Below are 57,671 nucleotides of genomic sequence, written 5' to 3' on the forward strand. Positions count from 1 at the left end.
CAGGAATGGAACATTCTCTTCGTTCACTGTTGAATAGAGATTAACTTTTAAACTGCTAAAGTCTTGTGTATATGGAATTTTAGCAAAAAGATACATTTCGGCTGTTTTCCCAGGAGCGAGTACTGTTGCTTCCTTATCCATAAACAGCTGTGTCGTAGACGTTAAATCGTCGGTATCCAGCTTTAAGGCTGCTTTTAATTCCGGCAGGGTAAGCGTCACGGACTGGGTGTTGGTAAGGTTCAGCTTGGCAATTATGATATCATCTTCCTTCCAAGGAAGGCGCTGCAGCGACTGAATGTTGTAGGAGAAGGAACCATATGGGGTAGTGGCATAGTACTCCATTCCTTTTAACGTATCGGATTTAAGGGTATATGGAATAGTGAAATAGGCCACGGGAAAGGTAAGCTTGATGGCGGCTTCTGGAGTCCCCGGAGTCCCAGCTTCCACTGGCGTTGTTGTGCTGACTGAACTTCCTGCCTCGATCATTTGCAACTGCAAAGTATTTTGCTCAACGGTCAGTGGAACCTCAGCGGTAAGCTGAATAACCTTTTGTTCCAGAGGCTTCAGGGTCATACCACTTAACGACTTGGCATTAATCGGGAAAGTAGTCCCTTTCGAAGATTTGACAGCAAGTTCATAGACAGGCAAAGTGACGGCCTTATTCCCTGTATTTTTCAACCGGAGCTGGAAAGACCAATTCCCTGTTTCATTCTCTGCATAAACCTTGGCGTCAGCCAGCTGGGTTTCGATGGTATTGTTATTGATTACAATTTTTTTGACAACACCGTTACCCACAACCAGATTCGGTACAGTTGCCGCCGGCAGCTTGAATGAAGACTTGGGAAGCTCCAGCTTGAGTGGCTCATCCTTTTGCGTAAATTGCAGCTTCATGTTATCGGTTTTCAGGTAAGACGGAATTTCCGTCAAATAATAAACAATCTTCTTCTCCTGCGGCTGAATCTTATAACCGTTCTGAGAACTATCCAGTGCCAGTTCAAATGAAGTTCCTCCCGCAGATACCAGATAGCTAGAATATCCCGGATCACTTAATACCTTATTGCCTCTATTGGTCAGACTGATTCCAACTTTGGCATATACTTTTCCGTTATATTTATAGAGTTGGAGTGACTCTGTACGAGCGGTTACCGGGTTGTCATTCATTGTGGTTAATACATTTGTGCCACTTGCAATAGTAGGAGAATAGTTGGCGGGCAGCGTAAAAGTACCCACCTGCTTCAAATATCCCTTGGTTTTGGCATCCCAGACGTACATGGGAATCTTGAGACCCGTTAATACATTGGTTGTACCTACATTGACATAATACGTTACACGTAGATTTTCCCTGGACTCCACCTTCTTCTTGAGCGCATCCACACTAATCGGATTGCCAGGGATAACCGAGCCGCCCGGCGTAACTACTCTTGAAAAATAATGAATCAGGTTCGCATTACTAGAGCTTGCATTAGAATATTTCAGCGTATATGTCAGTATGTTCCCGCCCGCTTGCGCCCAGATCTGGACGTCCTCAAGTGCTGCAGTGATCCCTCCACCCAGTTGAATGGTACCCAAATTAGCAGTGGTGGCTACTGTAGCAGCAGCTATTGCAGGGTAGGCCTTGCCGGATGCGGTTGCAGCTGCAGCCGTATAACCGGGCAACTGACTGATAACAAAGGTGCCTGCCAGCAAAGCAATATATGTATTTCTATACTTTCTCATTCATTTCCCCCAAGTGTATTTACTAGAATTATTATAGTGGCAGACGCGGAATAATTTGTATCCATGTTGTAACTCTTACCAAGCGCTTGTAACCTATTTGTTCCATTTCCAGCAAAAAAACAGCACAGATTGTGCTGTTTTTCAGTGGTCCATGTTTGGATCTTCGGGGAATACGTCTTTCTAAGAGTATAAGTCACTATTTAAACACTGGATTCTTCGGTCACGCTGAAAACAGCGGAGAGAACAGACTGATTGCGGAAAAGCGTCAGCGATTGGAGCAACGGTCCGTTCTCGGAGCGTCCACATAAACACCGAACTTTCTTAAGAACCGAACGCCATCCGGTACTGCTTAGGCGGTAGCCCTTCATTTTGCTTAAATACCTTTATAAAATAGCTCGCTTGGGTGAAGCCAGCCTGAGTAGCGACTTGGGCAACGGACAGCTCTGTAGAAACAAGCAGAAGTTTAGCCTTGGCTAACCGACAATCTGTTAAATAACGGTTCGGCGTTTTGCCCATAACTACCCGAAACAGGCGCAGAAAGTGGTAGCTGCTGTAGCCCGACAGCCGAGCCATTGTTTCCAGTGTCCAAGGCTTGCTGCACTCTCCGTGAATGATATCTGCTGCACTGCGGATCGAATGTCTGACCTCCAGAGGAACTGAACCGTGAAGCGGCTCGGAATTTTGTAATAAATTTACCAATATTTCATATAACAGCGCAGATAGCCGAGGTTCACCCCGAGTCTCATAGGAAGCGCTTAGCTGATACATTTCATCGAATAAAGACTCCAGACCGCTCCCCAGATCAAAGGTGAAGAAATATCCGCGTGTCCCATCTGCCTCCTCTAGCAAAGGTAAGGGTAGCTCCGTTCCAAAGTGGACCCACCGCACATCCCAAGGCTGGCTGAGATCAGAGCCATACTGCTGGTGAGCCCCTCTCGGAAAAAGAAATCCGCTCCCGCTCCTCATCGGTATCCGTTCTCCTTCATGAAATACATAACCCTCCCCGCCAAACACCAAATGGAGGTTATAACTGCCTAAGAACCCTTCACCCCTTCTCTCCGCATGCTGCGGAAAATCTGTATAGTGTCCCAGCATTTCTGGATAACATACGTATTTGGTGAACGCCGGTGTCGGCAAATACCATTGAATTCTCATCCTAAAACAGCTCCCGATTCTGTAGTGAAGCAAGCACGCAAGATAATACTATATTAGCAATATTATGTTATATATAATTATATACTACTGATACTACAATAGATGAGTATAGGAAATAAAGCATATTTTTAATACTTTGGAGGTTACTATGAAGAAACCTGTCGCTAAGGAACAATTCGAGCTTGGTGTCTGTTATTACCCGGAGCATTGGCCTGAAAGCCTGTGGGCGGATGATTACCGCCGCATGGTAGAAATGGGCTTTACAATCATTCGTATGGGCGAGTTCGCCTGGTCTATTTTTGAACCTGAAGAGGGCAATTTTCAGTTTGGCTTGTTTGACCGTGCCATCGATCTGGCACATAGTTATGGGCTTAAGGTTGTGCTGGGAACGCCGACGGCTACTCCACCCGCTTGGCTTACGGAGAAGTATCCTGAAGTGCTGAATGTGACCTATGAAGGTGTAACCCTGCAGCATGGTATGCGCCGCCATTATAACTACAGCAGTCCCAAATACCACGAGCTCTGTGCAGCGATTGCGGGTCAGTTGGCAGATCATTATGGCAGTCATTTGGGTGTGGTCGGCTGGCAGATCGATAACGAGCTTAACTGTGAAATCAGTGAATTCTACTCAGAGAGTGATCACAATGCCTTCAGAAAATGGCTGCAACATAAATATAAGTCACTGGATAAGCTGAACGAAGCCTGGGGTGCCGTATTCTGGAATCAGAGCTATAGTGACTGGTCACAGGTCTATTTGCCACGGCCAACACCTTCACCCAAACAGCCCAATCCGCATCAGGCCTTGGACGAGAAGCGTTTTATTTCCGACAACACCATAGCTTTTGCCAAAATACAAGCGGATATCCTCCGCGCCAAAGCCCCCCAGCAATGGGTGACTACGAATGGTTTATTCGGGCATCTCGATAGCCATGAGCTGAACGATCAGTTGCTGGATTTCTTCAGCTATGATTCGTATCCGCAATTCTCCAGTATTTACTATGATGCAGCTGAAGTGAATCCACTTCGGGATCGCGGCTGGGGCCTCTCATTGTCGGCGGTACGCTCAATCTCCCCTAATTTCTGTATTATGGAACAGCAATCCGGTCCGGGAGGTTGGGTGAACCGGATGGATATGCCATCACCAAAACCGGGCCAGATGCGTTTATGGACCTATCAATCTATCGCACACGGTGCTGATATGGTGCTCTATTTCCGCTGGCGAACGGCTACGATGGGGAACGAAATCTATTGGCACGGAATTAATGATTACCATAACCAGCCTAACCGTAGAGTGCGCGAAGCGGCACAGATCGGCCAAGAGCTAGCAGCATCAGGTCCAGCAATTGTCGGAACAGTTACCCAAGCTAAGGTAGCGATTGTCCGTGATTATGATAACGAGTGGGACGGAGAATACGATGTATGGCACGGCCCGTTCATGTGGCAGAGTAACAAGGAATGGTTCAAGGCGCTGCAGCACAGACATATTCCGAATGACGTACTCTATTTACGCAGCAAGACTACACTTGAGGAACTTGCACGTTACGAAGTATTAATCTATCCGCATCCAGCTATCCTAGCTGACGAGACAGCCGCTTTATTGGATGCCTATGTCCAGCAAGGCGGCAAGCTGATCTTTGGTTGCAGAACGGGTTACAAGGATAAACGCGGCCAATGCTATATGCGTCCTTTTCCAGGAGCAGCCCAGTCACTCTGCGGTATTACAGTGGAGGAATTTACAATGGTGAAGGGAACACGCCTTCCTACCTTCATAAGCTGGGCAGATAAACCGGAATTGCTTACGGGAGCAGATTCTTTTAATGAAATTCTGCAAGTAATAGAAGACTCCGTTGAGGTCATGGGCAGCTATGCCAGTGATTATTATGCTGGCAAACCGGCCGTGACGCGGAACCAACGTGGCAAAGGCGAAGTTTGGTATTATGGGGCTGTATTCAACGAGGACGCGGCCGTTCAAATCATCAACTACTTGGGACTGCAGTCTCCTGCGGCAGAATGGCTTGAGCTACCTGCGGACGTAGAGCTGCAAATCCGTGAGAGCGATTCCGCCAGTTATACTTTCTTGCTTAACTACAGTGAAGAACCTGCGACTATCCTGCTTAAAGAAGAAAAAAGAGATTTGTTGACTGACCAGCTGATATCGGGAACTCATACGCTAGAAGGTTTCGGAGTGTTAGTGTTGTATTGATATATAAAGCAGAGCAAAGAAGCCCTTGTCTATGACGACGAGGGCTTCTTTGCTCATCATAACAGTCCAAACCGCTGTGAATTGACAGATATCTAAATTGCTTTTATAGTGAAAATTACTTCGGTAGTTTACAGTCATACATACATAGCCTATTAAATTTTATATACTAATGAGGTGATACACAAGTGAAGCTACAGACCGCTCCATTAGAGTCACTCGCGGCCCCAGAAACTGAAGCTAGCTTTATGCAGGGAGTCAAAGATTGCCTTCCTACTTTGCTGGGATATTTAAGCATCGGCTTTGCGGCTGGTGTTGTCGAGAAAACTGCGGGACTTTCCGTAGCAGAAATTGCGATGATGTCTATCATACTATATGCTGGCTCCGCCCAGTTTATAGCGGCCGGGATGATTGCTGCCGGAAGTACTGCTACGAGCATTATAATTACTATTCTATTTGTGAATCTGCGGCATCTGCTGCTCAGTGCAGCTTTGTCACCTTATTTTCGTCATTTGACTCCCCTGCGCAATATGCTGATCGGTTCACTACTCACCGATGAAACCTTCGGGGTGGCGATCAATGAGAGCGCCAAGAAGCACAAGATCAGTGAACGATGGATGCACGGTTTGAATATCACCGCTTATCTCAACTGGTTCATAGCCAATATAGCTGGAGCACTTTTAGGACAGTGGATTTCGAATCCAGAGTCGTTAGGTCTTGATTTCGCACTGCCGGCAATGTTCATTGGTCTGCTGGTACTTACATTGCTGAGCAGAAGCAAAATCGCTGTTGATATCGTAGTCGCGCTAATAGCTGTGCTGGTAGCTGTTAGCGTATCTATATTGTGGTCTCCTAGTGTAGGTGTTATTGCTGCTACGGTTGTCGCCGCATCGTTTGGAATGGTGATTGATAAATGGAAATAAGCGCGGATATCAACTGATCGGCATTTGACATCATTATCAAGTGTTATTTAAAGCTCCATTTAATAGTCACGGATGCACTTCGCCAATTATGTGGTGTTGTTCATTAATCTTCATTAGCAGAACAGTTACTTTTTCTTAATATTAAAAAAAATAACATAATATGATTAAGACTATTCTGAATCTGGCCATTGGTCGCCTTCTCTTCGACACACCCAATCGTAATGCATCCCAGAATCAAAAGGCTCCACTGCCATTTTGACCCCTTCTTTTACGATCTCTAGACCTTCCAAGTTTACCTGATCCGTTAAATAAACGAGTACATCATGAATGCCATCCTCTCGAGAGGATTGAGCAATCTGAGCAAAAACCATTTTCTGCTCCTGTGATAATTCACCGAGCACCTTGTTTACCAACTGGTCATCCTCCGTTTTAGGCCAACTATCACCCATAATCCATCGGGAGTATATACTCGGATTTCTCTCAACAAGATCATCAATAAATGCCTTATAAATTTCCAATGATTTTTTATCCATTATTATCTATTCACCATCCATCTCAATAAATATCACTTTGATATTAGTTTAGAGGAAAAGAGTCACTGATACTATCAAAATCATGGCTATTTTCAATCAAAATCTGATATTGCCAAGAAATCAGCAATAATATCCCCTTGATGGTGGCTACTGTTTCGAATCGGGATGGACAGGAGCTCCAGCGGCTTCTGTGTCGGTAGAGGTATTCATCTTTGTTTACAACTTTGGGGGAGTCCCACCGCTTAATAAGCAGTACTTATAATACATTGGGTAAGTATCATTTACAGTGTTCTGATACGATTGCAAACTAAAAAAATAGAAAAAAGCCGCCCAATAATGAGCGACTTCAGGTTATGTATTATTGTGCGAGTTTACTGTTATACACATCTGCATAATGCGGAATTCCTTTATAAATAAAGAAATAAGCACAAATTATTGCGACAATGCCATATACGATTTTGAAAGATTGGCCTTTCAGCCTAAAAACAACCCTTAGAATAACCGCCGCAATGATCAGCGGTAAAGCGATGTAGAGCAGTGATGTCTCAATTATCGCCGTTGAAATCGCGTTCATTGTTTTTTTGAATGTATCGCTAAGAATATCCATATACACCTCCTGCCACTTAATTTCTACAGAAGGAAATAAATCCCTTCAACCTAAAAGAAAAGAATGGCGTCCACTAAGCGTCCGCAGCAAATGCGCTACTCTATCGCAATGTGCATTTGCACTAGATGCTCTTCCTTCCAATTTAAAATTAACAATCATTCGAAATTGGTCATCACCAATTGCTTGGACAGTTTCACTATCAGCACCTGGAAAAATTGCTTTCTCTGGTTCTACCGTGAGACTTTTTGCAGCGCCTATACAAATGCTATAACCCATAGCTTTATTAAAAACAAATGGCTCATTTTTCTGCTTCGCATCCTGAAGATAACCATACATTTTTGAGACAACAACTGAAATCAAAATAAATTTAAAAATATTTTTTAGAACTTTCAAAAATCCCCCTCCGCAATTCATAGGTTCACAAATATTCCTTAGGATATATCAGCTGACTTTTACAGGCTTAATATGTCGGCATTTCGGAAAGCTGCTACATCCATAAAACTGACCTCTAGCACTATTGCGAAGGACGAGCTTGTTACCACACTTCGGGCAAGTCATTTCATCCACAGGCACTTCTGCGATAACAGCTTTGGGCGTTGGTGCTGAGCCTGGATTCATGGCAAGGATCATTTCAATCAATGTCTCACGATTAATGAGCTTCACCCGATTGGACTTCGCCAGTTCATAAGCAGCTGTCGTATAATCACTATTCGATACGACCCAAGCTTCAACAGCACCATAATGCGCAATCGATGCCTGTGCCTCCTGTACGGCCTTGATTCCGACATTCTTACTGTATCGTTTGGCTTGAACAACGATCTTCTTCCCATCCTTCTGAAGGATCAGATCCGCGCCATAATCACCTGCCGCCTTCGTGACTTCAGTCTTATAACCCTGACCTCGGAATAGATACCCTAGATACTGTTCAAACTGGATGCCCTCCATTTTATCGATATCAGAGATACCTGACTTCTTCAGACGCTCCTCATGCTTCATCTTTCGAGAAATCAAGATAGCAATTACAACAGCAACAACGAGAACACACACAATGATTGATGCCTGGAGCGACTTTGTTAATATATAAGTTACCCCAAGCGAGCCTAATGCCGCAAGACTCATGACACCTTGAATAAATTCCTCTTCCTGCTTCACCTTACTCTTTCTTCTTGCCAACTGAATCCCCTCCGCTAATATCTTCGTATAGTTCAACATTCGTCATAAAGGAAGGATTTTCCTCTTTTGGTGCCGAACTTTAGACCTATATAAAGGAGGTGAAATTACCTATGGGTAATCCGTGCGCACAAGCTCACTTTCATTGCCATTATCCTCTAAAAGCATAGCTATCAGTTTGCTTTTGCTGCCATTTTCAAAGGAATACTCCTACTCCTCTTAAAACGATAATATTTAAAATGGATACTTTTCTGTTATAGTAGATTTATATAGGAGGTGCTATTTATGATGAAAAAAGATGAACAATTTATTGAAGTAGCTATTAGATTGGCTTTAAAGGCCAGAGAAGAGGGGAATGAACCATTCGGTGCTATTTTGGTAAAAAACAACGAAATTGTAATGTATGGAGAAAATAAAATAAATAGTAATTGTGATCCTACACACCATGCTGAAATTGGACTCATACGTACTTTTTGCTCTGAAAACAACATTTTTGATCTTAATGAATATACTTTGTATACCAGCTGTGAACCTTGCGTAATGTGTACAGGAGCTATGGTATGGTCTAACTTAGGAAAAATAGTCTATAGTGTGTCACATGATCAACTAGCAGAAATTGCAGGCAGTAATATAATGATTTCATGTAAAGAAGTTATCGAAAAAAGTCCGCATAAACCGGTCGTAATAGAAAAAGTATTAAATGTTGAAGGGCTAAAAGTATTCGAAGGTTACACATTCTCCCATTAAATACTCATCTACTCTTTAACACTACTAAGTGTGATGTATACAGAAGCGTTTCACTTACTAGCCTTCCCCAGTATGCATCCAGGAGAATTATGTGCACTCACTTATAAAATCATACCTCCAAAGTCGATCGGCTCTGTTCGAGTATCTGATTTAGAGGATGCAAGAAATTTCACAACAACTTCGTTAATGATAGGAAAATAAGGAGTTTTTGATTCTATGAGCATAAGAGCGGATATCTTCTTCATTATTATCGGTGCAGCCTTGGTAACCTTTATTCCACGGGTTCTACCACTCATGCTGCTGAGCCGAATTACCATCCCCTCATGGGGGATGCGCTGGCTAAATTTTGTTCCGATTGCTGTCATGTCTGCTTTGATTGCTCAAGAGCTGTTCGTGCAGAATGGAGAGTTTACGTTTCCCTCAAATAATCTGGAGCTTTTCGCTGCTCTACCCACTTTTTGGGTGGCCATCAAAACACGCAGCCTACTTGGGACCGTAGTTACTGGAATCATTTCGTTAATGATATTGCGCTATTTTTGGTAATTTCAATGCATTCCTTACATAATCACCAATATTCATGATGGCTTGTTGCGCTTCGGGCAGCAGGCCTGCCATGAATTGAAATACACTCCACATGTTCTCCCAAACTTCCAGTGTGACATCGATCCCTGTATCCCTCGCAATCTCAGCCAATCTTACGGCATCGCTTAATAGCACTTCATGATCCCCCACCTGAATGTACATCCCGGGTAATCCTTTCAAATCCATCCGCAACGGTGATAAGAGCACAGGTTGATCCCCTGAGCCATTGCCAACGTAATCCTCTAGAATTCTTAGATTCATCTGCAGACTTCCCATAGGATCAAGTTCAGCTCGACTCATGTAGGATTCACCATCCAAATGAACAAGATCGGTATGCGGTGAAAGAAGGAACACACCAGCTGGAAGTTTCACTCCTACATCGCGCAGTGAAATCAGCGTCATTAAAGCTAGACTAGCTCCCACAGAATCTCCACCGATTACAATATCTGCTGCAGAAAATCCGTTTGCTAATAACCAGTAGTACGCACTTAAGCAATCTTCATTAGCAGCTGGATACAGGTGCTCTGGTGCAAGCCGATATTCCAGCGTCAACACACGTACTCCGCAAGCCAACGAGATTCTCGCAGCCAGATCACGATAGAACACACAGGTGCCGGAAACGAAACCTCCACCGTGAAAATAAAGAATGGCTTTGTTGCGGCTTTCCAACGGAACAGGCTCCTTGGCTCTGACCCACTCTCCGCGAAGCTTCCCGATAACTACACCTTCCGTCTTAACATTTGAGAGTTTCGGCAGTTTGGAGGCTGCAACGTCCATATCCCTCCGAATTTGATCGATGGGTTTACCCTTATTATTGCTAGTTTGCTGCAAATAAGCTTTAATTGCTTCAAGTTTCACCACATCTGTTCTCATCATGGTTATTCCTCCTAAAGGTTTATAGCCTCATTCTAAAACCTGTAGTAAGGTACAGAGTCAAGGGACTATTCCATGTTCAGCATTTGCAACGTTTCTTGTACTCCAGAGTGTTTTTTCGCTTTTTGAAGACCACTTTTTAGCTCAGTCAGCCTATGTTTGGTCTGTTCCCTTTTAGCGATTTCCAGATCAATACTAATGATCTTTCTGTCAATGACGGCCATAAAATCAGTAATATTGATACTACCGTCTGCTGATTGTATGAGTGCCTTTTTGATTTCCTTGAGTGTAAAGCCACAGCTTTTCGCATTCTGAATAAAAGTCAGCCGTTTCAGTACATCCTCTGTGTACAAGCGATAACCGGATGCAGATCGTGAAGGTGCAGGAAGAAGCCCGTGCTTCTCGTAATATCTTAGTGTTTCAATATTCACATTAGCCAACTTAGCTATTTCTCCCCGCAAATATTGGACCATTTTTAGCGCCACTACCTTCCCTCTACAACTTCAATTCCTTTTTCAAAGCTGTCACATCAGCTTCCGAAGGCTCCTCTTCACCGTATCTGACTTTCTCATACAGCTTAAGCAAATTATCCTGCGTTGTTACTGAATCTTTCTCTCCTTTATGCGTACGGTTCTTGAGGTCAGACCACTCCAGGATATCTGTTCTAGTCTCCATTGGAGTGAGATAGCGCTTCACTTCATAACCACTTTCGCTCTTTGAGCCCAGCCAGTGTCGATATAACCATCGGACGCGCTCGCGATTACTCTTCATCTGCTCCCAACGATCCTGGCGGCCGCCCAGATTAAGCTTGGTACTCCAATAATCCTTAAGGCCTTGCACCGTCTTCTCCCAGGTGAATATATTCTTCTCTTCATCAAGAAAAGCATCATTCACCGTCGGATTTCGTTCCTTACGCAGCATTGACAGCAAGCGATCTATCGCTCTTCGCCAGATCCCGCTCGTATTTCTGTACAGATAGCGGAGGGCAAAGTAGGCTAAAGCTCCAAATATTAGTATTCCCAAGATATAAAAGGAGATATTAAGAATAGCCGCCAATAAGCCTGGTTCGTTGGCTGCAACTAGCGGTAGCTCTGGAGCAATCGGAGCTGGGGCATTTTGTTCGGGTGGTGGTGTTTCAGAGCCAGCAAACAAACTACTGATCCACCCTAAGATCATACGAGCGGTATTCCAGAGCAGCAGACCCATGAATTTTCCAGCGCCAGCAGCCAGTACAACAGCAGCAATTACTACGCAAATTACAAATAGTCGGTTATGCCGCAGCAGTCCTTTGGGCAATCGTGTGGATTCTCCAGAGAAGGAGCTGTAGCGCAAGTAATTACTATTCGACATAAATAAGGCCAGGACAAGACATAGACTGCCACTCCAGTTTAATAACGTACTGCTGGCCTGCAAGTCTGGAATTCTATGGAAGACAATTGTAGCGATAAAATAGACAACAACACCCGCCCAATAGATTTTGAAACGGTCAGGGCGTGAATCAGCAGTCATCCCTTGGTAGGTACAGATGAAACCAGCGACTATCAGCGGAATTCCTGCAATGGAAATACCGCTAGCAAGAGCTCCAAGAACAAGTCCCAGCCCCAGCGCAACTACCAGCTGCTTCCACTTAAGATTACAGTAATAGCGCAGAAATACACCAACCAAAGATAAAAGTGGCAGTACATAGAGCCATGGCAGACCAGCCTGCTCAGGAAGTAAATATACCCGAAACAGAACCAAAAACGGCATATATAACAGCAGCTCTATTAAACAGAATAACCAGAGCTTAAAGGATAGTCGTAGATCATTTGTCTCTGGTAGCTTCATGCGCTATCTCTCCCCTGCTCTGGAATATTCAGCCATTCCACGCCATTTCCCAGCTGACTCAGCTGTCCGGCGGCCATCTGCAGCTCTACTCCCTGATGACAACTAATGATTAGAAAATCAGTGTCTCGGATTCCCGATTCCGCCTGCAGCTCTAGCAGCCTGTTCATAGGCAGAGTTCTGTCCAGATTCAGCTTGGCCAGAAGCACCAGAATATCCTCAAGCTGAGACATCGGCTCTGCTTGAATCGGCTCTCTAGCCCCCCCATCATCGAGTCTTCCATTACTGATGAAGCCTGTCTCAATTCCATGCTGCAGTGCATATTCAGCTATCGTTGCCACATATCGAATGCCCAGCTCGATTCGTTCTATATCTGTTACAGTTCTCCACATGGAATCGCTAATCTCTACATTCAGGCAGATCACCAGCCGTGAATCGGCTGTGTAATCTTTCTTGTGCACCTGCATGCTGCCCGAACGGGCCGTGGCTTTCCAGTTCACCAATCCCATCGAGTCCCCTGAACTGTACTCGCGGATACCCGCGGTCAGGAATGGGTCCTCTACGATCCATCTTTTCACGGGTAGCTCACCTAACCAGCTATGAATGGGCAAAGGCAGCTCCTCTAAATCCAGGAGCACTGGGTAGACTAACAGTTCGAGCTGCAATGGGAAGGTTTTAGTATTACGGGTTAACCCAAAGAGATCACCGGTGGTCATGGTGACCGATTCCAGATGGTATAGCCCGCGCCGCTGACAGTTCACGAGATGGCGCCGTTTAATATGACGGTAAGCTCGGAGATAAAATAAGCTGATATGATTCTGATAAATTTCACCGGTGCTAATCCCCAGATTCTCCTGTCTTCCAAATTCCAACCCGCGGGCAATACTAGATTCCAGCCGCAGCCAAGGTAGAGGAAGGAGCTTCGCATTGACGATTTCTTCGACCATTTCAATGACTTCACCTTCGTAAGCGGCTTTCGTTGAGAAATAGCGGGAATAACTAACCCCCTTTAGCGCATTTCGTTGGTACACTGCGGAGATAAGCAGTAATAATATAATCGTGCAGACAATGAACCAAGGCAAAGCCATTGCTTAGTTCCCCCTTCCGCCTCTGAGGAGGGTTGAGGGTTCAGCCGGCACCTCCACCTCGCGAAGCACTTGCAGCACTATTTCTGCACCTTGATCCTCACGTGATTTCAATCCATGCTGCAAAAGAATACGATGGGCAAGTACAGCCACCGCCACCGCTTTGATATCATCCGGTGTGACATATGCTCTACCTTGGAGTAGCGCATAACCTTGCGCAGATCTAAGCAAGGCTCCGCTCGCACGAGGACTTGCCCCTAATTTCACTGCCGTAGACTTCCGGGTAGCTTCCGTAATCCGGATAATATAGGCCAGTAAATCATCACTAATACTGACAGAAGCAGCGAAACGTTGCGCCTCCTGTATGTCTTGTCCATTCGCGACAGCAACCATATCTTCGAGTGGATTATTCTGGCGGAACCGCTGGAGAATATGGATACCTTCCTCGAATGAAGGATAACCTGTTGTTATTCGCATCAGGAAGCGGTCAAGCTGTGCCTCCGGTAGCGGAAAGGTTCCCTGATTATCTATCGGATTCTGTGTGGCAATAACCAGAAACGGTGCTTCCAGCCCGTGCGTTACACCATCAATGGTGATCTGTCGCTCTTCCATACTCTCCAGCAGTGCTGATTGTGTTCGCGGTGTTGCACGGTTGATCTCATCAGCAAGTAAGAGGTTGGCAAAAACGGGACCAGGGCGGAATTGGAACTCACCTAACTTCTGATTATAGTAGTTAATTCCACTTAAATCGGAAGGCAGCAAATCCGGTGTAAATTGAATTCGCTTGAAGGAGCAATTTAGCGAGCGGGCGAGCGCCTTGGCCAGCAGTGTTTTACCCGTGCCGGGCACATCTTCCAATAGAACATGACCGTTTGCGAGGAGCGCAGTTAATAGCAGATCCACTCCATCTTTTTTACCGACAATGACTTTGGCCAGATTGGCCCTGATAGATTCAATAAGTTCCGTTACCTCTTGAAGATTCATTAAGAAGAACACCGTCCGTTTCTGAAGAAAGGATATGTATATAATAATTTAATCATAACAGAAAGCGTATCCAAAATATAACTCCCCAAATAACAACAGCTGCTTCAGCGCGTCGTTTTATTCTCTTTTTTTCGAAATCGCAGGAAGGCTATGATCGTGTAATAGACGGGGATGCATTCTATAATGAGCCATAGAATAACAACTGTAAAAGAATTGTATTGTTTGAAATAGGTAGCAAGATTGCGGGAGTAATAATAGGCTATTGCTATTGAAATCACAGTTAGGCCAGGAATCAGGTACTTTTTGCCTCTTCCTTTAGTTAGATAGGAGGCACATCTGAATGCGACATAAATTAGGAAGGAACTGTGAATAAACATGGAGGATGACCATAATCCAATTAATAGAGGATCAGAGTTTCCTAGCAGATCATCAAACGAAGAACTACGGATCATCTCCAAAAAAGGATATTGCAGCTCCTGGCCCAAACGAGGGCCGAAATTAAGCAAGGTCAGCATCCAGCCGATCAAGATGGTTAAGAATACACAGATCCCGGCAAGCATCAATCTCTTCAGCATTTTAATTTCTATTTTCAAATCCGGCGCCACAAATAAAAATACCACCCATTCGGCAAACCATGTCATCACCATAATGGAGTCTTTGATAGCTAATCCCGGATCATGGTAATGCAAGAACGCAGGCAGCATATTAAAGTCCGCTCCAGGAATGAACAAATAGAATGTAAAGGTAATCGCAATTATAAATATCAAGAAAATCCCATCTGACATATACACTATCGTAGAGAACCCAAGACTTGCCGTATACATAATGACTAGCCCAATAACACATTGAATGAATAAAGGCGGAGTGCCTCTTAAGTAATTCGAAGCGAAAAATAAAACAAAATTCTCGATATCAAAGGAGGCATAGTATACACACCAGCTTAATAGCAGGACAAGCATGAATTTATGCACCCATTTGCCAACGATATCTTTACCAAAGCTTACCCATGCCTGATCCGACTTCAACTTGCCCAAATGGATCGTAAACCATAATACAATCAGACTTAATCCACAGCCTACAAATAAAGAAATCCAACCTTGATAAGAAGAGCTTGTGATAATGGTCGGAATGAGAAAAATTGTGGTTTGAGAGCTGAAGTAAATCAATGTGAAACGAAATAATTGCCATTTCGATGTACGCATAATTTCTCCCTTCTTCTAAGGTTATTTCTCAGTTCCAAAATCATCAATTTGAAAATCCGCTGTAACCTTTATATCAGCGTCATGAGCATAATAATCGTCCCACTGTTCACGAAGCTTTTCCCATTTCTTCGGATAATTCCACTCCATGAGCAAGCCAAGATGTAGAACATCACTGCCCGCTTCTTGAGTTTTTTGAATTGCTTTTGCTACATCTTTAGATACTATATTCTGAAGTGTAGTCACTATTAAGCGTTCCTCATCTTCCAGGTTTGTGTTCTTAAAGTCTTTCTTATAGATGATACTAGTCCTTCCCTTCAACTGCACCTTGAAGACAGGCCCATTCTTAGACATAGTTACATGCTTCGAAGATTTGGCGCTAACAAAAATAGCTGTAGCAGCCCCCTTACCATCATTCCAAGTTATGGAATAAAGCGGATACTTGAGAAGACCCTCAGCCCAAGCAAGTGCCTTGCTTTCCTTAATCTTGAGTGTTCCCCTCATCTTCGTTTTATTAAATAACATTGCTCCTTGTATTCCTGCCCAAAACTCCGGCTTCCCTTGTTCACTCACCTCCGATTTCTGGCCAAAGGAAAGATAGGTCATAGCAAAACCCATCCCAGAAGCTTCAGCTAATAAGCAATCCTTTACGGTGGTATCAAACATAAATTTCTCTGCAGCGAATTCCATCAACACTTGTGAGGGCTGCTGTTCGAAAATAGGTGTCAATTGCGTGATTTCCTTGGCGTTCCCTGGACTTGCCATTATATAGGTTCCCAGAGGGAACCCAGGGTCTCTTTTGAACCATTCCAGTAACTCACTAATTCCCTGCTTCGCATACTCTTTCCCTATCACAACTACTTTGATATGAGCAAGATTGATCTGACGGGTAAGATCCTTTTGAATCAAGCTTATGGCCTCCGGCAATGTAGCCGCTGTCTTCGAAACTGTAGCATAGCTTTTTCCGTCTCCACTTCCACTTCCTGCCTGCTGTCCGGACATCAGTCGATTGGGTAATGGCGCACTAATCGTAATCTCAACCGTTCCCGGTTCCTTACCAGAATCAATATATAGGCCGTAGACGAAGATTAATTCATCAAGCTCTACTTTGGACCAACACCCAGTGAGAGTTACCAGCAGCATCAGAATAAGTCCTAGCTTCAGAGTTCTCATTTTTTGCCCTTTCTCCTTACATTCCTATTGGTATAGGCCGAGCTGCGCTTGTCCATAAGCGTGGTTGGAACACGAAATAAGGTATCCTTCCAATCCTGAAAAATAAGCGGGGCAACCGGTTGTAAATAGGGGGTACCAAACGATTTGAGGTTAGCTAAATGACCATAAATAACAAAGGCCGCGGCGAATACACCGATCAAGCCCATCATTCCACCTAATAACAGCAACACAAAACGGAGCAATCTAAAGGTCAGACCCAGCTCCAAATGGGGGATAATATAGGAAGCAATACCCGTAATGGAAACCACAATAACCATTGGAGCCGAGACAATCCCGGCCTGTACAGCTGCTTGACCAATAACGATGCCGCCAATAATGGAGACGGTCTGTCCAACAGGTTTGGGGATTCGTGTCCCAGCTTCTCGTAAAGCCTCAAAGGTAAGCTCCATGATGATAGCCTCCGTTAAAGCTGAGAAGGGAATGTTTTCCCTGGCAGAAGCAATGGTTATCAAGAGGTTGGAGGGAATGATCTCGGAATGAAAGGTTGTAATCGCCACATAAAGCGAAGGAAGAATCATCGAAATAATGGAGAAAAAGAAGCGTACCAACCGAATCCAGCTCCCTGCATAGAAGCTCTGATAATAATCCTCGGAGGACTGCAGCAGCGAAAAAAAAGTAGTTGGCATAAGTAAGGTGGAGGGCGTACCATCCTGTAATATTCCGATTCGTCCTTCCATTAATGATGCAGCGACAGAATCGGGACGTTCCGTATATTGATAAAGGGGGAACGGGGAGAAGTTGCTATGCCTCAAATACTCCGCCAAATAGCTGATACCCAGAATACCGTCCGTGTTGATTCCCTGGAGCGTCTCATCAATTTCGGCTAGAACTTCAGGCTTATATAAACCCTCAATATAAACCACATAAACATCTGTTTTTGTATATTTCCCGATAGTATAATGCTTTGTCTTTAAGTCAGGGTGCTTGATTCTATGCCGAAGCAGAGACAGATTGCTTTCGATATCTTCGATAAAGGCCTCTTGGGGGCCAATAACAACCAGCTCATTCTGTGATTGAGAGACGGCTCTTTTCTGATATTGGCTTATTTCAAAATAATAAACAAATGGCAGTTCTTCAATACACAACAACGCATTGCCAGCAACAATGAGATCCGCTGCTTTCTGTGCATCATAAGCTTTAATATAAGGGATAGAAAAAGCGGAACCCTGATCAAGACGCTCCAAAAAGTTCGGCCATTTATGGTCTGCAATTGCCTCTGCTTTTAACGCCGCAGTAATATTCTCATGCAAACTTCGAGTATCTACAATGGATGGAATGTACATTAAAAGACAAGAATGCTCATGCACCTGAATAGACTGATATACGGCATCACTACAGCCTGCCAATTGTCCTTTAATAACCTCAAGCATATTTCCCGACATTCCTGTCACCTCCATCAAAGTAACTCTAAATCTCACTTAGTTTGCCATTCTGATGCCAAATTATACTCCCGCTACCTCTAAATACAGCAACAAGGAACCGGCGCAGGGCCGATTCCTTGTAGGTAAAGTGAATTTTCAATTCCAGTTAATTTAATCCGCCAATTACCGGATGCGGTACATAAGACTCTTCCAAACGTTGAATTTCAACTGCACTAAGCTGAAGCTCGACGGCCTGTACTGCATCCTCAAGATGATGCATCTTTGTTGCTCCGATAATCGGGGCAGTTATAGGCTGCTTCTGCAGGACCCAAGCCAAGGCAATCTGTGCGCGTGGAACGCCACGTTCCTCAGCGATTTCCTTCACTCTCAAAGCAACGAGTCGATCTGCTTCATCTGTTCTGGAATAGAGCATTTTGCCAAATTCATCCGTTTCGGAGCGGGAGCTTGTCTCTTCCCAATCTCTAGTCAGCCGACCACGTGCAAGTGGACTCCAAGGTATAACTCCAATACCTTCTGCTGCACACAGTGGCAACATTTCACGTTCCTCTTCACGGTACAACAGGTTCACATAGTTTTGCATAGAGACAAAACGGGTCCAGCCATTTCGCTCTGCTGTATGTAGAGCCTTAAGAAACTGCCAGGCATACATGGAGGAAGCGCCAATATAGCGAGCCTTGCCGGACTTAACAACATCATGCAAAGCTTCCATCGTCTCTTCAATTGGGGTTTCATTGTCCCAGCGATGGATCTGATACAGGTCCACATAATCGGTTCCTAAACGTTTAAGACTGTGGTCAATTTCGCTTAAGATCACCTTGCGTGACAGTCCTCCACCGTTAGGTCCCGGACGCATACGGCCGTGCACTTTGGTAGCAATAACCACCTCATCCCTAGCAGCGAAATCCTTCAAGGCGCGGCCGACAATCTCTTCGCTTGTCCCGTCGGAATAAATATTGGCCGTATCAAAAAAATTAATGCCCAGTTCAAGCGCTTTTTGAATAAAAGGCCGACTCAGTTCTTCATTCAACGTCCAGGCATGCGCTCCACGTTCAGGAATACCATAGCTCATACAGCCAAGGCATATCCGCGATACATCCAGACCGGTTGAGCCCAGTTTCACATATTTCATGATTAACAGCCCCCTCTCTATAAACGAAAAATAAAATAACATTCGTTTATAGTATAGCGCCGTTGCAGCGGAATTAAAAATAGGAGGTAGCTAACTCTGTATCAATGGCTTTAGAGTTACCAGTAGCGCCTGCAATTGCTCAGAGCACTGCTCATACATTTGCTTGGCCGCTTTATTTTCCGTAGATAGACTGAACATTTCCAGATCTGCTTCACATTTTTTTAGCAAAGCATATAGTTGTGGTTTTTCTTGAGGCTGAGGCACCTCTACTTTGTCTGCATATAAGTCTACGGTTAGTTCACCGTAAGAATCTACCTGGCCCAGAAATACATTCTCGACGGTAAAACCAAGCTTATCCAGCTGCCCCTGCAGCCAGCCACGAGTCAGGCCCAGAGTATCCAGTGGTTCATCCAGAACCTTGCCGTCCATAATGACAGCTTGCGTTTCCTGCTCCGGTGCTACCTTAACTCCAAGATGTTTTGGTGTCAGCGGTTGATTTTCCCGCGTAAGCAACACGTTGATGGCTCCGTCCGACTCCATAATCGCAAACTCGACATCCGCTACTTTGAACACATCTTTCTTGCGCAATTCCTCCAGTAATTCATCGGTAGTAAGGCGCTCTTTCTTCATATTATCTTCTAGGATCTTTCCGTCTTTAATCAATACTGTTGCTTTGAAATCAATAAAGTCCCGCGCCTTTTTACTTTTGATCTGTAAAAATTCAATTCCATAGGAGAAAGCTACCCAGACAAGCAGTGCAATGACCCCCAAATGCCAAGTCTTATCCGTATCCAGAGACACATATGCGGCTATGCTTCCGAGGGTAATCCCTGTAATATACTCAAAGAACGAAAGCTGTGAAACCTGTCTTTTTCCCAGCAATTTCGTTAAAAAGAAAAGTGCAACCACCGCGAACATGGTTCGCAAAATAACCTCTACCCATTCTGGCATTCCAATAAACCTCCTTTTATTAATCCTGCTAATCATTAACACTCATTATTTGTCAAAGAAGATCAGATCAACCCACAATTCCACTTCTTATTTATGGAAAAATCCATGCAGTCGGAAATTGGGATATATTACCTGATTGACGGCCGTAGCTCATGTAGATAATAGTAAGCGTTCATACTAGAACTACCAAAATAAAGGAGGAAAACTTAAATGACCGTATCTTCACAAGTGAAGACCTGCGTCTCTTCATTAAAAAGCGCACAAGCCAGTCTTGAGCAATTTGCCATGGAAACTCAGAATCAAGATGCCAAAAACCTGTTCACCAATGCTGCTCAGCAAACGCAGCAAATTGTTCAACAGGTAGAGAGCCGGGTAACTGAATTGGAGAATGAAGAACCCCAATATAAAGGGTTCTAAATAGAAAGAAAATGACCATCCAATTGCAATAATTGGATGGTCATTTTCTTATCCGTTTTTGATAAAACCGGCGTTGTCTGAGACCTCATTTAAGTTGGTTTCCCTTCGCTAATTGCTCTTGGGCAAGACGGACCATTTCCCGGACCATGGAGCCACCGATTCTGCCACCAACTTGGCCCACAGATTCCGTAGTCAGAGCACCATTGCCCTCTACCTGCAGAGGTATACCTAGTTCCTTAGCCACTTCATATTTCACATCGTTCGGTCGATTCTGATCAACAGCATATCCTTCACGCTTCATTACATTTGCTTTGAAAGTCTGCATTTCCTGTTCCACCCCTGGCACCGCATATTTCCTATGTCTTCTTGCCATCATGATGCACTCCCTTACTCTCTTTTCCCCTTAACATACCCTGGGATACTAACTTTCATCCCGCTAACTCCAAGCTAGTTTAAACCATTATAGATGCCTCACTCAATCACTGGGAGAGTTGTTCTGTCTTGGCTGCCTCTGGCGAGTCGCTATGTCCGGGACCAAAGAAATTTAATACGACTACACCAATAACAATTAAAGCTATACCGATTAAGCTGCCAAGGGAGATTTTTTCTTTCCAGATCAGTACCGATATAATGACCGTGGCGACTGACCCTATTCCGGACCAGATAGCATAGGCTGTATTTAGGGGGATTGATTTCAAAGTAATGGATAGAAAGAAAAATGAAAACAGAAAGCCAACAATAACCCCTACAGCCGGAAGAGGCCGTGTGAAGCCTTGCGAAGCTTTGAGCATGGAGGTGCCAAATAGTTCACCTGCAATGGAGAGCATTAAGTATAGATATGCCATTAGTTCCGTTCCTCCTTCGTCCAAGAAATCAATTCGTTATAGACTTTGTTCCTCAGCTCTTGTTCCAGAGGTGCCAATCCGAACATCTCAGCAAACCACAAACCATCTGCGGCTAGTCTGGCAATCGTGGTGTGTACACTGTCCGTACCGTCATTTTCGATATGATTCTGCCAGATCTTATACTGCGCCTGCATGCCTTCGAGCAGCTTCGGATTGGCAAAAGCGGCAGCGAATAAAGCAGAACTCATGGCCACTCCACAATCCAGCTCGTTAAAAGTAGCTTCCACATAGGCCCTGCTCCAAGCGCCTCGACTCTGCTGATCCTCCTCCGCCTTGCGCTGAATTTCTGCTCCATAACTCTCATTCAGCTTATCTACCATGCCTTTTATTAAAGCTTCTTTACTCGGAAAATGGTACAGCAGTCCTCCTTTGCTAATTCCGGCTTCCTTCGCTACGGCTTCCAGAGTCAGCTGAGCTACGCCATTCCTTTGTACAATACTGGAAGCTGCCTTAAGGATTATATCCTGTTTAGTAAAACTGTTGTCACCCTTCATACTAAGCCGTCTCCTTATTTGCATTCTAATTTCACTATACCGTCTGGACGGTTTCTAGGCAATAATAATGAATCGATTTTATCAAAAAAACCAGCTAACACATTGGAGTGTTAGCTGGTTTTGGATGAATGAAACAAAGATATATCAACTTCCCGAGTTATTCATAAAATCGGCAAGTTCAATCTTCCTGCCTTGCTTAGCGCTTTCCAAGGCCCCGAGTACCATAGCCATACTATAGCGGTTATCGCGGCAATCCGTTTCTGCCGGACGTTGCTCAGCCAGTGACAGGAACATCTCATCCAGACATCCGTGATGGAACGTACTGTTCATCTCAACGGTCTGACCCTCGATCCGTTCATAATCGCGTATGAACTTGCCAGCTTGATCTCCAGCAGCAACCACCTCGGCATAAGGCATACCCAAGCCATCCCAAATGGCCGTACCCTTCTCTCCGGTAATCCGCCAGGAAGCTTCCCATGAAGTAGGTGCGCCTTCAGCACACCAAGAGCCTTGATAGCAGAATACAGAGCCGTCTGACATTTCAAAAATACAGATCGCAGCCGCATTCCCCTCATACCATGAGCCTGGAGGATTAAATTCCTGACAGTAAACGGTTACAGGATTAGCTCCGCTAATGAAGCGAGCTTGATCAAAGGTATGGATAGCCATATCCAGCAGTAAAGGACTGTTCATAGCCTCACGGAAGCCTCCGAAATGCGGAGCCAGAAAAAAGTTAGCCCCGATATATCCCGTTCTGCCGATCGTGTCCGTCGTGATGAGATTTCGCAGGGAACGGATTCTTGGATCATATCGACGGTTTTGCATGACCGCATGCGTATTCCCGGTACGCTCTGCCAACGCTACGATCTGATTGCACTGTTCCATCGTTTCCGCTAGCGGTTTCTCCCCAAACACATCACAGCCTAGCTCTAAGGCAGTCGTGGCAATTGTGAAATGGCTTCCGGGAATGGTCACATCAAATACGAGATTGGCAGCGGTTTCCTGAATTGCCTGCTTGAGATCCGTAAATTTCAAACAGGAAAGCCCATGCTTCTCGGCCATAACCGCTGCTGACTCCAGCCTAATATCGACCAGTGCTACGATTTCAATATCCTGGCGCTTCAGCGCGTAATCAACCCATTCATTCGCCATTCCGCCACAACCAGCAATAGCTACACGGTATTGTGCTGTCATCTTGCTCCCCCTCCCTTAAGCCTTAAGCCGGATTCGGCACGAAGCTGCCACCACGGCATTGCTTCAAATAATTCAGCGCATGAACTTGTCCGGTCATCTCCAGCTCATCCCGATAGACGGGGTCATGCCAGCCTTCGATATCAATGGTGCCCTTATAACCTGCCTGACGTAAAATTGTAATTACATCTGACCAGTTCGTATCTCCAAACCCTGGTGTCCGGTGCCACACATACGGCTTCGGACCATGGATACCGTATTCTTTTATAATATCCCAAGCTATAGTGGCATCTTTGCCATGGACATGGAACACTTTATCCATCCATTTGCGCAGCTGTGGGATCGGATCAATCAGCGCGACCATCTGATGGCAAGGTTCCCACTCCAGGCCGAGGTTTTCGGCCGGTACGGCGTTGAACATTTTTTCCCAAGCCATTGGATTGTGGGCAATATTCCAGTCTCCGGTTTGCCAGTTTCCGTCCATAGAGCAATTCTCAAAGGCGATGCGCAGTCCGCGATCCGCGGCTCTTTTGGTCAACTCACCAAATACCTCAGTAAACTTTGGAATTGACTCATCGATAGATACACCAGGAATCCGACCGGTAAAGCCTGACACCATATCTGTCCCAAATAAATGGGCATGATCAATCAACTGCTCCCAGCTAGCTAGCGTATCCGAGTTGTCACCTGTATTCGTGAGTGGATTGCCGAAGATACCGACAGAAGAAATAATAAAATCATGTTCTGCAGCCAATTCCGAGACACGTTTAGCCGTTTCAACTAAGTCTGTCTTCCCTGTAGTCTGCCAGAAAGTTAAGCTAAATGATTCAAAACCATGACCTATGATCTGCGGGATAACTCTGACTGCATCCCCGCCCCCTACTAATGTACCTATGCGCAATGTATCCTTCATCTTGTGACCACTCCAATATTGGTTTATATTAAGTTCAGCTACCTAAGTATATTCGTCATTTCTAGTCAAATCTCTTCTTATCTTGTGTAGTTATAGCTGAATCTTGTGGGAGTTGAAACCGTCGTGACTTATCCGAAAGAGCTTAAAGAATATCCTCAGCTGGAGGAGAAAACGTATCCGTTTCGCCTGTTTTTTAATGATTGCAAGAAGGTAAAGGCCGCCCAGAACATCCTATTTCTACACTGGCATGAGCACTTCGAGATTATACTCATGCAGCAGGGCAGCGCAATATTCCATGTGGACAGTCAACCGTATGAGGCAAATCCCGGAGACGTGATCTTCGTGCCTTCGGGCGGATTGCATGTTGGATATAGTCTGTGGGACGAGCATGTTCGTTACGTATCTATCGTGTTCAATGCCTCCTTGTTCAAGGATTGGAATCAAGATCCGCAGCATGAACAATTCGTTGCACCCTATCTAGACAACCGTTATCAGTTCCCGGTCAAGCCTGCAGAACAAGTACCCGCGTGCTCCGCCTATTTTTCACTCCTGTACACTATGATAGAGGAAGTACATACCAAAGGTCCGGCCTTCCAGCTGGTGATCAAAAATCAACTACATCTACTCTTCACGCTGATGTCTAGAACCTTTTTGCCGCAGCAGTTATCTACTCGAGCTAATGAACGCCAATCGTTCAATCGCGAACGTTTCAAGCCACTGCTGGAATATCTAGATGGGCATTTTGAAGATAAAATGACGATCGACAACGCTGCGAAATCCGTCAATCTTAATCCGTACCACTTCTGCAAAACCTTCAAAAAGCTAACTGGACGAACCTTCATAGATTATGTGAACCTGTGCCGGGTAAATGAAGCCGAGCGGCTGCTGCTAGAAACTGACTTTACCGTGACAGAAATTGCCGGCAGAGTGGGCTGCGATAATCCCAACTACTTCACCAAGCTGTTCAAGCAATATAAAGGGCGGACCCCCTCTAGTTTACGTAAATAACTGGTAAATCCAAGTGAGAAAAACCTTAAGCCGTTACTCACAAGTGAATGGAGGCGAAATCATCGCGATTTCCTCCGTGTACTTACACTCCCAACAGACAGCGTAGACTGCCACTATGTTCTCTAGACGGTCCTTAAGCTTCATGCACTCGTCTTTATTGTGAGAGGAGTCGAGAGGGATGGACCTATGAGATATAGGAGAAATAATGGACTGGGCGCAGCAGATTTCGGCTAAATGTTGTATTTTTTGCAACATACCTCTCGAAAATAGCCGCTTATTATTAAATTCTTGTATGGAATACAACAATTTGATTCATAACAGACACTACAGTTAGTGAATGTTGTATTTCATCCAACAATTCCTAGTTGCAGAATAGATATAACAAATATTGTTGTATTTTATACATCATTTTCACTGGAGAGCTAGTGGTTGAGAGCATCAACTTCCTTATCGAGAATAGAGAATTCCCCTCTATTCTCTATTTCTTCCAGCGGAAATGGCTTATGCGTATTTTAACTTTTTAGGAGATGCACTTCAATCTCCGAAAATCATATTAATTCTTATCTTTCGAAAAAAAAGGACACCAGTAGATGCTCTACTAGAGTCCGTTTCCAGCATTTATTAATCCAATGTATATGGCTGTAGTCCTAACGGAAGTGCAGCCGGACGTTCGCAGGTGCTCTCCATCTCATAGAAACTACGAGAATCGGAAGAATCATGAAAGGCCCACATCGCTTCCAGCACATGATAAGCAAGCTCACCGCTGGCGCGGTGTTTGCGTCCAGTACGAATGGCATAAGCCATATCGGCGGGTCCAATGCCTCGCGTGTTCTGGTCGTAACCAGGCACCAGCGGCTGCTCTGTCCAGTCTTGTTCACCGACGCGCCGGTATTTCACAGGTCCGCCAAAGGTGTTCGGATCGGGAACTTGAATCGTTCCTTCAGTCCCGTAAATTTCTATTGGTGGCAAATCGCTGCCCCCAAAGATATCAAAGCTGGTGATCAGCGTTGCAATCGCCCCGCTGTGGAATTGCAGTGTTCCGGCAACGTGGGTCGGGATATCAACCGGAATCTTTTGCCCAGACTTCTTCTCGCTCGTAATCGTTCGCTCTTGCAGCGCTTTGCCGGTCATGCCAGCTACCGTATGAATAGGACCCAGCAGTTGCACCAGCGCCGTCAAATAATAGGGGCCCATATCGAACATCGGTCCACCACCTGCAGCATAGTAGAATTCCGGATCAGGATGCCAATGCTCATGACCGCGTCCCAGCATAAATGAGGTTGCGGCAACTGGTCGGCCAATTACACCTTCATCAATCAGCTTCAGTACCGTCTGAATACCTGCACCTAGAAAGGTTTCCGGTGCACTGCCCACAAGCAGACCCTTTTCCTTGGCCACTGCGAGTACTTTGCGACCTTCTTCTCTAGTCACAGCTAACGGCTTCTCTACATATACATGCTTGCCAGCTTCCAGTGCACGCAGGGTAACCTCGGCATGTGCTGCAGGAATCGTTAAATTGATCACAATCTCGATCTCAGGATCATTTAATAATTGCTCTGTAGTATAAACGCGCGGAATATGGTATATATCGGCCTGCTCCTGTGCTCTCGTCAAATCCATGTCTGCACAAGCGATAAGCTCCAGAACTGCGAACTTCTGACAGTTCTCCATATAGATACTGCTGATCTTACCACAGCCAATGATGCCGACTTTTACTTTGTCCATTGATTGATCGCTCCCAACAATTTATTGACTGTCTGCCATACCGCTATAACTATTACCAATCTTCGCAACATCCGTTTGACTCAACGCAGCATTCTGTTTACCTTCTGCAGCCCAGAGCAGTCCTCTGCGCATCATTTCCTTCACCTGGGGCTGCTCAACAATGTCAGCATGATGACCTAATGAATTGTAATATACTCGGCCCAATCCCCAGCGTTTGGTCCAGGCTACAGGCATATCTACTGCTTTGTTGAGCGAATGAGGTCCGTCTACTACAGGGAAACGGGTGGTTGCAAGCACTTCTACCGCAGGATCAACATGCAGATAATATTGCTCAGACGAAACATTGAAATCCTCCATGCCTGCTACCAGCGGACTGGAGCTCTGAGGAAATTGTATCGCGTAGTTCACTCCATCATTGCCAGGATGTGCTACCCATTGTCCGCCCGTCATAAACTGCCAATCCGTATTCTTACGGAATGAATCACACATCCCGCCATGACAACCCGCAAGTCCGGTACCATTCTGCACAGCAGTGGATACGTTATCAACAAATTGCTGGGAAATTTCTCCCATCGTCCAGACGGGAACAATTAGATCCAGACCGAGCAGCTTGTCAGCATCTGCAAAAGCCTCCAGCGTATTGGATACCTCAACTTCAAACTGCTCTTCCCGCAACAGCTCAGCGAATACTCCGGCGACCTGCTCCGGTTCATGTCCGTCCCAACCGCCCCATACGATCAATGCTTTTCTCATGTTCAACACTCCTTCTATTTGATGTTTACATCTCGGACAATTCAACCCAGCGCCGTTCATCAATTGAACGTTCTACGGCTTCCAGCACAGCTTGGCACTTCACGCCGTCATGGAAATTTGGCACCGGCTGGCGCCCTTCCTCAATCGCTGATGATAGCTCCAGCATTTCGTGAATAAATGTATGCTCGAAACCAATCGTATGACCTGGCGGCCACCACGCTTCTGCATATTCATGTGCAGGATCAGTAGCGAGCACCCGGCGAAAGCCCTGTACATCCTCAGCATCAGAGGTGAGATAAACCTCCAGTTCATTCATCCGTTCGAAATCGAATTTCACACTGCCAAGACTGCCGTTAATCTCAAAAGAATTCGTAGAGCGATGACCGGCAGCAAACCGTGTAGCCTCAAAGCTACCGATGGTACCGTTTACAAAACGGGCCAAGAACAGTGTGGCATCATCTACAGTGACGGCTCCCTTAGGAGCATTTGTATCGCCTTTGGCACTTAATCCAGTCATTTCAGTAGCGAGCGGACGCTCTTTGATGAAGGTTTCACTCATCCCAATGACTTCCTGCACATCACCCACCAAGAAATGAGCTAGATCAATTAGATGAGCACCAAGATCTCCGTGCGAGCCTGAACCGGCAATTTCCTTTTGCAATCTCCACACTAATGGAAAATTGGGGTCCAATATCCAATCCTGCAAAAAGCAGGCGCGAAAATGATAGATCTTGCCAAGTCGTCCACTCTCCACCAGCTTCTTCGCCAGCCTGACAGCTGGAGAGAACCTGTAGTTGAAGCCGACCATATGAGCGACACCAGCTTCTTCTGCAGCCTGCAGCATTTCACGGGAATCGGCCAAGTTCAACGCTAATGGCTTCTCGCAGAAAATATGCTTGCCAGCCTTCACGGCAGCCAACGCTATTTCTTTATGTGCATTGCTTGGCGCATTAATATCAATAAGATCAATATCCGCGCGGGAGATCAAATCCTTCCAATCTGTTACACTTTCAGCCCAGCCAAACTGCTCTCTTGCCTTGTCCAAGTCCTCGGCATTACGTCCACAAATCACGGACATTTCCGGTTTCAAAGCCTTTGGGAAGAACATGGGCAGACTTCGGTAGGCATTGCTATGAGCTTTGCCCATAAATTTGTAACCAATCATTCCAATGCGCAGCTGTTTCATCTAAGTCCTCCTCGATTTATTGATCTGGGATGAAGCACGAATGATAAGCTCAGTGGGAAGTTTAATCCGAACTTTCTGGACAGATGCATCCGGATCGCCGTCAGGCATCTCCAGTACCTTGGCAGCAGCTAGCTCACCCAGCCGATAAAAGGGAACCCGCACACTGCTGAGCGCAGGGGTTGTAAGTTCAGCGGCATCCGAATCGTCATAACCAACGATAGCAGGCATGCGTTCAGCCGAGACGCCCAGCTCCCGCAAACCCTGCTGCAGGCCAATGGCCATTCGATCATTGGCGGCAACAATGCCGTCGATCTGTTCGAGTCGTGTAACCATCTCTTTAGCGGCAGCTACACCACTCCTGCGGCTGAAATTGCCTTCGAACTGCAGCGTTGAGTCAAGTGCAATTCCCGCCTCAGTTAAAGCACGAGTATATCCTCGCATGCGGTCACGACTGTTCGAGTAAGCTTCAGGACCATTGAGGAAGGCGATTCGCGTGCAGCCTTGTTCCAACAAATGAGTTACGGCCTGCCAGCTGCCTTCCACATGATCCGCATCCACCTCATGAAAGGACTCCCCTTCAAAATGCTGATTGATCAGGCAGAAAGCATGCCCTTCCTCCTTCAGAAGTCGTAGCGCTGTCAGTTCGCCGGGCTCCTCTTTCGCACCCAGTACAATACATGCATCAACCTTTCGCATCCGAAACAATCCACAATAGTCCATTGGCTCATTGGCATCACGAAACAGCATTAGCAGATCATAGCCCTCTTCTCTTGCTTTACTCCCGATTCCGCTTAGGATTTCCGAGAAATAATAAGCGGAGAACAACCGTGCCTTCGGCAAATAAGGCATAACCACGCCCAAATTCCCACTTCGTCTGCGCGCAAAGCTGCGGGCTAAGGAGCTGGGTGTATAGCCAAGCTTAGCTGCCGCCGCCAGCACTCGCAATTTCGTCTCTTCCTTCAGTGGGCCAACATTGTTGAGCACGCGGGATACTGTGGCTTCTGAGACGCCTGCCAGCTCAGCAACCTCTTTTCGGCTGGTGATAAGAAATCCTCCTCTAAAAAAAACATCAATGTACACGCGTACATTTTCTCACGAAGTTTGCTTGAGGTCAATCCCCTCTAGACATAAATCGAAGGAAATATTTATAAACGCTACTTTTTCTTGAGTATATTTTGTACAGTAGAATCCTCTTCCATCGCCAAAGTTTCGGACCACTGGGATAAAATGCAAACCATCATCTAATACTAGGTCTACGAAAATGGAGGTGAAGTTCATGCCCAAAAATAGCGCCGATCCCAAAAAGGACCCTACGGATAATCGCGCAGATCAGAAAAACAATCAACAGAAAAATGGCTATACTAAAGATGAAAAAGAGATGTTGAATATCAATAAAGCTGACGATTATGTCCCAAGTATAAATGGCATTTCCAAAAATAAAATCTAAATAACTTGAAGGCTGCCTATGCGTATCTTTAAGATGCAAAAGCAGCCTTTCTTGTCTCACCAACCTTCAAGTTCTGTTAGCAATACACCTTTTTTGGAAAGCGTCAGACTCTGATTACTGGTAAAACCTTCAACACTCTGAATTCTCTTCGTAATAAATGAAAACTCATAAACCTTAGTGAAATTACCATTCAGAGTAAAACTAACCTTACTTTCATCTGGAATAAATACCATCGAACATTGAGTTGGATAGTCTCCACTGTGCTGCACGGTTTCCTGAAGCACGTCGAATCCAGATTGCAAATTAAAGGTTTCTTTATGATCAGTAATCATGTCACATGCCTTAATATATCTATCTTCCCCTGGTCCATTTACAAGCCTATTTTCACTACTGATATATTCAGATAAAGGGAAATTAGTAAGTACCATGAAATCCTTATTACTGCTGTTTGAGTCCATTTCAAGATGTTTTCTTCCTGGCTCAACAATGTAAGTCTCGCGATTCCTTCCAGCTATCATACTATGTACACTTTGGTTGGGAACATTAACAATGGCATTACTATCTAAATAATCAGGTAATTGCGCTAACTCCATCTGTCCTGAAAGAACTTCATCAAATAACTTCATGATGTGTATGCAATTTTTCCCCCGTCTATAATTGCCTGCTTCAATGGGATCAACCATCAACAAATTCATAAATGTACCCCGACCATTCATTCCGAACGCTGGATAGAATTGTCCATTGTCATTCTGTAGAACTAGAAGCTGATCGTCTCCTAGCAGAGCTATTTTAATGGGTCTACGGGAAATATCGAAGTTCATACCAATAACTGTCTTGTCTGCATGAACAACGAAGCTTGTGCACATGGAGAAAACCTCCTACGTGATAGATCATTAGTATTTCCTACTGAGCAACTGTATAGTGTCCTGTTACATAAGTCCTTTATAGGCCACGCCATCGATCATCATCAGACAGTCTGCATCAATAAATTCGGATGTCGAAGTCATTCTTGCTGGAAATTTATCTTTTTCAAAATACTCACTAAACACCCGTTCCATCTCAGGCAGGTCTGTAATGTATTTAAGGTATACATTTACCTTAACGATATTCTCCAGGGGTACATCGACTTGAAGCAGCGTTTTCTTGGCTCTTCGCTCTACTGGATGGGTAACGCTGCATAGAAATAGCTTCATAGATACTTTGGTATCCATAGATTCTTAAGGAAATGGTATAAATGGAAAGGGGTAAAGACCGGTTTAGGACCTCTGTGCGGCAAGCGCTGACAGTCGATTTTTGTTAGCGGTCATGTATACCATTGCGATTAAATTGTGGACGTTTCTATACCCGCGTGCTTTTCGTTTGGACGCTTGCACCAATCCATTAATGCCTTCAAGCAAGCCATTGGTCATCCGGCTATGGAACCAACGAAGAATGCCTTCTTCATGTTGCTTTACGGTCTTGGCCAGATCCATCATCGGTTCCAACTGCGAACGTCTAGCCCAGCTTAACCATTCTCGCAAGTAAACGTCAGCAAACACATGTGGAGTTATCCATAGCTCCTGCATTGCTAATTTCAAGCGATAAGCTCGTCCGGTTTTTAAGTTTTGGTCCTTGAGGCTTTGTAGGGTTTCTCGTTGTTCCGCCTTCAAATGAGCTTCATTCTTTAACCATAAAAATTTGCTCCGTTTGAGTCTAGGCTCTTCTTTCTGCTCGGTTTTGCGCACCTCATCTACAGCATCATTAACCATCTTCATGACGTGGAACTTATCAAAAGTAATTTCAACTGTAGGGAAATGCTCTTTAATTCCTCCAATAAAGGAGGGAGACATATCACAACATATTTCCTGTATTTGCACGGGTTCTACGCCTTTTCGAAGGAGATGCTGCTTGAAACGTGCCAGGGTATCTTTCCCTTTTCCTTCCGTTGCGAAAAGTATCGTTTTGGTATCCACGTCCACAAACAAGGTAATATAACGATGACCTCGGCGTGAGGACGTTTCGTCGATGGCGATCCGCCGAACAGAGGTCAAGTCCAGCTCGTTCATGGCTTGTTCAACGTAGTGATGAAAGATTCGCCACATCCGTGTATCGTGCTCTCGTAATTCACGCGCTGCTGCATTCACCGGCATTTCAGCCATTAATCGCATTGCCCAAGCGTCAAAATCCAAAGTGAAATGCGACAACGGACGTGACCACTTCACCGAAATCATCGTGATCTTATTGCATTTTTTGCAGTCGGTTCGAGGAACCCGAGCATGAATATAGGTTTTCCATTTCCAAACATCAAGATGGCGCCACTGCTTTTTTTCTGCATCGTAGGCCTTGCAAAGTGTCCCACAATGCGGACAGGGAAAGAGGGCTCCACGTTCAAAGTCAATAAATAAGTGCCACGCTTCTTCTTGCGGATCATGCTCAATATCCACTAATTTCCATGGTTCTTCCAAGTCTAACATGATCTTGAACACATCATTCATTAGATTATCTTGCTTGCTTAATGGGGTCCACATCTTCCATCCCGCCCTCGTAATTTTCTTACTAGACAGTATGGACACTTTCTCTATTAAACAGACATGTAACATTCACTTTAGCGAAGAAGCGTTTTCTTTAAGTGTACAAAGGTATCGTGAATCTGTTCTGTAAAACTGTCTCCAAATCCTCTATGCAATCCGAGATAGACTGAATCTCCAGCTACAACTGCAGTTGAATAACTAAATGGAGTTGGTATTCTTGTATTCATCAGGTCAAACCGGTTGAACACCCTTATGCTGGACACTGCACCCCTTAACCAGATGCTTTCATAAAATAACTCGAATTTGCTCTTCTTTCCTTCGATTTCTGCATTTTAGACCTTGATTTCTTTAGGTTTTACCAAGTTTTTCTGTAGGGCATCGATATATTCGTAGGGAGATAGGTCGTAAATACTCCCATGAATCCTTTGCTGATTATAGTCCTGAATAAACTGCGTAACGATCTCGTAGGTCTCAGGATACGACTCGAATTCATGCCTTTGATAACATTCCGCCTCCAAAATAGAATGGAAAGATTCGATGTGCGCATTCTTATTTGGCGTTCGTGGAGGAATTCGTTCATGAGTGATTCCAAACGTTTCACAAGCTTCTTCAAACCGGTGACTGATGAACTGTGGACCATTATCAGAGCGGATGAACGGCTTCTCTTCCTTGGGCTTATCAAATAGCTGACGCTTCATCAGGGCTTCCTGTGTAATCTGAACCAGATGCCTCGCTTCACAAGTTAAGCCGAGGTGATACGAAATAATGGCACGATCGAATACGTCTAAGATGCACATTATGAAGAAAAACCGACACTCACCCGCCATCCAGCCATACTTTATATCCGTCTCCCACAACTGATTAGAGCCCGTAATCACACGGTTGTTTGCGAGTCTTCGGGGATGTTTCAGTTTCAACTCACGCTGCGGACGCAAGACATTCAACTGCGTACACAGCCTGTAGATTTTCTTCTTGTTAATCACAAGTTGGTGGCGTCTTTTTAGAAGAACGGTCAGCTTGCGGTACCCAAACGAGGCTCCCTCACCCGCCAAGAACTCCATAAGCCATTCACAGATTTCTTCGTCGCTCACGCGAGTTCCAGTGGTGGTATACGAGTATCCGGGTGCAGGACGCCCTACCCTTTGAATCGGATTCTGTGCCGTTTCTTTGACATGGGCATAGTACGTTGAGCGTTCGACTTCGAGTACACGGAGCACCAGGCTAATTGAATGCCCTTTATCGATATATTTACGAGCAATTTCTATTTTATCCGTAAGTTTGGGTTCGTTTTTTTTAGTAGGTCTTTGAGAATTTCCCTTTCCAGGGCTTGTTCCGCGAGTAGCTTCTTCAGTTTTTCATTCTCATGCTCAAGCTGTTTAAAATCTTCAGCGGTGGGGATAAACTGGGCTTGTCTTTTGCTCGTACCGTCTAACTGATCTACATCTTTACGATTCAGATCTCTTGCCCATCGTAATACCATCTTGGGATCTAGTTCATGCTGTCTAGCAACCGCTGTAAAGTTCCCAATCTCTTTCCCTTTTCGAACGACTTCCTGCTTGAAATTTAGATCATATTGTACACGCTTCATAACGTTCCCCTCCGTCTACTATTGTATTTGAATAAGGGGTGTACTGTCCAAATCTTCTAGGGGGCTAAATAGATACCTCCTAATAGTTTTATGTGTAAGCGTAAAATCCAGCATACCTGTAAACCCTAAGCCAGTCATGAGATTATAGGCATATCTTCGACGGGCATGCTGTATCGTCTCCTGGAATGCGGAACTTTCCATCTAGGTTATAATAAACACAGAACTATTTCCGTTTATCTTTCATAGCAAAAAAGAGCATTACTATTAGAACAATAACAGCCAACCCTCCATTAAGATAAACATCAATCATTCGGCCACGTACAAATTTCGAAACGGCTCCAGAAGCCAACAATAAAAATAATATTCCGAGAGCAAGGTATTTATTTTTTTTCACAAATTCCGTAAGCATTGCAACATCTCTCCTTGATATGATTTATTATGCCTAAGAATAAAGTGTCCTTATTTAGGTCTCTAGTTGCTTTTTCTTGAAAACGTAAATAGACATATACAGTAGTAGAATTATCGACAATGAAGTTACTATTAGCACTAACGATAAATGAGAAGCAAACTCTCCTTTCACTAAAAAGGTTGTGGCCTGGTCAGTGAGATGTGAGGGGCTCCAATGCATGTATTTAGTAAAGACATTTGCCGAAACTGTTAAGACGGTGGCAAAAGCAAGCGTTATAAACGCGATTGCAGCATTCTCATTAAATGATGTGCTTGCCAATAAGGTAATTGTGACAATAAAAGCTAACCACAAACAATATAGCAAGAAACTAACAAATGCTCTTGAAAAGTTGACTTCACCCACTAATGAGCATGTATAATACCAAGAAACAAAAAATCCAAGTGAGAAAGAAAATAGTGTGATAGTCAGTGCAGCTGCCCATTTTGCAGTCAAATAAGATGCGAATTTCACCGGCTTCATTAAAATCATTCCTGCAACCCCACTTATCCTTTCGTTGGAAACCATACCCATAGATGCCAGCACAATAATTAACAATCCTATGGTTCCGTACTGGGAAAGAGTCTTAATTAACACTTCTCCTCCAGTTGGCAATGGAATATTAATCACCGCGCTTTTAGACAGACTTCCTGTGTTTTTTAAAATTTGAGGTAGATAATATGCAGTTACAGGCTGCATAATCCCAAACAGTATAAAGACAATGGGGAGCCATATCCACTTTGAATTTCTCCACATTTCTAACATTTCTTTACGAAACATGATCTTCCACTGATTCATCTTTGCACCACCTTCATAAACAAATCTTCAAGTGATGTTTGCGCAACTTCAAACTTGAGCACAGGTATTTTTTTATTAGCTAGGTCAGCAAAAATTTGTTCTTTAGCTTTATGTATATCACGAACTGTAAACTGGTAACCACCATCGATATTTTCAATCATTTCGACTAAATCATTATCCTTCCAATCGCTTGCCCAAGTTTCTAAAGAGCACTCCGCCTGAATCTTTATGATAGGTTTTTGGTTTCTTTCCAAAATATTGGATAACGAACCATCTAGAACAATTTCTCCACCACGCATGATGACGACATCGTCACTTATCTCCTCTGCATCATGCAACACATGTGTTGAGAACAATATGGTAGTTTCTTTTTTAATCATTTGCATCATATCAAGTACTTCCCGTCTGCCGATTGGATCAAGTGCCGACACAGGTTCATCCAGCATTAATAATTTTGGGGAATGTATCATCGCTTGAGCCAATCCAAGTCGTTGTTTCATACCTCCAGAGTATCCACCAATTTTACGATTTAGCGCATCTTTCAAACCTACAAGTTCAAGTAACTCTGGCGTGCGCACCTTTAGGTCAGCCCGATTCATGTGAGCCAGAGATCCGACATAATTAATGAATTCGCGACCTGACATCCAATTATAAAATACCGGATACTGAGGCATATATCCGATATACTGACGCAAATCAACACCATTCATTTCGGAAAACTGAATAGTTCCCTCATTTGGTTTGATAAGACCACATAGCATTTTCAATGTCGTTGTTTTTCCTGCCCCATTTGGTCCTAATAGGGCCATACAGCGCCCCTTTTCAATTTGAAAGTTAATCCGATTAACAGCGGTAATTTCTCCAAATTGTTTAAACAATCCCTCTACACGAAGTAGATTCATTCATCTGTTCTCCTCCCAAAGATAAAAAACGGAATTGACCCAAAATAAGAAATCACAGCCCAAACCTTGCTGTCATGGAATGGGCTATTTGACGATTACTTTTATGTTCATCTGATCCAACTCTTTAAGGAGCTAATCTGATTCTTAACAAAATTCTATGTATAATTTCATTTGTAGTTAAATGATCCGTATCTAAGTGTTCTTTATACATGTCATTCGTTAGCGTATTCAGACACTTTATCGTTTGTTGGTAGGTCCAGCGTCCGTACCGTTAGAATTCTCCATAACTCTAAATCCTGAAAATCATCCGTTCTCTCCTCTTGTAGTCTAATCTCTTCAGGAATGGTTTTTCTTAGCATATATCCTATCTCTTCAAGATCAAATATCATACTGTTGGGAATCTGTGATTGAATTAGCTGGGCTGTTGTGGTTTTGCCCACACCAAATGCCCCATTAATCATAATTATCATCGTAGCCCTCCCATTATCAATCGAAATTTCTACTGCTGATCACTTCATAGAACAGATCGAAATGTTTCTTCACCGTATACTCATCATTGATTTTCGCTTCATAGGTATAAGATTCCCCTTGGGATCTGGCGGAAATAAGGATTCGGTCATTTATCGTTTTATATTCCATTTCAATTCCATTGATCACTTTTTTATTCATGTCCTCTTCATAGATCACCTCTACTTTGCTCACAGTGAGCTTAAACACATCCGTTCCTTTATAAGGTCCATACAATATTTGAGTATCAATACTGATACTATTTGCTTTACCGAGCTTTCCTTTCTTATCTGTAAAAGTATAAATAATGGAGTCTCGTCCCTGTCCCAACGGATCTGCTAACAGATCAATCTCTTTGATTTCAAGTCCTTGTACACTAGGAATAGTTTCACTGTTGTTATATTTCTCAACCTCTTCTGCAGCTTGATTCAAGTCACTTTGCTTAGAGGAACAACTAATAAGGTTTAGACAGGCAATTAGTACAATAATCGACGATATTGCTATTTTCCTCATAATACCTCCTATGCCCTGAATAATCTCAATGCCTATATATAGAATTCGTCTGATTTATCCTATTACCTTTTTATGTCAGATGAAAATTTACCTATTCAAGGTTTAACGGCAGTCTCCATGGCCCTTTGATCAAGAAATGAGGTTCGGTCAGCGAAAATATAAGCGACGTTTGCTCAGGCTTTGTCTGAAGCTGGAGCGTCTTCATCACGGCAGACGTCTTATTGACGTTCTCCCTGCTAAACGAATCGTTAAATTCCGAGCCCGGATAACGAATCAAAAAGTACTCCAGTGCCTGCGGTTTCGTCAGATCAAACTGTACGTCGACATCAACACTGACACTTGTCTCTCCAGTACGTTTGATATGGGTAAAATGGATCGGAAAGCCACCGATTTCAGCAGGAATGTCGATGTTATGTTCAACGCCAACCTTCGGGATTGGTATTGACACTTCTTCGGGACTAGCTTCGGGATCAGACACTTCGATGAAGGGGATAACGATCGTGTATGGTGCCACTCCATCAGGTATTTCGTGGAAGCGGAAATCAGACGGAAACGTTAATGTATCCGACTTAACCAGATTGGCCTTCTTGCCATTCGCATCCTCAATATATAAGCCAGTATCTGTCACGAGGGGAGATACTCCATAGGAGTGAACTGTAAGTCTTGCTTGTGGTAGCTTAGAGATGAGTTGTACACGGATGATCCCATCCGTGAGTCTAGTTGGAAATGCGGTAACCCTTACATCCTGTTGCACGCTGCTTGAACCAAGATGTTCAATGTCGTCGGCCGTTTTCGAAGCAACTAGCTTTAATGGACCTAGGGTTGTACCATTGATATTCAACGTGATTGTGTCTGCTTCAGGCACCTGTATATCTTTTGAAGGGCTGTATTGGCCGAACCAGTCTCCTCCTGAGGATGAACGAGTAGAAGAGATAAATGTGTATGTGTGACCGTCGATTTCGGCTTTGAATTCCTTAATCTCAGGTGTCTGTACACCGCGCAGTGTAATCGTTGCAACGTGTGGCTGTAATACGATGCTGTCGACAGTAAGCTTTCCGCTGCCGATCACTCGCACGTAAGGTTTCTCCAAGACATACGTCAACTGTGTAAGATTGCCTTCCTCCACTGCACCAAGGCCAGGGAAGAAGCGTAGAACTTTTATTAAATCAGCCTGCACAGCCGGAGTGGAAAATACCCCAAACGCAACAAGTAGAATGGCAACAACAGCTGCAACTATAACTTTGCGACGGCGGCGAGGGGAGAAAACAATGGGAATTAAGGATACAGCTACTTTTTCTTGCTGCAACCGGGTGATCGTACGAACCTTAATACGCGCGATTGCGGCGAGATCTTCTTCTACTAAGAGAAGGGAATTGGAATTCTCTGGTTTAACCCATTCAAACTCTGCTACTTCTGCATCAAGATGGTCAATCCACGCAAAATTGATCTTTTCCTCATTTCCCATTATTCAACGCCTCCTTTGTCTCAGTCTTTGTCTCAGTCTCTGTCAGCCCTAGTTTCTGCTTAAGTGCCAAACGGCACCGATAGAGTCGGCTTTCGATTGCTTTCTTAGAAAGGTCGAACAACGCCGCCAGTTCATCCAAGCTTTCGTAATAGAAATACCTACGCCAAAACAAACTGCGGTCCGGCTCACTCATCCCTCGTACAAAACCGATTAGCTCCCGACTCGATTCACGAGAAATAACATGATACTCGGTGGAATACGGACTCCTTATTTCCGCTACTTCACCTAACATCGTTATTTCATCACAGCGTCGTATAAGTTTACGCCTTAGGTCCAGTGCCTTATACTTCGTAAGCACGAGCAGCCACGTCCTAAAAGAGGCGCGATTTTCGTCATAGCTTTCAATGTCGTGCCACGCTGCCCAAAACACGTCGCTCACACATTCTTCCACATCCTCCGAGCTACCAGCACCGGATAGCACGCGTCTGACAAGCGCTTGAACACTCGGTCCAAAGATGTCGATTGCTTCTTCTAATGCCTGCATTTCGCGGCTTCTAAATCGTATTGCCCATGTATGGTTCTCATTGTTAAACATTGTATGAACCTCCGGTGTTGTTCTACCCATTACTACGTCATCATGAAGAAGAAACACTCAGGGGGTAGCTCAAGGATTAAGCTCCAACCATGATTGCACATGCTTCAGGAAACGTTTAGTAGCGGGGGAGGCATATTTCATCGAGTTCACAGCAATTCCGAGCGATCTGAAACTGCGGTCCTCCAATTCAAGTGCAGTTATATTGTGATTTTGACGCTTTAAGACCAATTCAGGCAAAATACTAATTCCCAGCCCTTTCTCCACCATCGCCATAATCGCATAATCATCCCCTGCGGAGAATTTGATCTTGGGTTTGATACCAGCCTTCTCCAGCACTCGGCGGATATCATAATCCGATCCTGTCTTCTGGACAATAAAATCCTCGTCTGCCATCTGTGCCCAAGAGAGAAAAGGCTCTTTGCTTAAGGGATGCTCTAGCGAAACAATTCCCAGCATCCGGTCTTTTTTCAAAGGAAATACCTCGAATTTCTCACGGGTCGGCAATGAAATAAAGCCACAGTCGATCACGCCACCCTCTATCCATTGTTCAATCTCCAAATAACTGCCTTCCAGCAGCTTAAATTCAATATGTGGATACTCACTTTGGAATTGCTTGATCATGCCTGGTAGCCAATGCACGGATACACTGGTGAAGGTACCAATCGTAATCGTTCCAATCTCCAGCCCATGGATATCGGCGACTGCCTGTTTTAACTGCTCATTCCATTTCAGAATTTCACGGATAGGCTGCAGCACCTGCTCCCCATTTACCGTTAATTTAACACCTGACCGGTTTCTAACCAGCAACGAGAAGCCGAATTCCGACTCTAAGCTACTGATCGTATGGCTAATTCCGGATTGGGTGAAACCTAGCACTTCTGCGGCTTTGGTCAAGCTTCCAAGCTCAACTACCTTCAGAAAAACCTCGTACTTATTGATACTCAAGCTAATACTCCCCTTTTCTTCATTACATGAGAATGGCTCATGTTTCCTATCATAAACATTCAGTTAACTTATGTAACCGTGGATATTATACTGTATTTACTTGAATTATAGAAGGATGATGACGTGAGATGAAACCGCTCAAAGCCGAGCTAATGTTGTTAGTTGTAACCTTATTCTGGGGCTCGTCCTACATATTTATGAAAATGGGGCTTGGTACGCTGGGTGAATTCAATCTGATCGCGCTGCGTTTTGGGCTTGCTTTTTGTTTAGCTGCAGTGTTATTCCATAATCGCTTGAGACGTGTGGATGCCAGAACTTTGAAATATGGAGCCTTACTAGGCTTCCTGTTGCTGGGTGTCTTCACCTGTATCACGTTCGGCCTTAAGACCACCACTACCTCAAATGCCGGTTTTCTGGTGGCTTTGACTGTAATTTTTGTACCTATGATCGATGTACTCGTATTCAAAAAGAGAATCGCTCCCCCGCAAGTCTTTGGCTCCATCCTGGCGATTGCCGGAATAGGCCTGCTTACGTTAAACGCTACCTTAACAATCCAGCCAGGTGATTTTCTCTGTATTCTGGCAGCCGTATTCTATGCCGTGCAGATTCTGGTCACCGGTAAAGCCGTAAAGACCAGCGATTCTCTTACGATCGGCATCCTGCAGTTAGGCTTCGCTGGTGGTTTTGCCTTAGTGTTGTCCACCCTATTCGAGACTCCTTCACTTCCCAGCACCCTGCCGGGCTGGATTGCAATTCTGGCGCTCGGCATTCTATGCAGTGCCTGCGGCTTCATCCTGCAGCCGGTTGCCCAGAAATATACCTCACCCACCCGTACTGGGTTAATCTTCTCGCTCGAGCCAGTATTCGCAGCCCTATTCGGTTACTGGTTCGCAGGAGAACAGCTGTCAATACAAGGCTACACTGGTGCGGCACTTGTTCTGTTGGGTATAATAGCCTCCGAATTATTAGGGAAAATCTCCTTTTCACGGATCTCCGAAGAGCCGGAGCGTATTTAGTGTAGATTTATATTGGGAATCCAGGGTTTATTCCATTCCGAAGGTAAAACACAAACAAGCCACCCCAGCAAAAATGCTGGAGCGGCTTGTTGTTCCTTAGATGTCAGCAGATGGATTAATGTCCCATCATCATCGCTGGATCAGGCTGTTTACCGTCTTTAGGAAGAGGTGTATCAGCCACTTTCGGTCTGCGCAGGATGAGACTGATAATAACACCAGCCGCAGCTATGCAGGAAGTCAGGAAGAATACATCATTAAAGCCCAGAACCGCAGCTGTCAATGGATTGCCTCCTTTAGTCAATGCACCCATGTGTACTGCAATCTGGCTGGTCAGATAACCAGTCATTCCTGCTACTGCAAAGGATACGACAACCTGCTGAGCAGCCGCTGTCAGTGGAGTTACACGGCCAACCCATTCACGTGGTGCGGAATTCAGTACATGTGTGTTCAATGGCATCATGGACAAGCCCATTCCAAGTCCCATGAGGACCAGACTCATCATGACTATAGGAAGACTCGTATCAATCGTAATGCCTGATAGTAGATACAAAGCGGTGGAAATGATACCTAAACCGACAAAGGCCAGCGGACGTGCACCAATCTTATCAAACAATCGTCCTCCGAGCGGCATGCCAATACCGGAAGCAAGCGCTTGAGGAAGCATGATCAGACCCGTCTCCAGCGGCGTGTAATGACGAATCTGCTGCAGGTATAACGGTACGAACAACATCGAACCAAATAATGCCGCTTGTGTAACCCATAACAAGATGATTCCGCGAGTGAAATCCGATGATTTGAACACTCGCAGCTCCAATAACGGGTGCTTATGAAGCAACTCTACGATAACGAAGAGTATAAGTGCCACGCCTCCGACGGATAAGCCGACTATAGCCGGTGTGGAAGACCAACTGGTTCCTCCGCCTTCATTAACGCCATAGGCCAGCATAGAGAAAGCAATCGGAGCCAGAATCATACCTAGTAAATCGAGATGCGTCTTGCCCTTCTTCTCAGTCTTGGGCAAATATTTAACCCCAAGGATGATACCTACAATACCGATAGGTAAGTTAATCAGGAAAATCCAGTGCCAGCTAACATACTCCACCAACCAGCCTGACAGAATCGGGCCAAGTGCTGGTGCTAGCAGCATCGGGATGCCGAGCATGCCCATAATGGAGCCCATTCGATTTGCAGGTGCCAACTTGAAGACCATTGCCATCCCGATTGGAGCGACCATACCGCCGCCCAAGCCTTGAATGACTCGGAATAAGATAAGCTGTGTCGAGGTCTGAGCAACCGAGCATAACATGGAACCTAATACGAACATAATTACAGTGGTCAGAAACACTTGTTTCGAACCGAAGCGGTCTGTCATGTAGCCTGCAAGCGGAATTACTGCTGCCAATGCCAGAGTGTAGCCCGTAATCGCCCATTGAATCGTCTTGAGATCTGTTGAGAAATATTCCACCAGCTTAGGTACCGCAACATTTACAACAGTCCCGTCTAGGATAACCATGATCATACCTACGATAATAGCCAACAGCGGGGGCAAAATGGCTTTTAGAGAAAATGGCTGTTCTGCCACTGCGCTTTTCTCATTTATTGTTTTTGACATCCAAATCTCCACTCTTTTCTCTATATATTATATTTATAAAAATAATGCTCGAACAACGCCTCAATTTGGGTTTCAATGGAAGGGAATTGAAAGCTAGTTTCAAGCTTATTTTGTGCTCCCGGTGAGCAGGAACTCATCGTTAAAGGAAAAATAATCGCGCCGTACAACTGCAACATCATCATCCTTAGCTTCACTTCGTCTTGCTCATTCGTAATTTCTCGTAAAGCAGCATGCATATGCTTCATTCTCATTGTTTTGGCATAACGGGTATACTCATCCTGAGAAGCCAGAATATTATGGCCTTGATCAATCATCTGTCTGGCTAGTCCGGGATACTGTTCCAGATTGGCAATATAACCAATAAAAAATTGTTTTAACCGTTCTTTAGGCGATAAGGACAGATCTTCAAGCGCTTTAAAAGCATCATCGAACGTGGATAACAAGACTCGTACGGCATCAGAGAGCAAATTATCTTTAGACCCGTAATAATAATTAACCAACGCTATATTGGTATCTGCTTTAGCAGCGATTTTGCGCAGTGTTGCACATTGAAGTCCATCTTCTCTAATCAGTCTAACTGTGGCATTTAAAATAGTCTGCTTGGTATCCTTGTCTGAATGATCTGCATTGTTATCTGTTTTGTTCATCCTTCTATCGTATCCCTCCTTAATTACTGAGATGTTTTTTAATGATTAATCATTGATTAATTCACTGTTTAATTCATTGATTAATTTACTGCAGAATACTTCGTTTGTCAACAATAAACTATAAATTTTAATTTTCTCAATTTCACCAAACAAAACAGACTATGCTTTGCTCCTTATGGAGCATAAACATAGTCTGTTGTTAAGGTGTATAGGTTATGGCAGTTTGACTGGTAGAGGTATGATTCGCAGTTCAGTAATTTCAGCAGAGTTGTTCAGTCTAATCTCAAATGAAGCCTCCGAATCACTGAAAGAAAGTACGCTTTGCAGGACCATTCCTTCCTCATTCCGACTGCTTACTGTAGATTTAAGACCAAGATAATTCCCACCTAGAGTCGATATATTCTCCCAAGTCTGCTGGATTACAGGAATGGAGATTGCCCGCTTCATTACCGGATCAAAGTAACGATCCTCTAGCTCCTGATACTTTCCTGCTGCGAGCAATCCAACGATTACTCCCGCAGTTACATCCGGCGTATACACTTCCACTTGATTAGTCCCTGCATCATAGGCTGTTACTAAACCAAGTGCAGCGAAAAAAGATAATGGAACGTAGACGCGATCCTGTCGGACAACGGTGTTCTCTTTAAACGAGACCTTCACGCCATTAAGGATGAGGTCTTGCCCGCCAGACTTGAAGGAAATCTTATTCTGAACACTATTCAGCTGGATCGTATCCGTAGCTTTCTGGTAGGAGGTTATATACTTCAATGCAACTACAGTCTCTCGAAGCGGGATCATCACCGTAGAGCCACTAAGATAGGGAGCAGAATCTTCAAATTTCAGGGACTGGCCATTCAAGATAACATTCATATTGCTTGCGGCACTGGAGACCGTTTGCGCCGGTATCCATGAACCTATCGTCAATAACAGAATACTTAGGACAAAGGCTGAGATTCTTCTCATCAAATCCAATCCTCCTCTTCTGTATTTAAGAATCAGTATGCACGCTTACATCATGTAATACTCCTATATTAAACATTAAACTCAATAATATGCAATAGAATCGCATCACTCGATATTAAAGTTGAAATATTGATTGGGATAAGGCTCCTTAAGTAGTGTGAAATGCCACCATTCCTTCGTATAGGGCTTAAATCCCCGCTTGACCATGGCTGCTTTAAGGATTGCACGGTTCGCCTTCTGGGTGTTGTTAATTAGGCTTGTATCATAATAGGAGATATTCCCGAAGAAATCATAAGGGCTGCCCATATCCACATTAGCGCCTGTTTTGAGATTAACTATGGTTAAATCCACCGTGCTGCCTCTGGAGTGTCCGGACTTTTTGGCGATGAAGCCCAGCTTAAATAGATTTCGTTTATCCAGCAACGGATAATATTGCTGTTTCATCTTGATATCACTGGCATCTTGAGACCAGTTAACAAAGTTATTTACTGCTTTTTGCGGGCGATAGGCATCATAAATTTTCAGGAGATAACCCTTCTGTTTCAGATCCTCACTTACAGCCTTAAGGGCAGTTGCTGCTTCGCGTGTAAAGATTGCCAATGGGGCATGATATCCAGTAACTCGTTGTCCAGTGAAATTATTTTCACCATAATAACGAATTTCATATTGCGCAGTGGGAATGATTTCTTCCAGATAGACGAAGCCCTGTGGCAGGTTATGCTTCTTTGTAAGTTGTATCTGTTGCAGCGCCTTATCTACGGATGACCCCGTGTACGCAGCACCCGCATGTCCGGTCATCATGTAGCTCAACCCCATAATCAGCGCAAAAGCTAGAAGTATAAATCTTATTCTCCTTGGTAGCAGCTTCAACAATCTATGCCCCCTCGTTTTTTAGAAACTTGTCAATCGCTGGCGTGAACTCATTCTCTGTACTATCCAGCATGATAAGCAGCTTTTTTATAGTTGCCAAAAGCTTACTATTTCCTATGCCCTTGGTCAAAGCATCTTCATAGGCCTGTCTCAGCTCAGGATCCAGCTTCTTTTGATCATAGTCATACGCCGGTGTATTGTCGGTCCCGTAAAACAGGCGGGAAACCGCATAAGTAAGCTCCTGCTTAACAGTGGCAACGCGATTGGAAGTGGGATATTTTCGCACAAAGGTCTCCATGGCTAGCGTTCTGGAAATGACCTCATCCCAGCTAATTACAATTCCTGCATCATATGTACTTGGGCGGTTGGACTCTTTCGCCATAATGTCGATATAAGAGGCAATATCCTGCTTAATATAAGGCTTAAAGCCTTTATAGCCTTCGTAATGCATCACTGGATAATACATTCCCTCACTGGTCTCCATCTTGTAGCCCTTGTCACGGCCTTCAATTAATATAACACGAATTTTGGGGTCCTTGATCGCTTTAAGCAGGCCAGTATAAGTCAGTCCATTTTTGGAAAACGCTGTGCCGATCGCCTTCTGGACGTTATCCGGATATAGCTTGTCCGAAAAGTCAGACAGCTCTGCCTTTTGCGCATTCTCCAGCTGTAGGGTCATTAGAGTCGCATACCAAACTCCAGCTTCATCAATATGATTAATTAAAAAATTGCGTGCCTGGATAAGCTGGACCGGTTGCTGCAAATATTTCTGAAACTGTTTATAAACGGCTGAAGAATTTGGTGCGGTTGCGGCATAAGCAGGTTGCGAGCCTACTGAGGTAACTACTACCCCTGAACTTAGAGCAATTGCTATGCCGAGCAATGCTCCCTTTTTCAAATTCAATATCGATAAATTATACTGTTTCATATTGCCTCCTCGTAGAGATGATATCTTATTGTCTTCTTATTAGACAGTCTTTAGCAGCAAAAGGTTACACTTATGTTTGGACGAATTGAGGGAAGCTGAAACAAGTTATGCCTGTGACGTTTACCCTATCCATCCTCAAAAAAACACATCCGCAGTGCGGATGTGTTCTCGATCATGCATATAATTGCAGCATTAATGCATGGAGCTTTGTGTTTTGTGGGAAACAATGACACGCTTAAGGAAGAAAGCAACCACAAGGCCTACAATGGATACGATCATCCCAAAAATAAAGGCATTCTGCACACCATTGGTGAACGCAGACAACATATTGGCAGGGTCCTCAGGATCAGCTACCCCCTTCAAAAAGCTGTTCGTTCCGGCAGTCATAATACTGACCGCCAGCGCGGTGCCAATCGCACCTGCAACCTGCTGTAGTGTATTCATAATTGCCGTTCCATCAGGATACAACTCCATTGGCAATTGATTAATTCCGTTCGTCTGAGCCGGCATGAAGATCATCGACACACCGATCATGAGCGCACTATGCAGTACAATTACGAAAACAACTGTCGATGTAGCAGTGATGCTGGAGAAGAACCACAACGATACGGCAATAATGATCAGGCCTGGTATAACAAGCCATTTGGGACCATATTTATCGAACAAACGTCCCATAAGCGGAGACATCAATCCGTTAATTAATCCGCCGGGCAGCAACAGTAACCCTGCCTTGAAAGCCGTATATCCTTGACCCTGCTGGAGATACATGGGAAGAATCAGCATGGAGGACAGGATAACCATCATCGCGATAAAGACCATCACCACACCAACAACGAACATCGGGTATTTAAAAGCGCGCATATTAATCATGGGCTGCTTCATTGTCACCTGACGGAAGACAAACAACGCCAGTGCAACGACGCCTATGATAATGGGAATAATAACTTTAGGGGTTCCCCAGCCTTCAGTTCCACCCGCACTACTGAAACCATACACGATTCCGCCAAACCCCAAGGAAGAAAGTACAATGGAGAGCGCGTCGATTCTCGGCTTCGTCACCTTCGTGACATTTTGCATGAAGAGAATGCCGCATACCAGCGCAATCACAAGGAAAGGCAGCGACAGCCAGAATATCCAATGCCAGCTAAGACTCTCAATCAGCAGCCCGGCAATCGTCGGACCAATTGCTGGTGCAACCATGATAACCAGTCCGATTAAGCCCATGGCGGCGCCTCTTTTGGCAGGAGGTATAATCACTAGAATGGTGTTAAACATCAGAGGCAGCAGCAATGCTGTTCCCATGGCCTGAACCACTCTTGCCGTCAGCAGAAACTCGAAATTCGGTGAGACAGCGGCCAGAAAAGTGCCTACTATAGAGAAACATAAGGCGGCAACAAATAACTGTCTCGTCGTGAACCATTGCAGCAGCAATCCTGATATCGGAACCAGAATCCCTAGGGTGAGCAGATAGGCCGTAGTTAACCATTGTGCGGTGGACGGTGTAATCTGTAATACATTCATAAGATCAGATAATGCCACATTTAACGCCGTTTCACTGAACATTCCAATAAACCCTGCCAACAGTAAAGAGATTAGAATAGGAAGGGTTTTGAACTTTATTTCCTCGGTCTTTTGTTGTCCTTGTACGGTAGCATCCACTCTAATATCCTCCTGAAAATGTGTTTTTTCTCTCTTTTCTCTCTGTCTAGCCCAGTAGAACAGGGATAAGCCTCGCTGCAGCCAGCAATGGCTGTTCATCCCGATAAGTCAGCGCCTGCAGCAGCGCCCCTTCAAATAAGGAGATCACAACGGAAGCCTTATCTGCAGCAGCCCCCTGCTCTTCGCCTGCATTCAATAGACTCTGCCTCACGACATCCTGCCAGTCTTTAAAGACAGCCTGACACGCAGTCCGTAGCTCCTCACTGATGCAAGACGTCTCTACTGCTAACCAGAAGCTGAACGGAACAACTCCCTTGAAGGAGGATTCTACAGCATCCTTGGCCATTCCCAGAATAAAATCCTTCATCGCTTCCACAATATTTGCGCTATTCTCCACATGATATCTGAGCTTCTGAGCGACAATTTCACTGGTGCGCGTGATGCACGTTAAAGCCAGTTCTTCTTTGCCGTGAGGGAAATAATAATACAGGGAACCCTTGGGTGATTCGCTGTCCTTAATAATCTGGTTCAAGCCCGTAGCATGATAGCCTTGTGTGAAAAATAATCTTGAAGCAGTATCTACAATCGCCTCGCGTGCATTCGGCTTGTTTGACAAGCTTGACACTTCCTTCTTGGCATTATAACAATCGGTCTACATAATGAAACCATAATGTATTGAACGATGTCAACGTTTTTTAATTTAAATTTGAATATTTCTCATAATCCTTCCCAAAAACTCATACGCTCGCTATACTATAACTAAACCAATAAGATAGGTGTGAATTAAATGAGTGAAGGTTCTAAAGGAATTCCCCGACCGTTAGTTAAGACCAATCAAGGCTTTATTGTAATTTCCGTATTATTAACATGGCTCACCGGTCAATATTGGATTCTCGCCCTGCCGCTGGCCGCTGGAGTACTTGGTCTTGTATTTGGATATAACCCGGTTATCAAGCTTGGCGCGAAATTTCTGACAAAAGAGCGGTGTGCCTACCTGCTTGAAGATGCGGAGCAGCAGCAATTTAACCAGAGCATTGCCGTCTTCTGTCTTACGGCAGGTCTGGTCAGCTTTATTGCCGGGTGGACGATCGCTGCCTATATTTTCACGGCATTGGTTGCTGTTGCGGCTACTGTAGCAATCCTCGGGTTCTGCATCGGCTGCTTTATCCATTATCAATGGAAAATGTATACCTACAGACGCAAGCAGGGAAGCAGTCACTAACATGGGGTTGACTCAACGTGTGGAAGTATAGAGTAGCTTATCCTTATGTTTCGCGTAATATTTCTGAAATCGGGTTGAATAAGCGAGAATGTAGATAATGACAAGTGCACCAAGGACATTCAGAACTATAAGTGCAGTATTGAGACTGAAGAATAAGGTCAGGCCACCAACACCTACAATAGGTACAATAAATCCGGAATATCCTGCTAGATAATAGGTGGAAATAACCTGTGCGCGTTCTTCGGGCTTAGGCAGATTTCCGGCTAGACGCAGGCTCACCTGAAAGGTCCAGCCCCCACCAATCGCTTCAATGAAGATTCCAATCCATAGTAGCGACAACTTCCCTGTTTCTCCGGACAACACTGTAAAGCACGACCCAATCAGGAGCATGATTAGTCCTATCCGAATTCTTGTCATCTCGTTTCGGGGGTTACGGACCATTTGGGCGATGGCCCCGCCTCCCAGCAACAGTAGAATTAGCAGACCCGAGACGGACAGATTGGAGCTATGAATTACATTCTTTGTGAAGGAAGGAATTAAGGATAGCACAATGCCGTTAAGCGTAAAGACCATAAAGATCGACAAGCCGATAAATGACCAAAAATGCGGGGAAATTTCCTTGGGAATACCGAGAGTAATCTTAGGTGAAGCTATCCCCTCTTTTGCGGAAGAATCCTCAGTCAGCGTGAACAGAGCTATCAGCGCACTAATCAACAGTACACTGAGCAGAACAAAGGGCAGACGAAGGGGTTGATAACCTGCATATTGGATCATTAATCCACTAATCGCCGGTCCTAGTCCAAAACCGACCAGGATTGTAACTCCCAACAATGTTAAAGCCAACCCCTTTTTTTCCGCAGGACTCTTAAGAAATAGAAAGGCCGCTGAAGCGCCCGTAAAGGCCCCGTATGCAATCCCCTCCAGCATTCTCGCAGCATAGAGCATCCAAGCTTGATTCGCAAACATGAATAGAAACGTAGCGACCAGTGAAAGAAGTACACTCGTTAATAGTACTTTTCTGAGGCCCCACGATTTACCTTTAGAACCGACAATGAGTAATGAGGGCAACAGGCAGACCGCGTAAGCCGCAAATAATAGGGTAATCTCCAAGCTTGTCAAATGAAAATGCTCTTGATACAAAGGAAACAACGGTGAAGTAAACGTAGCTCCAAAGGCCATCATCAGCATCACCCATAACATTCTTTTCATCTAATTCATCTCCCACTTCATAATAATGCAGATAATATTTGAATGATCGTTCAAGATATAACCAAAAAAAATTAAACAACGACAGATAGTGCGACTTTGCAGACATCCTCTAATACACTGCGGTCAGGGGCAGTCTTCCCCATTACATGCAGCCCCTGCTTCGTATTCGCCAAGAAACGGGCCAGTTCACGCAAATTGTGTTTCCCCTTAACATCGCCATTCTTCTGAGCACGCAGCAGAAATTGGTAAAATAATGATTCCACATGAATCGCATAGGCCTCTACTCTACCCGAAATCACAGGATCGGTTGCAGCAACCTCCATCGCAGCATTGGTCATAAAGCAACCTCTACGCTTCGTATCATTGTTCATGGAGCTATCAATTACTTTGCCGAAGAAACGCTCCAAGAGCTCTTTAGTGGGTCCCTCTTCGGTTAGAATCGAATAATATTTTTCTTGTGAATTATGCTGGAAACGGTCCAGACAAGCCACAAATAGCGCATACTTATCCCCAAAAGTGTCATACAAGCTACCTCTATGAATGCCCAGTTCCGTACACAAATCCTGTATTGAGGTCCGTTCATACCCTTTTGTCCAGAACAAATCCAGCGCACTTTCGAGCGCTTTCTCCTGATCAAATTCCTTATGTCGAGCCATTCTTCTCAACTCCTTCTGCTACTATGTATTACTATATATTATCTTGAACGACCGGTCAAGATAATGTCAGAAGAGGCCTTTAAGCTCACTCTTCCCCAACAACATCCCAGCGATGTCGAAACTTTTCTAAACGAGGGTGGATTTTGGCGGGAGTGGCTGTGAGTATTAAGCGCAGCTTCACAATCCAATCTTCAAAGGAGGAAAACGCTGCGAACTGGCTAGCCATCTCGGGTGTCAAATAGAGAAAATAGGGAGAGGGATATACATCGGTAATATGACGCAGTGCAGAATCGAGGGGCGTATATTTTTTTCGCTTCCCTTCCAGATTTTCCACTGTAATGAACGATTGGCCCTGCTCCCGTTTCCATTCATGCAGCCGCTCTTCTCTTTTATAATAAGACTGAACAGGCTCCTTCGTCATCCGTCGCACGGTTTCCTCATGCAGTGGATATAACACAAACTTTGTGAACCTGCGGTCAGCCGCTGTCTTAGCTGCAATCGCCAACTCGAAGTCCGTCGTATGCTCAAAAGAATCGTAATATATTAAAGTCCCTTTACGCTGTTCAGCCGGCGGTTCGTAGCCATAAGGTACATTTTGAATATCTCGTTTCATCTTTGTCCTCCCGCACTTTATTTGAAATGAATAAATTTATTTGTTCACACGATAATTTATCCTTATATTTCTCGAAGAAACGGGTGCCGTCCATATAAAGGACAGCAAAGCCGTTTCTTCTTGTATAGCATATCATGTGACAAGTGCAGGAGTACAATTCTCTTGAGCGCAATTTTTCACTTAATCTTTATGATGATTCAAAGTAAATAAATAATTGTATTTACTGGCATGTTTCAACTCATCTAAAATAATCCCGTAAACAGTATCACGATAAATCCCCACAGGGAGTCCAAACCATATTTTTCGGTATTTCTCAACGGCTGACAATTCACCTTGTAGCGCCCGCTGCAATCCTTCCGTATACGATTCAACCCGTTGATATTGTTCATTGCTTATACCCGTGATTTCCTGACCGGTGATCTCCCTGTAAATCCCGCGGTACATTTGATTATGACCTCGTTCATCATCGCGTATTGACTTGATAATAGCTGCTTGTTCAGGGGTTGGAGCTAGTTTGATAAGTTCATCATAGAATAACTCATCATTCCGTTCTCCTTGAACCGCTTCTTTGATTAAATTTAGGGCTTCAACCAGTGATACCGACCAAACGGGTGTAAACATTGTTCTATTCCAATATGGATTAACCCAGTACATATCAAGAACCCTCCCAAGACCAATTTAATTCACTTCACCAGCATATGTACAAATGCCCGGTTTGGTCTCACTTTCGTCCAAAAGTACTGTCAGATTTCTCCTATCTTTTGTTGCCTATGTACTGCTCATTCTACAACTATACATTTGACTTCTCATTCATCTTCTTCCACGCAAAAGACGCAGCACCCAGTGTTCCCGCCTGACTGCCTAGTTCCGCCTGAACAATGCTGCACCTGCTGCTGGATAGACTTAGCGCATGCTGCTGCACAGTATCCCGCACGGTGTTAAGCAGCCGATCTCCTGCCGCTGCCATTCCTCCGCCCACAATGATCAGTTCAGGATTGAACATATTTATAACGTTCGCTAGACCAAACCCCAACATTTCCCCGGTCTCCCGCATTACCTCAATCGCCAAGGCATCGTCTCGATCATAGGCTTCCGAGATCATTAATGCGGTAATTCGCTCATGCTGCCCCTCAGTCCATTTCTCTATAATACTGTTTCCGCCCTCAACCAGCTTCTCTTTTAAGGTGTTAACCATGCCTACTGCGGATACATATCTGCCCAAACAGCCGGAGCTGCCACACTTGCAAGGCCGCCCGCTTCTATACATATTCATATGCCCTATTTCTCCAGCGCTGTAGGACGTGCCATAGATCACCTTACCATCACTCACCATCCCAGAGCCGAGACCGGTACCCAGGGTAATCAATATCAGATTAGCGTATCCTCTGCCCGCACCATGCTGCCACTCCCCATAAAGATTAACCCTAACATCATTATCGATATAAATAGGAAAATCATAGTAGCGCTTCATTTCATCAATAATCGGCACATGATCCCAGTCTGGAAAGTTTGGTGAAAAAATAGAAATACCAGCCACTGGATCTAAGAGTCCAGGAATCCCGATCCCCATACCCTTAACCAGATCCAGTGTAATGTTCGTTCCTACCGTTAGGAGATGTACGGCTTCTCTTATACGGGCCAGCACATGTGCAGAGCCTGCCGAGGCTTCGGTGGGAATAGAGAGCTCTTGTATGGCCTTGAATTCTTCATCGAAAATCGCTGCTTTGATATTAGTTCCACCGAGATCAACACCTATTAGATATGATTTCATATATCCTCCTGCTAATGGTTAGTGCATACTTTTATTATGGATAACGAATGGACGAATTCATAGATGTCCTAAACAACGTTTTATTATATTTTACCACCACTATTCAGGAATGAAAAAAAGCAGTCCAAGAACGGTTAGGTTCTTAGACTGCCTATTTATTCAAAGAGTAAAGCTTATGGTTACGAGCCCGCTCCCTTATACCGTTTCACCCCATAATTCCATGCAAGTAAGCCAATGGTTAGAAATACCGCGCCAACTACAGGCGTCAATAGAGCCATTCCCTTCATCTCATCACGGTGCAGAAACAGTGCAGCCGGATACACGCCAACGAACGCAAACGGAATAACCCAGGTCAGCAGCACCTGAATGGCCCGGTTGTAGATCGTTACCGGATAACGTCCATAGGTCTGGATGTTATACATCAACGGGAGGATTCCGGTCGGAGCATCCGAGTAGAAGGAGAGGGATGTCAACGTTGTATAAATACCGGTATAAATGGCCACCGCACTCAATGAGAGCACGATTAAAGCCGGGATAGTCCACCATTCAAACGGAAGTCCGAGATTCGCCCCGCTAATAGCCATAATCACGAGGCCAATTAATGAGCCGAACAAGGAAGGTGGGTCTATATTTTCCAACAGGATCTGGAATAAATTATGCGCCGGACGAGTCAGAACTCGGTCCATCTCTCCCTTAGTGATATAACGCTCACTGAAGCCCCACATATTCACGAAACAGCTGAATATCCCAAAGGGGACCATAAAGAAGCCGTAGACAAACACCACTTCATTCTGATTCCAGCCGCCGAGACTGTCTGTATGCATAAAGATTACGAGAATAAATATAAAGTTGGTCGCTTGGAACAGCAGATCCGATATGACCTCCACCCAGAAATCGGCACGGTAAGTGAGCCGGGACTTAATGTAGTTCTTAAGATATTCATTGATTAATCCGAAATAATACAAACCTACCTCATCCTCCCTGCACGAACAGACGCTGCCGCGCCGCATGGTTTAGCCAGATAATTGGAATCAAGAGCACCAGGAACCAGAAGACCTGAACACCTAGTACATTCCATATCCCTACGCCTTGTACTCGTCCTGTAAATACAGAGCCCGGCAGGTAAGTGATGGCTTGAAACGGTAAGAACTTAAGTACAGAAGACAGCCAGTCCGGAAATAAGCTAATCGGTACGACCAGACCAGAGAACAAATCGACAACAACACGTTTCATCCGCATCATGCCTTCATTATTCTCCACAAAGAACGCGGATAGTCCTGTAATGACATTGATCTGCGAGTTAATCAGAAAACTGAAAAATAACATCACGAGAAAACCCACCCAGGCGGAGAGCTCTGTTGGTAATTGCACCGGAAACAACAGCATAGCAATAGCCATGCCAGGTATCATGAACAGCATGAAACGGAAGATACCTTCTCCGAGTCCTTGCATCATTTTGACCAGCACATAGTTGTAGGGTCTGATGAACTGGATGGCGATACTGCCATCACGGATATCTGTGGAAATCTCACGATCCAGATTGTTAAAATAAAAGGCCCGCGCCATCCACGATACGGCTACATAGGATGTCATTTGCGTTGCGCTGAACCCACCGAGAGACTCACCTTTTCCGTATATAGCCATCCAGGTAAAATAGTTGACACCAATATTTAGAGAATAGATTAAAATCCCTGAGTAGTAGTTAACCCGGTAAGCAAGCATGGTCAGGAACCGAATGCGGATAAAATCAAGATAAGCGCCCATTAGCAATCTGCGACTGCTTTCCTGAGGTCCTCCTGCTGACGAACCTCCTGCCGATGAAGACACTGCAGTTTCAAGCTTGTCAGACATGAAGAGCCTCTCTTTCATCCTTCAGAGCTGCTGCCATTTCGTCCGGCTTCTCAGCGGACCCGGATTGATAGATGCTGCGGACAATATCATCTGTATTCGTTTCAATGATTTTGATATCTGTAATATCAGCCTGTCCTACAACTCGTCCCAGTACATCCGAGACATTCAGGTCGAGCGGAATCCAGACCTTGGCACCAAGATCATTCTCAGCAGACCAAACCACCGGCATACCTGTTGTCCAATGCTCTAGCTGCTCCAGCTTTGTAGGATTCCCGAATTGAAACAGTACTTCACGGCCGGTTCCCCAGCGCTGCTTCAGATCCTCCAGCCCGCCATCATAAATAATTCGCCCATCATCCAGCATAATAACCCGTGAACACAGAGCCTCAATATCCTGCAGGTCATGTGTCGTAAGCAGAATGGTTGTGCCATGCTCGCGGTTCATATCTTTAAGGAATTGCCGAATTTCCGATTTCACCACAATATCCAGACCAATCGTTGGCTCGTCAAGAAACAGAATAGATGGATTATGCAAAAGAGCCGCCACTAGCTCACAGCGCATCCGCTGACCAAGACTGAGCTTACGTACCGGACGGTTCAGCAATTCCTGCAGCTCCAGCCGTTCCACTAGCTCATCCAAGCGTTTCTTGAAATCCTGTTCCGACACCCGATACACTTTGCGCAGCAGTTGAAACGATTCAATGACACCGATATCCCACCACAGCTGACTACGCTGTCCAAATACTACACCGATGTTACGTACGAACTTTTCACGTTCCAAATACGGAACATAACCACCCACCGACAGATTTCCGGAGGTTGGTACCAGAATGCCTGTGAGCATTTTGATCGTTGTAGATTTACCGGCCCCGTTCTCACCGATATACCCACAGATCTCACCCTGTGGAATGGTGAACGAAATGTCCTTCACTGCCGTGATTTCTGTGAATTCCCGTTTAAACAAATCAGCGAAGGCCCCTTTGAGGCCCTCGCGGTTTTTCTGGACTTTAAATGTTTTGCGCAAGTCCTGCACTTGAATTGCATTCATAGAGTACCTCGCTCAAACTAAGATTAGTGTTCAGTAACCCATTATAATGTACAACTTGCAAAAGAACTACTACTTAAATTCCAGATCGTTTATACAATTTTAATATTCTCTAAAAAATCCGTGTCCTTCACTACCTCCAAATGCCCCGAGCGTGCGACCTTAGTCCGCAAATATTTCTCATTAAAGGAAGAAACATCTCCCCATAACGGAACTCTTTTCACTGTATTCATCCCCGCAGTCCTTAAGGCATCCATTTTCTTCGGATTATTAGTGATCAAGGTTACTGGTTTCTGGCGCAAATGCTGCAGTACACTTATCGCATCCTCATAGTTTCTTACATCATCAGCGAAGCCAAGCTCAAGATTAGCTTCTACTGTATCGTAACCTTCTTCCTGCAAAATATAAGCCATCGCTTTACTGAAAAGGCCAATGCCTCTTCCTTCATGGTTCGCTAAGTAGAATAAAGCGCCTGAGCCGTTGTCAACGATCATTTTCATTGATTGATGTAGCTGGAAGCCACAATCACAACGCTTGCTGCCAAAAATATCTCCGGTGTGGCATATGCTGTGCATCCGAATCAATGCTTCATCCGAGCCTTCAAAATCACCGTACACTAATACGCTGGACTGCTGCCCTGCGGCAAGATTGAGTGAAGACAACCGTGAGATGAGTGCCGCTGTGGCTTCCTGACTATCACTAGGAAATAGATCCTCCTCTGTTGCCTTAAGCCAACTGTACCATTTAAAAGTAACGGTCTCCCCGTCCAGATTTACCGGTAACGTAATCGGGCCAACTAATATATTAGTGGAATCATTCATGGTGATTCGTTTAATTTTATTCTGCAGTATTGAGACAATCTCAGGTTTAATCATGAGTGCACCATCCTTAGGTTCATCTATTAGTAGTGATATTATGAAAAAGCTTTATCAGCTAATTTCCGGGGTGAAGTAACTATTTGTAAGTTAGTTTAACATTGTAATATAAGTTCGTCAAGTTAGAACATATA

General features: G+C 44.6%; 63 protein-coding genes (1 of these 63 running past the window's edge). 9 read left to right on the forward strand and 54 right to left on the reverse strand.

Translation table 11 applies throughout. The features are described from left to right. Positions 1-1,716, reverse strand: partial view of a hypothetical protein gene (locus tag H1230_RS18275; RefSeq protein ID WP_239711350.1) — the 5' portion only. The gene continues 849 nt to the left of window position 1, outside the view; only the first 1,716 of its 2,565 coding nucleotides appear in the window; its start codon is at positions 1,714-1,716; its stop codon lies beyond the left edge, outside the window. Positions 1,717-2,037: 321 nt separating this feature from the next. Next, positions 2,038-2,871, reverse strand: a complete 834-nt coding sequence (locus H1230_RS18280) for a helix-turn-helix transcriptional regulator (RefSeq protein ID WP_239711351.1) — start codon at positions 2,869-2,871, stop codon at positions 2,038-2,040. Between the two features lie 148 nt (positions 2,872-3,019). On the opposite strand from H1230_RS18280, the gene H1230_RS18285 reads away from it, so the two are divergent. Both H1230_RS18285 and H1230_RS18290 read left to right on the forward strand, forming a co-directional pair. Then, entirely contained in the window at positions 3,020-5,074 is a 2,055-nt protein-coding gene (locus H1230_RS18285) for a beta-galactosidase (RefSeq protein ID WP_239711352.1), read from the forward strand. A gap of 245 nt (positions 5,075-5,319) precedes the next feature. Continuing rightward, a complete protein-coding gene (locus H1230_RS18290) occupies positions 5,320-5,994 on the forward strand; it encodes an AzlC family ABC transporter permease (RefSeq protein ID WP_239717399.1) in 675 nt (224 codons plus the stop codon). A 170-nt stretch (positions 5,995-6,164) separates the two neighbouring features. Here the strand turns inward: H1230_RS18290 and H1230_RS18295 are convergent, their stop codons facing one another. From H1230_RS18295 to H1230_RS18310, 4 genes are all read right to left on the reverse strand, one after another. Further along, entirely contained in the window at positions 6,165-6,527 is a 363-nt protein-coding gene (locus H1230_RS18295; protein WP_239711353.1) for a DUF6547 family protein, read from the reverse strand. 358 nt (positions 6,528-6,885) lie between these two features. Beyond that, on the reverse strand, positions 6,886-7,134 hold the full coding sequence (locus H1230_RS18300; protein WP_239711354.1) for a hypothetical protein: 249 nt from the start codon (positions 7,132-7,134) through the stop codon (positions 6,886-6,888). Positions 7,135-7,179: 45 nt separating this feature from the next. After that, positions 7,180-7,527 (reverse strand): hypothetical protein, encoded by a 348-nt coding sequence (locus H1230_RS18305; RefSeq protein ID WP_239711355.1) that lies wholly within the window; start codon positions 7,525-7,527, stop codon positions 7,180-7,182. A 48-nt stretch (positions 7,528-7,575) separates the two neighbouring features. Then, positions 7,576-8,307 carry a restriction endonuclease gene (locus tag H1230_RS18310; RefSeq protein WP_239711356.1) on the reverse strand — a complete coding sequence of 244 codons (732 nt, stop codon included), beginning with the start codon at positions 8,305-8,307 and terminating at the stop codon, positions 7,576-7,578. Between the two features lie 282 nt (positions 8,308-8,589). On the opposite strand from H1230_RS18310, the gene H1230_RS18315 reads away from it, so the two are divergent. Further along, positions 8,590-9,051, forward strand: a complete 462-nt coding sequence (locus tag H1230_RS18315; RefSeq protein ID WP_239711357.1) for a nucleoside deaminase — start codon at positions 8,590-8,592, stop codon at positions 9,049-9,051. A gap of 216 nt (positions 9,052-9,267) precedes the next feature. Continuing rightward, positions 9,268-9,594, forward strand: a complete 327-nt coding sequence (locus H1230_RS18320; protein ID WP_239711358.1) for an AzlD domain-containing protein — start codon at positions 9,268-9,270, stop codon at positions 9,592-9,594. Here H1230_RS18320 and H1230_RS18325 read toward each other — a convergent pair. The 10 genes from H1230_RS18325 to H1230_RS18370 all read right to left on the reverse strand — a co-directional run bounded on the left by H1230_RS18325 (position 9,568) and on the right by H1230_RS18370 (position 20,293). Further along, on the reverse strand, positions 9,568-10,509 hold the full coding sequence (locus H1230_RS18325) for an alpha/beta hydrolase (RefSeq protein ID WP_239711359.1): 942 nt from the start codon (positions 10,507-10,509) through the stop codon (positions 9,568-9,570). The two genes, H1230_RS18320 and H1230_RS18325, sit on opposite strands and share 27 nt — an antisense overlap. 65 nt (positions 10,510-10,574) lie before the next feature. Next, positions 10,575-10,979, reverse strand: coding sequence for a MerR family transcriptional regulator (locus tag H1230_RS18330; RefSeq protein ID WP_275591257.1), 405 nt, complete (start codon positions 10,977-10,979; stop codon positions 10,575-10,577). Positions 10,980-11,001: 22 nt separating this feature from the next. Then, positions 11,002-12,333: a hypothetical protein gene (locus tag H1230_RS18335; protein ID WP_239711360.1), complete on the reverse strand. Its 1,332-nt coding sequence runs from the start codon at positions 12,331-12,333 to the stop codon at positions 11,002-11,004. Then, complete coding sequence (locus H1230_RS18340) at positions 12,330-13,418, reverse strand: DUF58 domain-containing protein (protein ID WP_239711361.1); 1,089 nt, start codon at positions 13,416-13,418, stop codon at positions 12,330-12,332. The genes H1230_RS18335 and H1230_RS18340 overlap by 4 nt, the downstream gene beginning before the upstream one ends. Before the next feature lie 3 nt (positions 13,419-13,421). Beyond that, positions 13,422-14,399 carry an AAA family ATPase gene (locus H1230_RS18345; protein ID WP_239711362.1) on the reverse strand — a complete coding sequence of 326 codons (978 nt, stop codon included), beginning with the start codon at positions 14,397-14,399 and terminating at the stop codon, positions 13,422-13,424. 104 nt (positions 14,400-14,503) lie between these two features. Further along, a complete protein-coding gene (locus H1230_RS18350; RefSeq protein WP_239711363.1) occupies positions 14,504-15,601 on the reverse strand; it encodes a GerAB/ArcD/ProY family transporter in 1,098 nt (365 codons plus the stop codon). Positions 15,602-15,622: 21 nt separating this feature from the next. Continuing rightward, the gene (locus H1230_RS18355; protein ID WP_239711364.1) at positions 15,623-16,771 is read right to left on the reverse strand and encodes a Ger(x)C family spore germination protein; all 1,149 of its coding nucleotides are present in this window, start codon (positions 16,769-16,771) and stop codon (positions 15,623-15,625) included. After that, a complete protein-coding gene (locus H1230_RS18360) occupies positions 16,768-18,213 on the reverse strand; it encodes a spore germination protein (protein ID WP_239711365.1) in 1,446 nt (481 codons plus the stop codon). The genes H1230_RS18355 and H1230_RS18360 overlap by 4 nt, the downstream gene beginning before the upstream one ends. A gap of 145 nt (positions 18,214-18,358) precedes the next feature. Further along, positions 18,359-19,342, reverse strand: coding sequence for an aldo/keto reductase (locus H1230_RS18365; protein WP_239711366.1), 984 nt, complete (start codon positions 19,340-19,342; stop codon positions 18,359-18,361). A gap of 90 nt (positions 19,343-19,432) precedes the next feature. Further along, a complete protein-coding gene (locus H1230_RS18370) occupies positions 19,433-20,293 on the reverse strand; it encodes a DUF421 domain-containing protein (RefSeq protein WP_239711367.1) in 861 nt (286 codons plus the stop codon). A 210-nt stretch (positions 20,294-20,503) separates the two neighbouring features. On the opposite strand from H1230_RS18370, the gene H1230_RS18375 reads away from it, so the two are divergent. Continuing rightward, positions 20,504-20,710: a DUF1657 domain-containing protein gene (locus H1230_RS18375; protein ID WP_154120654.1), complete on the forward strand. Its 207-nt coding sequence runs from the start codon at positions 20,504-20,506 to the stop codon at positions 20,708-20,710. 85 nt (positions 20,711-20,795) lie between these two features. On the opposite strand, the gene H1230_RS18380 is transcribed toward H1230_RS18375, so the two are convergent. The 5 genes from H1230_RS18380 to H1230_RS18400 form a co-directional block, all read right to left on the reverse strand. Further along, positions 20,796-21,083: an alpha/beta-type small acid-soluble spore protein gene (locus tag H1230_RS18380; RefSeq protein ID WP_239717402.1), complete on the reverse strand. Its 288-nt coding sequence runs from the start codon at positions 21,081-21,083 to the stop codon at positions 20,796-20,798. Between the two features lie 106 nt (positions 21,084-21,189). After that, positions 21,190-21,555 (reverse strand): DMT family transporter, encoded by a 366-nt coding sequence (locus H1230_RS18385; RefSeq protein WP_239711368.1) that lies wholly within the window; start codon positions 21,553-21,555, stop codon positions 21,190-21,192. Next, positions 21,555-22,109 carry a TetR/AcrR family transcriptional regulator gene (locus H1230_RS18390; RefSeq protein WP_239711369.1) on the reverse strand — a complete coding sequence of 185 codons (555 nt, stop codon included), beginning with the start codon at positions 22,107-22,109 and terminating at the stop codon, positions 21,555-21,557. The genes H1230_RS18385 and H1230_RS18390 overlap by 1 nt, the downstream gene beginning before the upstream one ends. 144 nt (positions 22,110-22,253) lie before the next feature. Next, complete coding sequence (locus H1230_RS18395; RefSeq protein ID WP_239711370.1) at positions 22,254-23,303, reverse strand: Gfo/Idh/MocA family protein; 1,050 nt, start codon at positions 23,301-23,303, stop codon at positions 22,254-22,256. A 22-nt stretch (positions 23,304-23,325) separates the two neighbouring features. Beyond that, entirely contained in the window at positions 23,326-24,213 is an 888-nt protein-coding gene (locus H1230_RS18400; RefSeq protein WP_239711371.1) for a sugar phosphate isomerase/epimerase family protein, read from the reverse strand. 123 nt (positions 24,214-24,336) lie between these two features. Between H1230_RS18400 and H1230_RS18405 the strand changes: the two genes are divergently transcribed. Then, positions 24,337-25,221: a helix-turn-helix domain-containing protein gene (locus H1230_RS18405; RefSeq protein ID WP_239711372.1), complete on the forward strand. Its 885-nt coding sequence runs from the start codon at positions 24,337-24,339 to the stop codon at positions 25,219-25,221. A gap of 621 nt (positions 25,222-25,842) precedes the next feature. On the opposite strand, the gene H1230_RS18410 is transcribed toward H1230_RS18405, so the two are convergent. From H1230_RS18410 to H1230_RS18425, 4 genes are read right to left on the reverse strand one after another with little or no spacing between them, the layout of a single operon-like run. Next, positions 25,843-26,946, reverse strand: a complete 1,104-nt coding sequence (locus H1230_RS18410; RefSeq protein ID WP_239711373.1) for a Gfo/Idh/MocA family protein — start codon at positions 26,944-26,946, stop codon at positions 25,843-25,845. 21 nt (positions 26,947-26,967) lie between these two features. Beyond that, positions 26,968-27,699 carry a ThuA domain-containing protein gene (locus H1230_RS18415; protein WP_239711374.1) on the reverse strand — a complete coding sequence of 244 codons (732 nt, stop codon included), beginning with the start codon at positions 27,697-27,699 and terminating at the stop codon, positions 26,968-26,970. A gap of 25 nt (positions 27,700-27,724) precedes the next feature. Beyond that, positions 27,725-28,885 (reverse strand): Gfo/Idh/MocA family protein, encoded by a 1,161-nt coding sequence (locus H1230_RS18420; protein WP_239711375.1) that lies wholly within the window; start codon positions 28,883-28,885, stop codon positions 27,725-27,727. After that, positions 28,886-29,965 (reverse strand): LacI family DNA-binding transcriptional regulator, encoded by a 1,080-nt coding sequence (locus H1230_RS18425; RefSeq protein ID WP_239711376.1) that lies wholly within the window; start codon positions 29,963-29,965, stop codon positions 28,886-28,888. It abuts the gene before it with no gap. A 196-nt stretch (positions 29,966-30,161) separates the two neighbouring features. On the opposite strand from H1230_RS18425, the gene H1230_RS18430 reads away from it, so the two are divergent. After that, a complete protein-coding gene (locus H1230_RS18430) occupies positions 30,162-30,332 on the forward strand; it encodes a hypothetical protein (RefSeq protein ID WP_239711377.1) in 171 nt (56 codons plus the stop codon). 56 nt (positions 30,333-30,388) lie between these two features. On the opposite strand, the gene H1230_RS18435 is transcribed toward H1230_RS18430, so the two are convergent. The 13 genes from H1230_RS18435 to H1230_RS18500 form a co-directional block, all read right to left on the reverse strand. After that, positions 30,389-31,198: a hypothetical protein gene (locus tag H1230_RS18435; RefSeq protein ID WP_239711378.1), complete on the reverse strand. Its 810-nt coding sequence runs from the start codon at positions 31,196-31,198 to the stop codon at positions 30,389-30,391. Positions 31,199-31,261: 63 nt separating this feature from the next. After that, positions 31,262-31,525 carry a Rid family hydrolase gene (locus H1230_RS18440; protein WP_239711379.1) on the reverse strand — a complete coding sequence of 88 codons (264 nt, stop codon included), beginning with the start codon at positions 31,523-31,525 and terminating at the stop codon, positions 31,262-31,264. A 63-nt stretch (positions 31,526-31,588) separates the two neighbouring features. Continuing rightward, a complete protein-coding gene (locus H1230_RS18445) occupies positions 31,589-32,839 on the reverse strand; it encodes an ISL3 family transposase (protein WP_239711380.1) in 1,251 nt (416 codons plus the stop codon). 335 nt (positions 32,840-33,174) lie between these two features. Next, positions 33,175-34,059: an IS3 family transposase gene (locus tag H1230_RS18450; protein ID WP_239711381.1), complete on the reverse strand. Its 885-nt coding sequence runs from the start codon at positions 34,057-34,059 to the stop codon at positions 33,175-33,177. Positions 34,060-34,103: 44 nt separating this feature from the next. Beyond that, positions 34,104-34,430 carry a transposase gene (locus H1230_RS31425; RefSeq protein WP_275590894.1) on the reverse strand — a complete coding sequence of 109 codons (327 nt, stop codon included), beginning with the start codon at positions 34,428-34,430 and terminating at the stop codon, positions 34,104-34,106. 223 nt (positions 34,431-34,653) lie between these two features. Then, positions 34,654-34,839 carry a hypothetical protein gene (locus H1230_RS18465; protein WP_239711382.1) on the reverse strand — a complete coding sequence of 62 codons (186 nt, stop codon included), beginning with the start codon at positions 34,837-34,839 and terminating at the stop codon, positions 34,654-34,656. A 54-nt stretch (positions 34,840-34,893) separates the two neighbouring features. Then, positions 34,894-35,673 carry an ABC transporter permease gene (locus tag H1230_RS18470; RefSeq protein WP_239711383.1) on the reverse strand — a complete coding sequence of 260 codons (780 nt, stop codon included), beginning with the start codon at positions 35,671-35,673 and terminating at the stop codon, positions 34,894-34,896. Further along, on the reverse strand, positions 35,670-36,575 hold the full coding sequence (locus H1230_RS18475; RefSeq protein WP_239711384.1) for an ABC transporter ATP-binding protein: 906 nt from the start codon (positions 36,573-36,575) through the stop codon (positions 35,670-35,672). Before H1230_RS18475 ends, H1230_RS18470 begins: the two co-directional genes overlap by 4 nt. A gap of 212 nt (positions 36,576-36,787) precedes the next feature. Continuing rightward, positions 36,788-37,045: an AAA family ATPase gene (locus tag H1230_RS18480; RefSeq protein WP_239711385.1), complete on the reverse strand. Its 258-nt coding sequence runs from the start codon at positions 37,043-37,045 to the stop codon at positions 36,788-36,790. A gap of 16 nt (positions 37,046-37,061) precedes the next feature. Continuing rightward, the gene (locus H1230_RS18485) at positions 37,062-37,595 is read right to left on the reverse strand and encodes a hypothetical protein (RefSeq protein WP_239711386.1); all 534 of its coding nucleotides are present in this window, start codon (positions 37,593-37,595) and stop codon (positions 37,062-37,064) included. Between the two features lie 91 nt (positions 37,596-37,686). Further along, a complete protein-coding gene (locus H1230_RS18490; RefSeq protein WP_239711387.1) occupies positions 37,687-39,060 on the reverse strand; it encodes a DUF4179 domain-containing protein in 1,374 nt (457 codons plus the stop codon). Continuing rightward, positions 39,050-39,655: a sigma-70 family RNA polymerase sigma factor gene (locus H1230_RS18495; protein WP_239711388.1), complete on the reverse strand. Its 606-nt coding sequence runs from the start codon at positions 39,653-39,655 to the stop codon at positions 39,050-39,052. Before H1230_RS18495 ends, H1230_RS18490 begins: the two co-directional genes overlap by 11 nt. A 69-nt stretch (positions 39,656-39,724) precedes the next feature. Next, positions 39,725-40,600: a LysR family transcriptional regulator gene (locus H1230_RS18500; protein ID WP_239711389.1), complete on the reverse strand. Its 876-nt coding sequence runs from the start codon at positions 40,598-40,600 to the stop codon at positions 39,725-39,727. Between the two features lie 128 nt (positions 40,601-40,728). Between H1230_RS18500 and H1230_RS18505 the strand changes: the two genes are divergently transcribed. Then, positions 40,729-41,616, forward strand: coding sequence for a DMT family transporter (locus H1230_RS18505; RefSeq protein WP_239711390.1), 888 nt, complete (start codon positions 40,729-40,731; stop codon positions 41,614-41,616). Positions 41,617-41,731: 115 nt separating this feature from the next. Here the strand turns inward: H1230_RS18505 and H1230_RS18510 are convergent, their stop codons facing one another. The 7 genes from H1230_RS18510 to H1230_RS18540 all read right to left on the reverse strand — a co-directional run bounded on the left by H1230_RS18510 (position 41,732) and on the right by H1230_RS18540 (position 48,911). Then, the gene (locus tag H1230_RS18510; RefSeq protein ID WP_239711391.1) at positions 41,732-43,228 is read right to left on the reverse strand and encodes a DHA2 family efflux MFS transporter permease subunit; all 1,497 of its coding nucleotides are present in this window, start codon (positions 43,226-43,228) and stop codon (positions 41,732-41,734) included. A gap of 20 nt (positions 43,229-43,248) precedes the next feature. Next, positions 43,249-43,875, reverse strand: a complete 627-nt coding sequence (locus tag H1230_RS18515; protein ID WP_239711392.1) for a TetR/AcrR family transcriptional regulator — start codon at positions 43,873-43,875, stop codon at positions 43,249-43,251. Positions 43,876-44,088: 213 nt separating this feature from the next. Beyond that, positions 44,089-44,838 carry a stalk domain-containing protein gene (locus tag H1230_RS18520; protein WP_239711393.1) on the reverse strand — a complete coding sequence of 250 codons (750 nt, stop codon included), beginning with the start codon at positions 44,836-44,838 and terminating at the stop codon, positions 44,089-44,091. 105 nt (positions 44,839-44,943) lie between these two features. Then, positions 44,944-45,708, reverse strand: a complete 765-nt coding sequence (locus H1230_RS18525) for a M15 family metallopeptidase (RefSeq protein ID WP_239711394.1) — start codon at positions 45,706-45,708, stop codon at positions 44,944-44,946. Positions 45,709-45,712: 4 nt separating this feature from the next. After that, on the reverse strand, positions 45,713-46,636 hold the full coding sequence (locus tag H1230_RS18530; protein ID WP_239711395.1) for a hypothetical protein: 924 nt from the start codon (positions 46,634-46,636) through the stop codon (positions 45,713-45,715). Positions 46,637-46,828: 192 nt separating this feature from the next. Further along, positions 46,829-48,256, reverse strand: a complete 1,428-nt coding sequence (locus H1230_RS18535) for a DHA2 family efflux MFS transporter permease subunit (RefSeq protein WP_239717404.1) — start codon at positions 48,254-48,256, stop codon at positions 46,829-46,831. A gap of 85 nt (positions 48,257-48,341) precedes the next feature. Further along, complete coding sequence (locus tag H1230_RS18540; RefSeq protein ID WP_239711396.1) at positions 48,342-48,911, reverse strand: TetR/AcrR family transcriptional regulator; 570 nt, start codon at positions 48,909-48,911, stop codon at positions 48,342-48,344. A 171-nt stretch (positions 48,912-49,082) separates the two neighbouring features. Between H1230_RS18540 and H1230_RS18545 the strand changes: the two genes are divergently transcribed. Further along, positions 49,083-49,517, forward strand: coding sequence for a DUF4395 domain-containing protein (locus H1230_RS18545; protein WP_239711397.1), 435 nt, complete (start codon positions 49,083-49,085; stop codon positions 49,515-49,517). 12 nt (positions 49,518-49,529) lie between these two features. Here H1230_RS18545 and H1230_RS18550 read toward each other — a convergent pair whose 3' ends face one another. The 9 genes from H1230_RS18550 to H1230_RS18590 all read right to left on the reverse strand — a co-directional run bounded on the left by H1230_RS18550 (position 49,530) and on the right by H1230_RS18590 (position 57,537). After that, positions 49,530-50,726 (reverse strand): MFS transporter, encoded by a 1,197-nt coding sequence (locus H1230_RS18550; RefSeq protein WP_239711398.1) that lies wholly within the window; start codon positions 50,724-50,726, stop codon positions 49,530-49,532. Between the two features lie 71 nt (positions 50,727-50,797). Beyond that, entirely contained in the window at positions 50,798-51,382 is a 585-nt protein-coding gene (locus H1230_RS18555) for a TetR/AcrR family transcriptional regulator (protein ID WP_239711399.1), read from the reverse strand. 85 nt (positions 51,383-51,467) lie between these two features. Further along, positions 51,468-51,995, reverse strand: coding sequence for a hypothetical protein (locus H1230_RS18560; protein ID WP_239711400.1), 528 nt, complete (start codon positions 51,993-51,995; stop codon positions 51,468-51,470). Positions 51,996-52,175: 180 nt separating this feature from the next. Next, complete coding sequence (locus tag H1230_RS18565; RefSeq protein ID WP_239711401.1) at positions 52,176-52,649, reverse strand: ferritin-like domain-containing protein; 474 nt, start codon at positions 52,647-52,649, stop codon at positions 52,176-52,178. Between the two features lie 136 nt (positions 52,650-52,785). Continuing rightward, positions 52,786-53,766: an ROK family protein gene (locus H1230_RS18570; RefSeq protein WP_239711402.1), complete on the reverse strand. Its 981-nt coding sequence runs from the start codon at positions 53,764-53,766 to the stop codon at positions 52,786-52,788. 179 nt (positions 53,767-53,945) lie between these two features. Then, positions 53,946-54,731 (reverse strand): ABC transporter permease, encoded by a 786-nt coding sequence (locus H1230_RS18575; RefSeq protein ID WP_239711403.1) that lies wholly within the window; start codon positions 54,729-54,731, stop codon positions 53,946-53,948. A 7-nt stretch (positions 54,732-54,738) separates the two neighbouring features. Beyond that, positions 54,739-55,530 carry an ABC transporter permease gene (locus H1230_RS18580; RefSeq protein WP_239717405.1) on the reverse strand — a complete coding sequence of 264 codons (792 nt, stop codon included), beginning with the start codon at positions 55,528-55,530 and terminating at the stop codon, positions 54,739-54,741. 79 nt (positions 55,531-55,609) lie between these two features. Continuing rightward, positions 55,610-56,665, reverse strand: coding sequence for an ABC transporter ATP-binding protein (locus H1230_RS18585; protein WP_239711404.1), 1,056 nt, complete (start codon positions 56,663-56,665; stop codon positions 55,610-55,612). A gap of 89 nt (positions 56,666-56,754) precedes the next feature. Next, positions 56,755-57,537 carry a GTP cyclohydrolase II gene (locus H1230_RS18590; RefSeq protein ID WP_239711405.1) on the reverse strand — a complete coding sequence of 261 codons (783 nt, stop codon included), beginning with the start codon at positions 57,535-57,537 and terminating at the stop codon, positions 56,755-56,757. Between the last annotated feature and the right edge of the window lie 134 nt (positions 57,538-57,671).

Origin of the sequence: Paenibacillus sp. 19GGS1-52 (assembly GCF_022369515.1) — a bacterium.
GTDB lineage: Bacteria > Bacillota > Bacilli > Paenibacillales > Paenibacillaceae > Paenibacillus_AQ.

Bases quoted from the DNA above. Each gene is read 5' to 3' on its own strand.
- H1230_RS18280 (WP_239711351.1), bottom strand. From the start codon at position 2,871: ATGAGAATTCAATGGTATTTGCCGACACCGGCGTTCACCAAATACGTA.
- H1230_RS18285 (WP_239711352.1), top strand. From the start codon at position 3,020: ATGAAGAAACCTGTCGCTAAGGAACAATTCGAGCTTGGTGTCTGTTAT.
- H1230_RS18290 (WP_239717399.1), top strand. From the start codon at position 5,320: ATGCAGGGAGTCAAAGATTGCCTTCCTACTTTGCTGGGATATTTAAGC.
- H1230_RS18295 (WP_239711353.1), bottom strand. From the start codon at position 6,527: ATGGATAAAAAATCATTGGAAATTTATAAGGCATTTATTGATGATCTT.
- H1230_RS18300 (WP_239711354.1), bottom strand. From the start codon at position 7,134: ATGGATATTCTTAGCGATACATTCAAAAAAACAATGAACGCGATTTCA.
- H1230_RS18315 (WP_239711357.1), top strand. From the start codon at position 8,590: ATGATGAAAAAAGATGAACAATTTATTGAAGTAGCTATTAGATTGGCT.
- H1230_RS18320 (WP_239711358.1), top strand. From the start codon at position 9,268: ATGAGCATAAGAGCGGATATCTTCTTCATTATTATCGGTGCAGCCTTG.
- H1230_RS18325 (WP_239711359.1), bottom strand. From the start codon at position 10,509: ATGATGAGAACAGATGTGGTGAAACTTGAAGCAATTAAAGCTTATTTG.
- H1230_RS18330 (WP_275591257.1), bottom strand. From the start codon at position 10,979: ATGGTCCAATATTTGCGGGGAGAAATAGCTAAGTTGGCTAATGTGAAT.
- H1230_RS18335 (WP_239711360.1), bottom strand. From the start codon at position 12,333: ATGAAGCTACCAGAGACAAATGATCTACGACTATCCTTTAAGCTCTGG.
- H1230_RS18340 (WP_239711361.1), bottom strand. From the start codon at position 13,418: ATGGCTTTGCCTTGGTTCATTGTCTGCACGATTATATTATTACTGCTT.
- H1230_RS18345 (WP_239711362.1), bottom strand. From the start codon at position 14,399: ATGAATCTTCAAGAGGTAACGGAACTTATTGAATCTATCAGGGCCAAT.
- H1230_RS18350 (WP_239711363.1), bottom strand. From the start codon at position 15,601: ATGCGTACATCGAAATGGCAATTATTTCGTTTCACATTGATTTACTTC.
- H1230_RS18355 (WP_239711364.1), bottom strand. From the start codon at position 16,771: ATGAGAACTCTGAAGCTAGGACTTATTCTGATGCTGCTGGTAACTCTC.
- H1230_RS18360 (WP_239711365.1), bottom strand. From the start codon at position 18,213: ATGTCGGGAAATATGCTTGAGGTTATTAAAGGACAATTGGCAGGCTGT.
- H1230_RS18365 (WP_239711366.1), bottom strand. From the start codon at position 19,342: ATGAAATATGTGAAACTGGGCTCAACCGGTCTGGATGTATCGCGGATA.
- H1230_RS18370 (WP_239711367.1), bottom strand. From the start codon at position 20,293: ATGCCAGAATGGGTAGAGGTTATTTTGCGAACCATGTTCGCGGTGGTT.
- H1230_RS18375 (WP_154120654.1), top strand. From the start codon at position 20,504: ATGACCGTATCTTCACAAGTGAAGACCTGCGTCTCTTCATTAAAAAGC.
- H1230_RS18380 (WP_239717402.1), bottom strand. From the start codon at position 21,083: ATGGCAAGAAGACATAGGAAATATGCGGTGCCAGGGGTGGAACAGGAA.
- H1230_RS18385 (WP_239711368.1), bottom strand. From the start codon at position 21,555: ATGGCATATCTATACTTAATGCTCTCCATTGCAGGTGAACTATTTGGC.
- H1230_RS18390 (WP_239711369.1), bottom strand. From the start codon at position 22,109: ATGAAGGGTGACAACAGTTTTACTAAACAGGATATAATCCTTAAGGCA.
- H1230_RS18395 (WP_239711370.1), bottom strand. From the start codon at position 23,303: ATGACAGCACAATACCGTGTAGCTATTGCTGGTTGTGGCGGAATGGCG.
- H1230_RS18400 (WP_239711371.1), bottom strand. From the start codon at position 24,213: ATGAAGGATACATTGCGCATAGGTACATTAGTAGGGGGCGGGGATGCA.
- H1230_RS18410 (WP_239711373.1), bottom strand. From the start codon at position 26,946: ATGGACAAAGTAAAAGTCGGCATCATTGGCTGTGGTAAGATCAGCAGT.
- H1230_RS18415 (WP_239711374.1), bottom strand. From the start codon at position 27,699: ATGAGAAAAGCATTGATCGTATGGGGCGGTTGGGACGGACATGAACCG.
- H1230_RS18420 (WP_239711375.1), bottom strand. From the start codon at position 28,885: ATGAAACAGCTGCGCATTGGAATGATTGGTTACAAATTTATGGGCAAA.
- H1230_RS18430 (WP_239711377.1), top strand. From the start codon at position 30,162: ATGCCCAAAAATAGCGCCGATCCCAAAAAGGACCCTACGGATAATCGC.
- H1230_RS18435 (WP_239711378.1), bottom strand. From the start codon at position 31,198: ATGTGCACAAGCTTCGTTGTTCATGCAGACAAGACAGTTATTGGTATG.
- H1230_RS18440 (WP_239711379.1), bottom strand. From the start codon at position 31,525: ATGAAGCTATTTCTATGCAGCGTTACCCATCCAGTAGAGCGAAGAGCC.
- H1230_RS18445 (WP_239711380.1), bottom strand. From the start codon at position 32,839: ATGTGGACCCCATTAAGCAAGCAAGATAATCTAATGAATGATGTGTTC.
- H1230_RS31425 (WP_275590894.1), bottom strand. From the start codon at position 34,430: ATGAAGCGTGTACAATATGATCTAAATTTCAAGCAGGAAGTCGTTCGA.
- H1230_RS18465 (WP_239711382.1), bottom strand. From the start codon at position 34,839: ATGCTTACGGAATTTGTGAAAAAAAATAAATACCTTGCTCTCGGAATA.
- H1230_RS18470 (WP_239711383.1), bottom strand. From the start codon at position 35,673: ATGAATCAGTGGAAGATCATGTTTCGTAAAGAAATGTTAGAAATGTGG.
- H1230_RS18475 (WP_239711384.1), bottom strand. From the start codon at position 36,575: ATGAATCTACTTCGTGTAGAGGGATTGTTTAAACAATTTGGAGAAATT.
- H1230_RS18480 (WP_239711385.1), bottom strand. From the start codon at position 37,045: ATGATAATTATGATTAATGGGGCATTTGGTGTGGGCAAAACCACAACA.
- H1230_RS18485 (WP_239711386.1), bottom strand. From the start codon at position 37,595: ATGAGGAAAATAGCAATATCGTCGATTATTGTACTAATTGCCTGTCTA.
- H1230_RS18490 (WP_239711387.1), bottom strand. From the start codon at position 39,060: ATGGGAAATGAGGAAAAGATCAATTTTGCGTGGATTGACCATCTTGAT.
- H1230_RS18495 (WP_239711388.1), bottom strand. From the start codon at position 39,655: ATGTTTAACAATGAGAACCATACATGGGCAATACGATTTAGAAGCCGC.
- H1230_RS18505 (WP_239711390.1), top strand. From the start codon at position 40,729: ATGAAACCGCTCAAAGCCGAGCTAATGTTGTTAGTTGTAACCTTATTC.
- H1230_RS18510 (WP_239711391.1), bottom strand. From the start codon at position 43,228: ATGTCAAAAACAATAAATGAGAAAAGCGCAGTGGCAGAACAGCCATTT.
- H1230_RS18515 (WP_239711392.1), bottom strand. From the start codon at position 43,875: ATGAACAAAACAGATAACAATGCAGATCATTCAGACAAGGATACCAAG.
- H1230_RS18520 (WP_239711393.1), bottom strand. From the start codon at position 44,838: ATGAGAAGAATCTCAGCCTTTGTCCTAAGTATTCTGTTATTGACGATA.
- H1230_RS18530 (WP_239711395.1), bottom strand. From the start codon at position 46,636: ATGAAACAGTATAATTTATCGATATTGAATTTGAAAAAGGGAGCATTG.
- H1230_RS18545 (WP_239711397.1), top strand. From the start codon at position 49,083: ATGAGTGAAGGTTCTAAAGGAATTCCCCGACCGTTAGTTAAGACCAAT.
- H1230_RS18550 (WP_239711398.1), bottom strand. From the start codon at position 50,726: ATGAAAAGAATGTTATGGGTGATGCTGATGATGGCCTTTGGAGCTACG.
- H1230_RS18555 (WP_239711399.1), bottom strand. From the start codon at position 51,382: ATGGCTCGACATAAGGAATTTGATCAGGAGAAAGCGCTCGAAAGTGCG.
- H1230_RS18560 (WP_239711400.1), bottom strand. From the start codon at position 51,995: ATGAAACGAGATATTCAAAATGTACCTTATGGCTACGAACCGCCGGCT.
- H1230_RS18565 (WP_239711401.1), bottom strand. From the start codon at position 52,649: ATGTACTGGGTTAATCCATATTGGAATAGAACAATGTTTACACCCGTT.
- H1230_RS18570 (WP_239711402.1), bottom strand. From the start codon at position 53,766: ATGAAATCATATCTAATAGGTGTTGATCTCGGTGGAACTAATATCAAA.
- H1230_RS18580 (WP_239717405.1), bottom strand. From the start codon at position 55,530: ATGGGCGCTTATCTTGATTTTATCCGCATTCGGTTCCTGACCATGCTT.
- H1230_RS18585 (WP_239711404.1), bottom strand. From the start codon at position 56,665: ATGAATGCAATTCAAGTGCAGGACTTGCGCAAAACATTTAAAGTCCAG.
- H1230_RS18590 (WP_239711405.1), bottom strand. From the start codon at position 57,537: ATGATTAAACCTGAGATTGTCTCAATACTGCAGAATAAAATTAAACGA.